At 71.5% G+C, this 56,713-nt stretch carries 52 protein-coding genes (2 of these 52 only partly in view); 19 read left to right on the top strand and 33 right to left on the bottom strand.

Annotated elements, in window-relative coordinates; translation table 11 throughout:
• Positions 1–1,110, bottom strand: the 5' portion of a protein-coding gene (locus ABGB18_RS18550; RefSeq protein WP_347696761.1) for a PLP-dependent aminotransferase family protein. Its footprint begins 321 nt before the window's first position; 1,110 of the gene's 1,431 nt are visible here — the first part of the coding sequence; it begins with the start codon at positions 1,108–1,110; its stop codon lies beyond the left edge, outside the window.
• 62 nt (positions 1,111–1,172) lie between these two features.
• On the opposite strand from ABGB18_RS18550, the gene ABGB18_RS18545 reads away from it, so the two are divergent.
• Entirely contained in the window at positions 1,173–1,775 is a 603-nt protein-coding gene (locus tag ABGB18_RS18545) for a hypothetical protein (RefSeq protein ID WP_347696760.1), read from the top strand.
• Between the two features lie 80 nt (positions 1,776–1,855).
• Positions 1,856–3,610: a glycoside hydrolase family 15 protein gene (locus ABGB18_RS18540; RefSeq protein WP_347696759.1), complete on the top strand. Its 1,755-nt coding sequence runs from the start codon at positions 1,856–1,858 to the stop codon at positions 3,608–3,610.
• 58 nt (positions 3,611–3,668) lie between these two features.
• On the opposite strand, the gene ABGB18_RS18535 is transcribed toward ABGB18_RS18540, so the two are convergent.
• From ABGB18_RS18535 to ABGB18_RS18525, 3 genes are all read right to left on the bottom strand, one after another.
• Entirely contained in the window at positions 3,669–4,091 is a 423-nt protein-coding gene (locus ABGB18_RS18535) for a hypothetical protein (protein ID WP_347696758.1), read from the bottom strand.
• A gap of 191 nt (positions 4,092–4,282) precedes the next feature.
• Positions 4,283–5,233 carry a lytic transglycosylase domain-containing protein gene (locus ABGB18_RS18530; protein ID WP_347696757.1) on the bottom strand — a complete coding sequence of 317 codons (951 nt, stop codon included), beginning with the start codon at positions 5,231–5,233 and terminating at the stop codon, positions 4,283–4,285.
• Positions 5,234–5,445: 212 nt separating this feature from the next.
• Positions 5,446–6,681 (bottom strand): ROK family transcriptional regulator, encoded by a 1,236-nt coding sequence (locus tag ABGB18_RS18525; protein WP_347696756.1) that lies wholly within the window; start codon positions 6,679–6,681, stop codon positions 5,446–5,448.
• Positions 6,682–6,917: 236 nt separating this feature from the next.
• Between ABGB18_RS18525 and ABGB18_RS18520 the strand changes: the two genes are divergently transcribed.
• The 4 genes from ABGB18_RS18520 to ABGB18_RS18505 all read left to right on the top strand — a co-directional run bounded on the left by ABGB18_RS18520 (position 6,918) and on the right by ABGB18_RS18505 (position 10,440).
• Positions 6,918–7,859, top strand: coding sequence for a D-glycerate dehydrogenase (locus ABGB18_RS18520; RefSeq protein ID WP_347696755.1), 942 nt, complete (start codon positions 6,918–6,920; stop codon positions 7,857–7,859).
• A gap of 49 nt (positions 7,860–7,908) precedes the next feature.
• A complete protein-coding gene (locus ABGB18_RS18515) occupies positions 7,909–8,562 on the top strand; it encodes an aldehyde ferredoxin oxidoreductase N-terminal domain-containing protein (protein ID WP_347696754.1) in 654 nt (217 codons plus the stop codon).
• A gap of 12 nt (positions 8,563–8,574) precedes the next feature.
• Entirely contained in the window at positions 8,575–8,835 is a 261-nt protein-coding gene (locus ABGB18_RS18510) for a substrate-binding domain-containing protein (protein WP_347696953.1), read from the top strand.
• A gap of 210 nt (positions 8,836–9,045) precedes the next feature.
• Entirely contained in the window at positions 9,046–10,440 is a 1,395-nt protein-coding gene (locus ABGB18_RS18505) for a GH1 family beta-glucosidase (RefSeq protein ID WP_347696753.1), read from the top strand.
• Positions 10,441–10,447: 7 nt separating this feature from the next.
• On the opposite strand, the gene ABGB18_RS18500 is transcribed toward ABGB18_RS18505, so the two are convergent.
• The 5 genes from ABGB18_RS18500 to ABGB18_RS18480 form a co-directional block, all read right to left on the bottom strand.
• The gene (locus ABGB18_RS18500) at positions 10,448–11,266 is read right to left on the bottom strand and encodes an SAM-dependent methyltransferase (RefSeq protein WP_347696752.1); all 819 of its coding nucleotides are present in this window, start codon (positions 11,264–11,266) and stop codon (positions 10,448–10,450) included.
• A 37-nt stretch (positions 11,267–11,303) separates the two neighbouring features.
• The gene (locus ABGB18_RS18495) at positions 11,304–12,353 is read right to left on the bottom strand and encodes a hypothetical protein (RefSeq protein ID WP_347696952.1); all 1,050 of its coding nucleotides are present in this window, start codon (positions 12,351–12,353) and stop codon (positions 11,304–11,306) included.
• A gap of 52 nt (positions 12,354–12,405) precedes the next feature.
• Entirely contained in the window at positions 12,406–13,056 is a 651-nt protein-coding gene (locus ABGB18_RS18490; protein WP_347696751.1) for a nitroreductase family protein, read from the bottom strand.
• A 65-nt stretch (positions 13,057–13,121) separates the two neighbouring features.
• Entirely contained in the window at positions 13,122–14,048 is a 927-nt protein-coding gene (locus ABGB18_RS18485; protein ID WP_347696750.1) for a glycosyl hydrolase 53 family protein, read from the bottom strand.
• 9 nt (positions 14,049–14,057) lie between these two features.
• The gene (locus tag ABGB18_RS18480) at positions 14,058–14,963 is read right to left on the bottom strand and encodes a beta-galactosidase trimerization domain-containing protein (protein WP_347696749.1); all 906 of its coding nucleotides are present in this window, start codon (positions 14,961–14,963) and stop codon (positions 14,058–14,060) included.
• A gap of 386 nt (positions 14,964–15,349) precedes the next feature.
• Here ABGB18_RS18480 and ABGB18_RS18475 point away from each other — a divergent pair, with 386 nt between their 5' ends.
• The 4 genes from ABGB18_RS18475 (at position 15,350) to ABGB18_RS18460 (ending at position 18,596) form a co-directional block, all read left to right on the top strand.
• Entirely contained in the window at positions 15,350–15,847 is a 498-nt protein-coding gene (locus ABGB18_RS18475; RefSeq protein ID WP_347696748.1) for a sugar ABC transporter permease, read from the top strand.
• The gene (locus ABGB18_RS18470) at positions 15,847–16,632 is read left to right on the top strand and encodes a carbohydrate ABC transporter permease (RefSeq protein ID WP_347696747.1); all 786 of its coding nucleotides are present in this window, start codon (positions 15,847–15,849) and stop codon (positions 16,630–16,632) included. The genes ABGB18_RS18475 and ABGB18_RS18470 overlap by 1 nt, the downstream gene beginning before the upstream one ends.
• A gap of 61 nt (positions 16,633–16,693) precedes the next feature.
• Entirely contained in the window at positions 16,694–17,689 is a 996-nt protein-coding gene (locus ABGB18_RS18465) for a LacI family DNA-binding transcriptional regulator (protein WP_347696746.1), read from the top strand.
• Between the two features lie 76 nt (positions 17,690–17,765).
• Complete coding sequence (locus tag ABGB18_RS18460; RefSeq protein ID WP_347696745.1) at positions 17,766–18,596, top strand: SAM-dependent methyltransferase; 831 nt, start codon at positions 17,766–17,768, stop codon at positions 18,594–18,596.
• 2 nt (positions 18,597–18,598) lie between these two features.
• On the opposite strand, the gene ABGB18_RS18455 is transcribed toward ABGB18_RS18460, so the two are convergent.
• From ABGB18_RS18455 to ABGB18_RS18435, 5 genes are all read right to left on the bottom strand, one after another.
• Positions 18,599–19,021 (bottom strand): YchJ family metal-binding protein, encoded by a 423-nt coding sequence (locus tag ABGB18_RS18455; protein WP_347696744.1) that lies wholly within the window; start codon positions 19,019–19,021, stop codon positions 18,599–18,601.
• A 181-nt stretch (positions 19,022–19,202) separates the two neighbouring features.
• Positions 19,203–20,045: an NAD-dependent protein deacetylase gene (locus ABGB18_RS18450; RefSeq protein WP_347696743.1), complete on the bottom strand. Its 843-nt coding sequence runs from the start codon at positions 20,043–20,045 to the stop codon at positions 19,203–19,205.
• Between the two features lie 19 nt (positions 20,046–20,064).
• Positions 20,065–21,852 (bottom strand): ABC transporter ATP-binding protein, encoded by a 1,788-nt coding sequence (locus ABGB18_RS18445; protein WP_347696742.1) that lies wholly within the window; start codon positions 21,850–21,852, stop codon positions 20,065–20,067.
• Positions 21,849–23,594 carry an ABC transporter ATP-binding protein gene (locus ABGB18_RS18440; RefSeq protein ID WP_347696741.1) on the bottom strand — a complete coding sequence of 582 codons (1,746 nt, stop codon included), beginning with the start codon at positions 23,592–23,594 and terminating at the stop codon, positions 21,849–21,851. The genes ABGB18_RS18445 and ABGB18_RS18440 overlap by 4 nt, the downstream gene beginning before the upstream one ends.
• Before the next feature lie 335 nt (positions 23,595–23,929).
• A complete protein-coding gene (locus tag ABGB18_RS18435; protein WP_347696740.1) occupies positions 23,930–24,250 on the bottom strand; it encodes a hypothetical protein in 321 nt (106 codons plus the stop codon).
• A 65-nt stretch (positions 24,251–24,315) separates the two neighbouring features.
• Here ABGB18_RS18435 and ABGB18_RS18430 point away from each other — a divergent pair, with 65 nt between their 5' ends.
• Entirely contained in the window at positions 24,316–24,639 is a 324-nt protein-coding gene (locus ABGB18_RS18430; protein ID WP_347696739.1) for a MerR family transcriptional regulator, read from the top strand.
• Between the two features lie 116 nt (positions 24,640–24,755).
• Here the strand turns inward: ABGB18_RS18430 and ABGB18_RS18425 are convergent, their stop codons facing one another.
• Positions 24,756–27,380 (bottom strand): hypothetical protein, encoded by a 2,625-nt coding sequence (locus ABGB18_RS18425; RefSeq protein ID WP_347696738.1) that lies wholly within the window; start codon positions 27,378–27,380, stop codon positions 24,756–24,758.
• Between the two features lie 476 nt (positions 27,381–27,856).
• Between ABGB18_RS18425 and ABGB18_RS18420 the strand changes: the two genes are divergently transcribed.
• The 3 genes from ABGB18_RS18420 to ABGB18_RS18410 all read left to right on the top strand — a co-directional run bounded on the left by ABGB18_RS18420 (position 27,857) and on the right by ABGB18_RS18410 (position 32,782).
• Positions 27,857–29,071, top strand: a complete 1,215-nt coding sequence (locus ABGB18_RS18420) for a PP2C family protein-serine/threonine phosphatase (RefSeq protein WP_347696737.1) — start codon at positions 27,857–27,859, stop codon at positions 29,069–29,071.
• Between the two features lie 133 nt (positions 29,072–29,204).
• Positions 29,205–30,368, top strand: a complete 1,164-nt coding sequence (locus ABGB18_RS18415; protein ID WP_347696736.1) for a histidinol-phosphate transaminase — start codon at positions 29,205–29,207, stop codon at positions 30,366–30,368.
• Between the two features lie 113 nt (positions 30,369–30,481).
• Positions 30,482–32,782, top strand: coding sequence for an excinuclease ABC subunit UvrA (locus tag ABGB18_RS18410; RefSeq protein ID WP_347696735.1), 2,301 nt, complete (start codon positions 30,482–30,484; stop codon positions 32,780–32,782).
• Between the two features lie 29 nt (positions 32,783–32,811).
• Here ABGB18_RS18410 and ABGB18_RS18405 read toward each other — a convergent pair whose 3' ends face one another.
• From ABGB18_RS18405 to ABGB18_RS18395, 3 genes are read right to left on the bottom strand one after another with little or no spacing between them, the layout of a single operon-like run.
• Positions 32,812–33,699: a hypothetical protein gene (locus tag ABGB18_RS18405; RefSeq protein WP_347696734.1), complete on the bottom strand. Its 888-nt coding sequence runs from the start codon at positions 33,697–33,699 to the stop codon at positions 32,812–32,814.
• A 34-nt stretch (positions 33,700–33,733) separates the two neighbouring features.
• Positions 33,734–34,630, bottom strand: a complete 897-nt coding sequence (locus ABGB18_RS18400; RefSeq protein WP_347696733.1) for an LD-carboxypeptidase — start codon at positions 34,628–34,630, stop codon at positions 33,734–33,736.
• On the bottom strand, positions 34,617–35,342 hold the full coding sequence (locus tag ABGB18_RS18395; RefSeq protein ID WP_347696732.1) for a Sir2 family NAD-dependent protein deacetylase: 726 nt from the start codon (positions 35,340–35,342) through the stop codon (positions 34,617–34,619). Before ABGB18_RS18395 ends, ABGB18_RS18400 begins: the two co-directional genes overlap by 14 nt.
• 42 nt (positions 35,343–35,384) lie before the next feature.
• On the opposite strand from ABGB18_RS18395, the gene ABGB18_RS18390 reads away from it, so the two are divergent.
• Positions 35,385–36,272, top strand: coding sequence for a sulfotransferase (locus ABGB18_RS18390; RefSeq protein WP_347696731.1), 888 nt, complete (start codon positions 35,385–35,387; stop codon positions 36,270–36,272).
• Here ABGB18_RS18390 and ABGB18_RS18385 read toward each other — a convergent pair.
• The 11 genes from ABGB18_RS18385 to ABGB18_RS18335 all read right to left on the bottom strand — a co-directional run bounded on the left by ABGB18_RS18385 (position 36,241) and on the right by ABGB18_RS18335 (position 50,379).
• Entirely contained in the window at positions 36,241–38,130 is a 1,890-nt protein-coding gene (locus ABGB18_RS18385) for an ABC transporter ATP-binding protein (RefSeq protein WP_347696730.1), read from the bottom strand. The two genes, ABGB18_RS18390 and ABGB18_RS18385, sit on opposite strands and share 32 nt — an antisense overlap.
• Before the next feature lie 259 nt (positions 38,131–38,389).
• Positions 38,390–39,205, bottom strand: coding sequence for an enoyl-CoA hydratase/isomerase family protein (locus ABGB18_RS18380; protein WP_347696729.1), 816 nt, complete (start codon positions 39,203–39,205; stop codon positions 38,390–38,392).
• 163 nt (positions 39,206–39,368) lie between these two features.
• Positions 39,369–39,584: a helix-turn-helix domain-containing protein gene (locus ABGB18_RS18375; RefSeq protein ID WP_020547488.1), complete on the bottom strand. Its 216-nt coding sequence runs from the start codon at positions 39,582–39,584 to the stop codon at positions 39,369–39,371.
• A gap of 113 nt (positions 39,585–39,697) precedes the next feature.
• Positions 39,698–41,296 (bottom strand): ABC-F family ATP-binding cassette domain-containing protein, encoded by a 1,599-nt coding sequence (locus tag ABGB18_RS18370; protein WP_347696728.1) that lies wholly within the window; start codon positions 41,294–41,296, stop codon positions 39,698–39,700.
• A 110-nt stretch (positions 41,297–41,406) separates the two neighbouring features.
• A complete protein-coding gene (locus ABGB18_RS18365; protein WP_347696727.1) occupies positions 41,407–44,001 on the bottom strand; it encodes a Tat pathway signal sequence domain protein in 2,595 nt (864 codons plus the stop codon).
• A gap of 48 nt (positions 44,002–44,049) precedes the next feature.
• Positions 44,050–44,958, bottom strand: coding sequence for a carbohydrate ABC transporter permease (locus ABGB18_RS18360; RefSeq protein ID WP_347696726.1), 909 nt, complete (start codon positions 44,956–44,958; stop codon positions 44,050–44,052).
• Between the two features lie 11 nt (positions 44,959–44,969).
• Complete coding sequence (locus tag ABGB18_RS18355) at positions 44,970–45,947, bottom strand: ABC transporter permease subunit (RefSeq protein WP_347696725.1); 978 nt, start codon at positions 45,945–45,947, stop codon at positions 44,970–44,972.
• A 58-nt stretch (positions 45,948–46,005) separates the two neighbouring features.
• On the bottom strand, positions 46,006–47,520 hold the full coding sequence (locus tag ABGB18_RS18350) for an extracellular solute-binding protein (protein ID WP_347696724.1): 1,515 nt from the start codon (positions 47,518–47,520) through the stop codon (positions 46,006–46,008).
• Between the two features lie 32 nt (positions 47,521–47,552).
• On the bottom strand, positions 47,553–48,182 hold the full coding sequence (locus ABGB18_RS18345; protein ID WP_347696723.1) for a DUF624 domain-containing protein: 630 nt from the start codon (positions 48,180–48,182) through the stop codon (positions 47,553–47,555).
• Positions 48,183–48,597: 415 nt separating this feature from the next.
• Positions 48,598–49,617 (bottom strand): LacI family DNA-binding transcriptional regulator, encoded by a 1,020-nt coding sequence (locus ABGB18_RS18340; RefSeq protein WP_347696722.1) that lies wholly within the window; start codon positions 49,615–49,617, stop codon positions 48,598–48,600.
• Positions 49,618–49,803: 186 nt separating this feature from the next.
• Positions 49,804–50,379: a helix-turn-helix domain-containing protein gene (locus ABGB18_RS18335; protein WP_347696721.1), complete on the bottom strand. Its 576-nt coding sequence runs from the start codon at positions 50,377–50,379 to the stop codon at positions 49,804–49,806.
• 91 nt (positions 50,380–50,470) lie between these two features.
• Between ABGB18_RS18335 and ABGB18_RS18330 the strand changes: the two genes are divergently transcribed.
• A complete protein-coding gene (locus tag ABGB18_RS18330; RefSeq protein WP_347696720.1) occupies positions 50,471–51,289 on the top strand; it encodes an NAD(P)H-binding protein in 819 nt (272 codons plus the stop codon).
• A gap of 83 nt (positions 51,290–51,372) precedes the next feature.
• Here the strand turns inward: ABGB18_RS18330 and ABGB18_RS18325 are convergent, their stop codons facing one another.
• Positions 51,373–52,044, bottom strand: a complete 672-nt coding sequence (locus ABGB18_RS18325; RefSeq protein WP_347696719.1) for an acVLRF1 family peptidyl-tRNA hydrolase — start codon at positions 52,042–52,044, stop codon at positions 51,373–51,375.
• 188 nt (positions 52,045–52,232) lie between these two features.
• Between ABGB18_RS18325 and ABGB18_RS18320 the strand changes: the two genes are divergently transcribed.
• Entirely contained in the window at positions 52,233–53,258 is a 1,026-nt protein-coding gene (locus tag ABGB18_RS18320; protein ID WP_347696718.1) for an EAL domain-containing protein, read from the top strand.
• Positions 53,259–53,289: 31 nt separating this feature from the next.
• Complete coding sequence (locus ABGB18_RS18315) at positions 53,290–54,600, top strand: aminotransferase class V-fold PLP-dependent enzyme (RefSeq protein WP_347696717.1); 1,311 nt, start codon at positions 53,290–53,292, stop codon at positions 54,598–54,600.
• Positions 54,601–54,873: 273 nt separating this feature from the next.
• On the opposite strand, the gene hisG is transcribed toward ABGB18_RS18315, so the two are convergent.
• Positions 54,874–55,719, bottom strand: a complete 846-nt coding sequence (hisG, locus tag ABGB18_RS18310; protein WP_347696716.1) for an ATP phosphoribosyltransferase — start codon at positions 55,717–55,719, stop codon at positions 54,874–54,876.
• Positions 55,720–55,784: 65 nt separating this feature from the next.
• A complete protein-coding gene (locus ABGB18_RS18305; protein ID WP_347696715.1) occupies positions 55,785–56,048 on the bottom strand; it encodes a phosphoribosyl-ATP diphosphatase in 264 nt (87 codons plus the stop codon).
• A 347-nt stretch (positions 56,049–56,395) separates the two neighbouring features.
• Between ABGB18_RS18305 and ABGB18_RS18300 the strand changes: the two genes are divergently transcribed.
• Positions 56,396–56,632: a hypothetical protein gene (locus ABGB18_RS18300; protein ID WP_347696714.1), complete on the top strand. Its 237-nt coding sequence runs from the start codon at positions 56,396–56,398 to the stop codon at positions 56,630–56,632.
• A 26-nt stretch (positions 56,633–56,658) separates the two neighbouring features.
• On the opposite strand, the gene ABGB18_RS18295 is transcribed toward ABGB18_RS18300, so the two are convergent.
• Positions 56,659–56,713, bottom strand: partial view of a DEAD/DEAH box helicase gene (locus ABGB18_RS18295; protein WP_347696713.1) — the final stretch only. Its footprint extends 1,811 nt past the window's final position; 55 of the gene's 1,866 nt are visible here — the last part of the coding sequence; its start codon lies beyond the right edge, outside the window — the gene reads right to left on this strand; its stop codon occupies positions 56,659–56,661.

Genomic DNA, 56,713 nt, shown 5'->3' with positions numbered 1-56,713 from the left:
GGCGCGCAGTGTGCGGCGGCGCTCGGCCCGCGTCTCGGCCAGCCGGTCGAACAGCCGCGCCACCACGAGCTGCTCCAGCACCGGGCTCGCGATGTCCACCGACGAGCGGAACGTGGCCAGCCGGCGGGCCAGCGCGGCCGTCGCGCGGATCCACCCGATGCGCAGCCCGCCCCACCACAGCTTGGAGGCCGAGCCGACGCCGATCACCCGGTTGTCGGTGTCGAAGGCCCCCATCGGCGAGGTCCGCGGCACCTCGTCCAGCGCGAGCTCCGTCCAGGTCTCGTCCACCAGCACCATCGTGTCCGCGCGCCGGGCCGCGCCCATCACGGCGGCCCGGGTGGCGTCGTCCATGAGGGCGCCGGTGGGGTTCTGGAAGTCGGGCATGAGGTAGGCCAGCCGGGCGCCGGACTGGCGCATGGAGCCGGCCAGCAGGTCCGGCTGCCAGCCCGCGTACGAGATGCCGGCCGGGACGATGCGGGCGCCGCGCCGGCGCATCACGTCGATGGCGTGCGGATACGTCGGCGACTCCACCAGCACCGGGTCGCCCGCGCCGACGAGCAGCCCGGCGACGAGCTGGAGGGCGTGCTGGGAGCCGGTGGTGACGACGATCTGCTCCGGCCTGGTGGCCAGCCCCCGGGCGGTGTGGTAGGCGGCGATGCGCTCGCGCAGGACCGGCAGGCCCATGGGGTCGTAGCCGTTGCCCATCGCGTACCTGGGCAGGTCGTCGACCGCCTCCGTCATGGCGTCGCGCAGGAGCGCGGGCGCGGGCGGGGCGGCGATCTGGAGCTGGATGAGGCCGTCGCCGCCGGTGCTGAGCCACGGGTTGTCCGCGGCCATGGCGGGGTCGGGCAGGGCGGTCCAGCTCCCGGAGCCCTGCCTGCTCTCCAGGTAGCCGCGCTCGCGCAGCAGGTCGTAGGCGGCCGTGACGGTGGTGCGGCTGACGGCGAGGGTGCCGGCGAGGTGGCGTTCGGCGGGCAGGCGCACGCGGACCGGGATCTGGCCGTCCATGATCAGTGTCCGTACGGCCTCGGCGAGGGCCCGGTAGTACGGGCGGGCGCCGGGATCCAGGTCGACGAGCCGGGCCAACTGCGTGGCCGACATATGCCTCATAAGGCCACTTTTCTTGATTGGCACTGTTTTGGCAAGGCCAAGCCCGCCAATCTGGGGCCACTATGAGCGAAGCAACCGTCCCGCGGCTGGGCTCCCTCCCCGCCCGTCTCCTGCGTCTCTATGGTGGGCTGGCCCTGTACGGGCTCGGCATCGGGCTTCAGGTGGAGTCCGGGCTGGGCAACAGCCCCTGGGACGTGTTCCACCAGGGCGTGGCCGTCCGGACCGGGCTGTCCATCGGGACCGTGATCATCGTCGCGGGCGCGCTGGTGATGCTCCTGTGGATCCCGCTCAAGCAGAAACCGGGACTGGGGACCGTCAGCAACGTGGTGTTCGTGGGGCTCTTCGCCGACGCCGCGATCCACCTGCTGCCCGCTCCGGGGCCGCTGCCGCTCCAGGCGTCGTACCTGGCGCTCGGGGTCACGTCGATCGCCCTGGCCACCGTGCTCTACATCGGGGCCCGGATGGGACCGGGACCGCGGGACGGCCTCATGACGGGACTGATGCGGCTCGGGTTCTCCGTCCGGCGGGGACGCTTTCTCGTCGAAGCCTGCGTGCTGGCCGCCGGATGGCTGCTGGGCGGCACCGTGGGCCTGGGAACGCTGGTGTTCGCGCTGGCCATCGGGCCGATGACGCAGGTGCTCACCCGCTGGTTCCCCCTGACGTGATCCTCGCGGCCGGGCCGGTCATGACGCGACATGATCGAACCCGGCCGCGGGATCACCTTCTCTCCGAGTAGCGTCTAGGCATGCGGATCGAGGATTACGCGCTGATCGGGGACATGCAGTCGGCCGCGCTCGTGGCCAGGGACGGTTCGATCGACTGGTTGTGCCTGCCCAGGTTCGACTCGCCGGCGTGTTTCGCCGCGCTGCTGGGCAGCGAGCGCAACGGACACTGGTGGCTGGGCCCCCGCGGCCGCCGGCCGGCCACCAGGCGCCGCTACCGGCCCGACACGCTGATCCTGGAGAGCGAGTGGGACACCCCCACCGGGACCGTCCGGGTGATCGACTTCATGCCGCCGCGTGACCACAACCCCGACGTCGTGCGGATCGTCGAGGGCGTGTCCGGGTCGGTGGAGATGTCCACCCAGCTCCGGGTGCGCTTCGACTACGGCAGGATCGTGCCGTGGGTGCGCCGGGACAACGGGCACCTGCAGGCGATCGGCGGGCCCGACTCGGTGTGGCTGCACTCCCCCGTGCCGCTGAAGGGCGGCGACTACGCCCACCGGGCGGCGTTCACCGTCCACGAGGGTGACCGGCTGGCGTTCGTGTTCACCTGGCATCCCTCGCACGAGCCGATGCCGCCCCAGATCGACTGCGACACCCAGCTCGACGAGACCGAGGCCATGTGGGCGGACTGGGTGAGCCGCTGCACATACTCGGGACCGTACCGGGAGGCCGTGGTCCGGTCGCTGATCACGCTGAAGGGCCTGACCTACGCCCCGACCGGCGGCATCGTGGCGGCGCCCACCACGTCCCTGCCGGAGGACCTGGGCGGGGTGCGCAACTGGGACTACCGCTTCTGCTGGCTGCGGGACGCGACCATGACGCTCGATGCGCTGATCACCTCCGGCTACCTGGAGGAGGCGGCGGACTGGCGCGCGTGGCTGCTGCGGGCCATCGCCGGCCGGCCGCAGGACCTGCAGATCATGTACGGCGTCGCGGGCGAGCGCCGCCTGCCCGAGCTGCGCCTGGACTGGCTCGACGGATACGAGGACTCGCGGCCGGTGCGCATCGGGAACGAGGCGGTGAAACAGCTCCAGCTCGACGTGTACGGCGAGGTGATGAACTGCCTGTTCGTCGCCCGCTCCCGGGGGCTGGCCCCGGACGACCGGGCCTGGTCCATCCAGCGCCAGCTCCTGGACTACGTGGAGGAGCACTGGGACGAGCCCGACGAGGGCCTGTGGGAGGTCCGCGGGCCGCGGCGGCACTTCGTGCACTCCAAGGTGATGTGCTGGGCGGCGCTCGACCGGGCCGTCAAATACGTCGAGCGGTTCGGGCGCACCGGTCCGGTGGACCGGTGGCGGACGCTGCGGGACGCCATCCACGCGGAGATCTGCGACAAGGGATACGACCCGCAGCGCAACACCTTCACCCAGTCGTACGGGTCGTCGGAGCTGGACTCGGCGCTGCTGCTGATCCCCATGCTGGGTTTCCTGCCCGCCGACGACCCCCGGGTGGTGGGCACGGTGGCGGCGATCGAGAAGGAGCTCATGTCCGACGGGTTCGTCCTGCGTTACCCGGTGGCGGCTGACAACGAGGTGGACGGCCTGCCCGGCGCCGAGGGGGCGTTCCTGGCCTGCAGTTTCTGGCTGGTCGAGGTCATGGCGATGCAGGGGCGCAAGGACGGGGCCAGGGAGCTGTTCGAGCGGCTGCTGGACCTGCGTAACGACGTGGGACTGCTGGCGGAGGAGTACGACCCCCGCTACGCCCGGCTGGTCGGCAACTTCCCGCAGGCCTTCAGCCACGTCCCGCTGATCCACGCCGCGCGGGCGCTCGCCTAGCCCCGAGTGGCGGCGGGTCGCCCGCCGGATGGCGGGCGACCCGTTCGGCTCCCGTGTCTTAGAGCTTGGCCGACGTCTCGCACCTCGGGTCGCCCGCGTCGGGCACGTCGAAGATGGTCTCCATCCGGATCCAGCCCACGCCGCGCGAGTAGTTCGCCGTGCGCAGCGTGCGCACGCCGTCATTCGAGATGGCGTTGGCGGTGGCCGTCTTCGTGGCGGGCGCCGTCCCCGAGTCTCCGATGGTGAGGTTGTTCTCCGTGCGCCTGCCGTTCTCGTTGAAGATGTAGTAGTCGATCTGGGTGATCGTCCGGCCGCCGTTGGAGTAGTAGATGTAGGCCGAGGAGTAACCCGCGCTGGTGTTGCACGACAAGGACAGCATCGGAACGGCCACGGCCTGGGCGGGGTTCGTGGTGGCGAGCAAACCGGTCGTGGTCACCGCGGCCGCGGCGATCGCCGCCAGGCGGGTGGAGAGCTTGAGCACTGGTGATGTCCCTTCGATGAGTCAACGAACGGAACACGAGCCCCACGGGTGGCCACCCCGGTGCTTACGTGGTTGTCGACTCCCAGACTGCCCAACAGGCCGCGCCTGGTTGTTGACCGAGCGTCCACAAACCCTTGATTGTGAGTCACCGCCGTCCGCCCGCGCTCATCGGCGAGTGAGCCCGGCCGGGTTCACAGGCCGGTCAGACGGCGCTCACCCTCCGTGGTCAGGACGAAGACCTGCCAGTTGTGGTACGCGTAGTAGTTGCGCGGGTCCCGCTTCATCTGGCGGGCGTGCTTGGTGATGGCGTCCACGTACGCCTGCGAGGGGTTGTAGGCGTACAGTGCGCGCCGATAGTCGCGGGGGGCGCCGCTGGCGCGCAGGTAGTTGGCCGCTCCCATGACGGCGTCGCGCAGGTCGTGGACGTCGCCGCCCATCCCGTACGCCTTCCAGGTCGCGGGCATGAACTGCATCGGCCCCTGCGCGCCGACATAGCTGGGCGACTTGACCCTGCCGAACTTCGTCTCCGCGAACATCACCGCCGCCAGCACCTCCCACTCGACCCCGAACCGGCGTTCGGCCTTCTTGAAGTGGCCGAGGAGCTCGGCGGCGGGCCGGGGCTCCTGCACCCTGAACGTGGCCGAGGGCTTGATCGGGCGGGCCAGCGAGAGCAGTCCCCGGATGGCGGCCGTGTTGTCCCTGGCCTGGGCGGCCAGCGCGGCCGGGAGGCGGGCGAAGGCGCGGGAGGCGACCTTGGGGTGGCCGGCCGCGTAGCGGTAGACGCGCTGCTGGTACAGAGCCAGCAGCTCGACGTCCTCCGGTGGCGGGCCCTGCTTGGACCAGGCGTCGATGGCGGCGTTGAGGGCGGCGTTGGTCTTGGCCAGGGTGGCGGCGAGCTTGGCCGGGCTCTCGGGGATCGCCTCGTCGGGGTCCGGGATCGTGGTGGCCGGCTCCGGGGTGGCCGGTGCGGTGGCCGGTGCGGTGGCCGGTGCGGTGGCCGGCGGGGTGGGGGAAGGGCGCCTGACGCCGTCCGCCGCGGTCGGGACGCCGCAGGCCGATCCTCCGATGAGGGCCGCGGTCGCCAGCGCGATGACGGCGCGGCCGAGGGACGGGCGTCGTGGGTGCTTACGGCGTGCCTCCATGGAGGGTCAACCTACCTGTGGCGGCCGCCTGTGTGCGGCTCTCCCGGCACGACACGACGGGGGCGGGTTTTCTCCGGGGGTTTCGTCCGCAAAGGGCCGGGGCCTCGTCGTCTCACCCGGTCTCCACAGGCGTTCAGCCCTGGGTCGTTCGCCGGGGATCCGGCGGCGGGCCGTCAATGGTGCTCATTCGCCGGAGACCTGGCGGCCGGGCCTCACGTGACGGCCCGGTCGATGGCGTCCGGGGCGAGGACGTCCTCGACCACCATGAGGGCGGCGCCGACGACGCCCGCGCGGTCGCGCAGCTCGCTCGCCCGGATGGCGAGGTGCTGGGTGGCCAGCGGCAGCGACCGGCTGTAGATCGTCTCCCGGACTCCGGCCAGCACCTGTTCACCGGCCTCGGCGATGTCGCCACCGATCACGATGACCGACGGGTTGAAGAAGTTCACGATCGAGGCCATCACCGTACCGACTTCACGCCCCGCCTGCCGGACAAGCCGGGTGGCGCGCAGGTCGCCCGCCCGCATCAGCGCCACCACGTCACGGCCGCCCCGCGCCTCGATCCCGGCCTCGCGCAGCACCGCCGCCATGGACGCCCCACCGGCCACCGCCTCCAGGCAGCCGGAGTTGCCACACCGGCACGGCGCGTCCGACGCGGGCACCCGGACGTGGCCGACGTCGCCCGCCGCCCCCTGCGCGCCCCGGTGCAACCGGCCGCCGGTGATGATGCCGCAGCCGATCCCGGTGCCCATCTTGATGAAGATCAGGTGGTCCACGGCGGGCCCGGCGGCCCAGTGCTCGCCGAGCGCCATCATGTTCACGTCGTTGTCCACCAGCACCCGGTCCACCGGCACACGGGCCACCTCCGGGCCCGCCTCCGGGCCCGCCTCCGGGCCGGCCGGCGGGACGGCGAGCCGCTCGCCGAGCCACTCGGGCACCGGGAAACCGTCCCAGCCGGGCATGAGCGGCGGGTTCACCGGCCGGCCGGAGGCGTGCTCCACCGGTCCCGGCAGGCCGACGCCGACCCCGCACACGTGGGCCGGGTCGGGCCCGTCCGCGGCCAGCAGTTCCCGGAACGCGGTCACCACGCGTTCCAGCGTTCGCTCGGGCCCGCGGTCGACGGGCAGCTCCATGGCCCGCTCCGCGAGCACGGTCAGGCCGAGGTCCACCACGGCCAGGCGGGCGTGGGTGGCGCCGAGGTCGGCGGCCAGCACCACCCGCGCGCCCTCGTTGAACGCGAACACCGCGGCCGGCCGGCCGCCGGACGAGATGGAGCCCTCGCCCGCCACCACCCAGTGCTGGGCGATCAGCCCGTCCAGCCGCTGCGACACGGTGGACCTGGACAGCCCGGTCAGCTCGGCGAGCTCTGCGCGGGTGCGGGCCCGCCCGTCCCTGAGGATCGCCAGCAGCGCTCCCGCCCCCGCGTTCTGACCGTGCGATCCGTTTGGCATGCGAACTACCTTACTTCGAACATCGACTGACTTATGTTGACAAGCATTAAAAGTCGCAATCTATCGTCGCGAAATGTGCCCGACATATGCGGAGCCGGCGCCGTTCATGTCCATGATCAACGCCTGAGCCCGGTCCTCACCCGTCGTCGCGCCGGGACACGGGCACCTGGGAATGCCGGCCGGGCGAGTGCTCCTAGTCTGTGAGCCGTGAAACGGCTGTGCGAGAGTGGTGGGCGATGATCTACGTGACCCGGGTGCTGACGGATGCCGCGATGGCCGAGGTGGCGCGGCTCGGTCCGGTCACGACCGGCGACGAGGCGCCACCGGACAGAGACGTGCTGCTGGCGCGGGCCGCCGGCGCGACAGCGGTGATCTGCACGATCACCGAACGCATCGACGCCGAGTTCCTGGACGCGGCCGGGCCCGGGCTGAGGATCGTGGCCAACGTCGCGGTGGGATACGACAACATCGACGTACGGGCCGCCACCGGGCGCGGCGTCCGGGTGACGAACACGCCGGGCGTGCTCGACGGGGCGACCGCCGACCTGACCATGGCGCTCATCCTGGCCGCCGCCCGCCGCGTGCTCGACGGCGACCGGCTGCTCAGGCAGCGCACCCCCTGGGTGTGGGGGCCGCGGATGATGCTCGGGCTCGACCTCGGCGCGGGCGCGACGCTGGGGGTCGTCGGGTACGGCCGGATCGGCCGGGCCGTGGCCCGGCGCGCGCGGGCGTTCGACATGAAGATCCTGGCCACGCCCTCCTCCACGCCGACCGGCGACGACCCGGTCGAGATCGTGGACCTGGACACGCTGCTGACGCGCAGCGACGTGGTGACCCTGCACTGCCCGCTCACCCCGGCCACCCGCCACCTCATCGACGCCCGCGCGCTCGCCCTGATGAAGCCCACGGCGGTGCTGGTCAACACCGCCCGCGGCGGCGTCGTGGACGAGCGGGCGCTGGTGGAGGCGCTGCGCGCGGGCCGGATCGCGGCGGCCGGGCTGGACGTGTTCGAGGGCGAGCCCCAGGTGAACCCGGCGCTGCTGGAGCTGGACAACGCCGTGCTGACCCCGCACATCGGCAGCGCGGGCACCGTCACCCGGGAGCGCATGTGCGGGCTGGCCGTGGCCAACGTGGCCGACGTGCTGTCGGGTTCGGCACCGCGTACGCCGGTCAATTGACGTTCATGTGCGCTGATCCTCGTGTTCCGTCTCCTGGAGGCCATGTACCGTGCCGATCATCGTCGACCTGACCAGCGGAAAAGTCGAGCGTGAATACCGGTCCGCCGAGAAGGGGCACTTCGGCGGGACCATTCTGGGGTTGCGGCTCCTGGCCGAGCGCACTCCCGCCGGGCTGGACCCGTACGATCCGCGGGCGCTGCTCTTCGTGGCGGCCGGGACGCTCGGCGGGACGGCGGCGCCGGGGCTGGCCAAGGCGGTGTTCCTGGCCAAGTCGCCGCTGACGGGGGTGGCCGGGGAGTCGCACGCGCTGGGGCCGTTCGCGGCCGGGATCCGCGGCGCGGGCGCCAAGGCCCTGGCCGTCGTGGGGCGGGCCGGGCGGCTGTCCTATCTGCTGGTCGAGGACGGCCAGGTGACCCGCCACGACGCCGAGGACCTGCGCGGGCTGGGCACCGCCGCCACGACGGACGCGCTGCGCGCCCGCCACGGCGGCGGCGCGTACGTCGCGGCCATCGGCCCGGCCGGGGAGAGCCTCGTCCGCTACGCGAGCGTGGTCACCGACCACGCCTACCCCGCCGCCCGGTACGGCCTCGGCGCGGTCTTCGGCGCCGAAAACCTCAAGGCGATCGTGTGCGTGGGCCCGGCCCACGACGGGGCCTCCGCCGAGGTCGCCGACCCCGAGGCGGTCGCCGGGCTGGCCGCCTAATCCCGGGAGGCACTGGCCACCAACCCGCTCGCCGCGCTCCAGGCCGGGCAGATCCCGCGTGACGTCTCCATCGTCGCCGTGCACGACCTCGACCTGGCCGGCTACCTGTTCCCGGCCCTCACGACGGTGCGGATGCCGCTGGCCGAGCTGGGCCGGCGCGGCGTGGCCCTGCTCGGCGGCCTCAAACCGGACGACACGGTGGCCGAGGTGCTGGCCGGGCCGATCGAGCTGATCCAGCGCCGCTCCACCGCGCCGCCCGGCTCGTCAACGTGATGACGTAGCGATCACTGGTCCGGATGCGGCGGTGGGTTCCACGATCTTGACATCGCGACAAAACGGACTTTAGGTTGTGCGAAACGTTTCAATGGGCGGGGGCCGGGGTGGATATGTCCTCCTATGTGAGGTGGCCGGGCGTGCGCGAACCACGGCGAACCGGCATCGACCGGCGGACTTCGAGATCGCGCTCAGGCTCCAAGGAGTGACATGACCACCTTCCCCGACACTTTCCTGTGGGGCACCGCCACCGCCGCCTACCAGATCGAGGGCGCCGCCACCGAGGACGGCCGCGGCCCGTCGATCTGGGACACCTTCTGCCACACCCCGGGACTGGTGGCGAACGGCGACACGGGTGACGTCGCCTGCGATCACTACCACCGGCTGGAAGAGGACCTCGACCTCCTCGCCGGCCTCGGCGTCGGCGCGTACCGCTTCTCGATCTCCTGGCCCCGGGTGCAGCCCGGCGGGAGCGGTCCGGTGAACGAGCGTGGGCTGGACTTCTACCACCGGCTCGTGGACGGCCTGCTGGCCAGGGGGATCGCGCCGGTCGCCACCCTCTACCACTGGGACCTGCCGCAGGAGCTGGAGGACGCGGGCGGCTGGCCGCACCGCGACACCGCGTCGCGCTTCGCCGAGTACGCCCTGCTCATGGGCGAGGCGCTCGGCGACCGCGTCGCCACCTGGACCACCCTGAACGAGCCGTGGTGCTCGGCCTACCTCGGTTACGCCTCCGGCGTGCACGCCCCGGCCAGGACCGAGCCCGCCGCCGCCCTGGCCGCCGTGCACCACCTCAACCTGGGGCACGGCCTGGCCGTGCGGGCGCTGCGCTCGGTCGTCGACCCGACGGCCGGCATGTCGGTCACGCTCAACCTGCACCACGTGCGCGGCGTGTCCGAGCGGGACGCCGACGCGGTGCGGCGCACCGACGCGCTGGCCAACCGGGCCTTCCTCGGCCCCATGCTGGAGGGCGCCTACCCGCGCGACCTCATCGACGACACCGCGGCCGTGACCGACTGGTCGTTCGTGCGCGACGGCGACGAGGCCGCCGCGTGCGCGCCGCTGGACGTGCTGGGCGTCAACTACTACAACCCGGTGCTGGTCCGCCAGTGGGACGGGGTCTCTCCCCGGGAGACCGCCGACGGGCACGCCGACGGCACCGCCTCGCCGTGGATCGGCTGCCAGGACGTGGAGTTCGTCCGGCAGCCGGGCCCGTACACCGAGATGGGCTGGAACATCGACGAGACCGGCCTGACCGAGCTGCTGCTGCGGCTGCGCCACGACCACCCGGCCGTCCCGCTCATGATCACCGAGAACGGCGCGGCGTTCGCCGACGTCCCGGACGCCGACGGAGGCGTCCGCGACGAGCGGCGCGTCGACTACCTGCGCCGCCACCTGAGCGCCGTGGCCGAGGCGATGGCGGCGGGCGCCGACGTGCGCGGCTATTTCGTGTGGTCGCTGATGGACAACTTCGAGTGGGCGCACGGGTACGCCAAGCGCTTCGGCATCGTCCGGGTGGACCGCGAGACCATGCGGCGCACCTGGAAGGACAGCGCCCACTGGTACCGCGACGTGGTGGCCACCGGCAAGCTGCCGGAGGCCTGAGCCGGCGTCACGGCTTGCGGGCGACCCCGCCGACGAACGTGTGGTAGGTGATGCCCGGGGCCGCGTGGTCGCCGGCGCCGGGCCGCCATTCGGGCAGCGGCACCAGGCCCGGCTCCAGGAGCTCCAGACCGTCGAAGAAGGCGAGGATCTCCTCGCGGGTGCGCCACCGTCCGGTGCCGAGGTGGTCGTTGAAGATGTTCTCGGCCGCGTACGCCTGCTCCGACACCTCCGGGTGGGCCTCGCCCGGGTTGTGGAAGTGCGAGATCACCACATGGCTGCCCGGCGCCAGCGGCCGGAGGAGGTCGGCCACCACGCCGGCCGGGTTCTCGGCGTCGGCGAGGTGGTGCAGGATCGCGAAGAGCAGCAGCCCCACCGGCCGGTCGAAGTCGATGAGGCCGCGCGTCTTGGGATCGTCCAGGATCTTGCCCGGCTCCCGGACGTCGGCCTCCACGATCGTGGTGGTCTGGTCGGCGGCCAGCAGGTCACGGCCGTGGACGAGCACGACGGGATCGTGGTCGACGTAGACGACCTTCGCCCCGGGGGCGACGGACTGGGCGATCTCGTGCACGTTGCCCTGCGTGGGCAGGCCCGATCCCACGTCCAGGAACTGCCGGATGCCCACCTCGGCCGCCAGGTGGCGGACCGTGCGGCCGAGGAACTCCCGGTTGGCCCGGGCCGCCTCGGGAGCGTCCGGCGCGATCCGCAGCGCCATCGCCGCGACCTGGCGGTCGGCCTCGTAGTTGTCCTTGCCACCGAGCATGTAGTCGTAGACGCGGGACACACTGGGCTTGGTGGTGTCGATCCCGTGGGGGGTGCTCTCGGACACTGTCCGCTCCTCGTGTCGGGGGGCCGGGTTTGCGATCTTAGCGCTGGGACGAGGCGGATCCGAGCTCGCCTCGCAACAGCCGGGCGGCGCCTGCCATGGCCCGCATCTTGCCCTCGGCGGACTCGCGCGGCAGATATTTCATCCCGCAGTCGGTGGCGATGACGATCCGCTCGGGCGGCACCCGGTCGAACGCCCTGCGCACCCGCCCGGCCACCACCTCGACCGGCTCCACGTCCGGCGTGGACAGGTCGATCACGCCAAGGATGACCGTCTTGTCCTTGAGGTCGGACAGCACGCCCAGGTCCAGCCCGGACTGCGCGGTCTCGATCGACACCTGCTGGACCGGGCACCCGGCCAGCTCCGGCAGGAACGAGTACGCCTCCGGCCGCTCGTGGATGATCGCGGCGTAGCCGAAGCAGATGTGCACCGCGGTGGTGCCGGTGACGCCGTCGAGGGCGGCGTTGAGCGCGGCCAGCCCGTACGCGCGCGCGGCCTCGGGCCTGGCCTGCATGTACGGCTCGTCGATCTGCACGATGTCGGCCCCGGCGGCGAACAGGTCGCGGATCTCGGCGTTGACCGCCGCCGCGTAGTCCATCGCGGCCGCCTCGGCGTCGGGGTAGTGCTCGTTCTGCGCCTGCTGGCTCATCGTGAACGGCCCCGGCACCGTCATCTTGACCGGGTGATCGGTGCGCTCGCGCAGGAACCCGAGGTCGCCGACCTCGACCGGGCGCGGGCGGCGGATCGGGCCGACGATCCGCGGGACCGGGTTCGGGTGGCCGCTGCGGTCGAGCGCCGTACCGGGATGGTCCAGGTCGAGGCCGTCCAGGGCGGTGGCGAAGTGGTTGGAGTAGCTCTCGCGCCGGATCTCGCCGTCGGTGATGATGTCCAGCCCGGCGCGTTCCTGCGCCCTGATCGCCAGCTCGGTGGCGTCGTCCTGGGCCTGGGCGAGCAGCTCGGGCGGGACCCGCCACAGTTCCCTGGCCCGCACCCGCGGCGGGAACCGCTCGGCCAGGCGGGCTCGGTCGATCAGCCACTCGGGCTGGGCGTAGCTGCCGACCAGGGACGTCGGCAGCAGGGGCAAGGACATCACGGACTTCTCCTTCATATTGGTCTTCTTACTGTGCGGTCACCGCGCCCGCTCACCACCGGTCGAGGTGGAGCACCTCGTCGAGCGGCTGCCGGGGCGCGGGGCTGAAGGTCTCGCCGGTGTAGTGGGCGGTGGGGATGAGCACGCCCTGCCGCACCTCGCTCGGGATGCCGAGGAGCGTGGCGATCTCGCTCTCGTACGCCAGGTGCAACGTCGTCCACGCGGTGCCGAGGCCCCTGGCCCGGGCGGCCAGCATGAAGCTCCAGGCGGCGGGCAGCAGCGAGCCCCACAGCCCGGCCTGGTTGCCCTCGGGCAGCCGGCCGCCGGGCAGCTCGATACAGCCGATCACCAGCACCGGCGCCTCTCCCATGTGCTCGCCCAGGTAGCGGGCGCTCGCGGAGACGCGCCGCTGCGTCGCCGCCCGCGCCGCGTCGTCCTGGAAGAGCGCCCCGGCCGAGCTCCGGGAGTCGTAGTAGACCTGGAACGAGCGCCGGTAGTAGTCGCCGATCGCCTCGCGCAACTCGGGGTCGGTCACCACGATCCAGTGCCAGTTCTGCCGGTTGCCGCCGGTGGGTGCCTGGAGCGCCACCTCCAGGCACTCCCGCACCAGCGCCGGGTCGACGGGACGGGTGAGGTCGAGTCGCTTGCGGACGCTGCGCGTGGTGGTCAGCAACTCGTCGGGCGGCAGGGCTCTGATCGTCATACGCCCATCATGTCAACCTCACCACTGGATCTTGGTGGCCTCCCCGCCGCCCGCCCGGATATGACTCAGCCGCGACCGAGTACGGACATCGCGGGCAGCGCCCGGTCACCGTAGTCGAACAGCGCCTGGTTCTCCCACCCGTTGCCGGAGGACGGGTCGGCCGGGTCCCAGCCGTTGCCGCGCACGCCCGTCCAGGTGGCCTCCCAGGTGAACAGCCCCAGTCCGCGCCCGTTCGGCACGGCGCGCACGATGTCGGCCACCCTGGCCAGCAGCGCCGACTGCCCCTGCGGGGTGGCCCGGTAGCCGGGGTACGGCTCGGCCGAGGCGATGATGTTCGCCCAGTTGTCGTCGTCGGCGGCGGTGAACGGGTAGGCGGTCTCCACCACGGCCACGGGCTTGCCGTACCGGGCGGCGACGTCGTTGAGGTTGGCCTGGAACGCCTCCAGGGTCCCGTGCCAGAACGGGTAGTACGACAGCCCGATCACGTCGTACCGGATCCCCTGGGCGGCGGCGTTGTCGAACCACCACCGGTAGAGGCCGTTGTCGCCGCCGTTCGCCAGGTGCAGCACCACCTTCGTGGCGCTCGACACCCGCTTGACCGCGTCGTACCCGGCGCCGAGCAGCGCGGCCGGGTCGGCCCAGGTGTCGGAGTAGTGGAAGTCCACCAGCAGCCGCAGGCCGAGCGCCTTGGCCCGCCTGGCGATCGCGAGCACCTGCGTCTTGGTGTTGTAGCCGTCGGCCGGGTTCACCCAGACCTTGAGCCTGATGTAGTTGAGGCCGGCCTGGGACATGATGCGCAGCGCGTCGCCGGCGCGGCCGCCGCTGTCGCGGTAGACGCCGCCCAGCGCCTCCGACTTGGCCAGGCTGGAGATGTCGGCGCCCCTGATCTGCAGGCGGGCGGGACCCCCGGCCTGCTGCGCGGCGGCCCGCGCCGGATGGGCGACGACCAGGGCGGTGACGAGTAACAGAAGCGCGGTCAGGATCCGTTTCATGGGGGCTCCCTAGGGTCGGGGGGTGTCCACGACGACCGTGACCGCGCCGGGCGCGACGGTGACCGGCCCGTCGTGCCGCACGCCGTCGAAGACGCTCACGCCGGTCACCCCCTCGACCGTCACCGGCTCGTCGCCGTGGTTGATCAGGAAGACGTGGCCGCCCCTGCGCACCAGTTCGAGGGTGTCGGGGAGGCCGCGCGGGCGGGACACGCCCGCGTGGTCGAGCACCTGCGCCAGCAGGTCCCGCAGGCCCGTCACGGGGGCCGTGGCCAGGTACCAGGCGGTGCCCGCGCCCAGGTCGTGGCGGGTGAGGGCGGGGTGGCCCGCGTCGGGTCCCGACGCGAACTCCCGCACGGCGACCGCGCCCGCGGGCCGGACCCGCTCGGACCACACCCGGGCGCCGAGGGTTCCGTCGCCGGTCAGCGTCACGGTCTCGTGCTCGCGCAGCGGATGGAACTCCTCGATCGACAGTCCCAGCAGCTCGCGCAGCGCCCCCGGGTGGGCGCCGGGGTGGATGGTGTCGTGTTCGTCCACGATGCCGGAGAAGTACGACACGAACAGGTTGCCGCCCGATTCCACGTACCGGTGGAGGTTCTTGGCGGACGCCTCGGTCAGCAGGTACGAGCTGGGCGCCACCACCACCCGATACCCCGAGACATCAGCGGAGGGGTGGACGAAGTCCACCGTGACGTGCTCCCGCCACAACGCCTCGTAGAAGGCGTCCACCCGTTCCCGGAACGCCAGATCCACCGACGGCCGCCAGTCCAGCTCCAGCGCCCAGTACGACTCCCAGTCCCACACGAGCGCGACCTCGGCCCGCACCCGGCTCCCCCGCACCCCGGCGAGCCCGCGCAGGTCGGCCCCGAGCCGGACCACCTCGCGCCACTGCTCCGAGTCGGTCCCGGCGTGCGGCACGAGCCCCGAGTCGAGCGGGGACCGTGGCCGTACCTGTTCCTGACACCCGCGATCGTGCTGTTCACGCTGTTCCTCGCGGTGCCCATCGGCTACACCGTCTACCTGGCGACGCGCCGCGTCCAGGTCTCCGGGCTAGGGCTCGGCCGCGGCGCGCGCAGGGAGGTGTCCGCCGGTTTCGGCAACTTCGCCGCCGCCCTGGCCGACGGCGAGCTGTGGGCCGGCTGGCTGCGCGTGCTCGGCTACGGCACGCTGGTGCTGGTCGTGATGCTGGGGCTGGCGCTGCTGTTCGCGCTGCTGCTGGACTCGGCGCGGGTGCGGCTGGCCCGGTTCTCGCCGATCGCGATCTTCCTGCCGTACGCGGTGCCGGGGGTGGCGGCCTCCCTGCTGTGGGCTTCCTCTACCTGCCCTCGCTCAGCCCGATCCAGGACGTGCTGGACATCGACTTCCTGGGCGCCACCACCGTCACGTACTCCATGGCGAACGTGGCGGTGTGGGGCGGGACCGGCTTCAACATGCTGGTGCTCTACACCACGCTGCGCGCCATCCCGCGCGACCTGTACGAGGCCGCCCGCCTCGACGGCGCCTCCGAGCCGCAGATCGCGGTACGCGTCAAGATCCCGATGCTGACCCCGGCGATCATCCTCACCACGGTGCTCTCGATCATCGCGACCATCCAGGTGTTCACCGAGCCCACCGCGCTGCGGCCGCTGACCAACACCATCAGCTCCACCTGGAGCCCGCTGATGAAGGTCTACCGCGACGCGTTCGTCACCGGCGACCTCTACTCGGCCGCCGCCACCTCGATCGTCATCGCGGCGATCTCGCTGGTCCTGTCGTTCGGGTTCCTGCGGCTGGTCCGCGACCGCGCCTTCGGGGAGGGCTGATGGCCGCGCACGGCGCACGCGTACGCCGGCCGTGGGGGGTGGCCCCGACCGGGCTGCTGCTGCTCGGCGCGCTCTACTGCCTGTTCCCGGTGTGCTGGGTGCTGATCGCGGCCACCAAGTCGCCCGGCGAGCTGTTCACCACCTCCACGCTCGCCTTCGGCACCGGCTTCTTCGACAACGTGGCCGCGCTGTTCGCCTACCGCGACGGCGTGTACTGGCTGTGGGCGGGCGACACCCTTCTCTATGCGGGCGGCGGCGCGCTGCTGTCCACCGCGGTCTCGGCCGTCTCCGGGTACGCGCTGGCGAAATACCGCTTCCCCGGCCGGAACCTGATCTTCAACCTGCTGATCGGCGGCATCCTGGTGCCCGCCGTGGTGCTGGCGATCCCGCAGTACCTGCTGTTCTCCAAGATCGGCCTGGCCGACAGCTACTGGGCCGTCCTGCTGCCGCAGATCCTGCACCCGTACGGCATCTACCTGGCCCGCGTCTACGCCGCCGCGGCGATCCCCGACTCCCTGCTGGAGGCGGGCCGGATCGACGGGGCGAGCGAGGGGCGGCTGATGACCCGGGTGGCGCTGCCGATGATGACGCCGGGGCTGGTGACGATCTTCCTGTTCCAGTTCGTGGCCATCTGGAACAACTTCCTGCTGCCGTTCATCATGCTCGGCGACGACGGCAAGTTCCCGCTCACAGTCGGCCTCTACACGCTGCTGGCCGCCGGGGCCAACCAGCCCACGCTCTACAACCTCATCCTCACGGGGCGTTCCTGTCGCTCGTACCCTTGATCGCGCTCTTCCTCACGATGCAGCGATACTGGAAGACCGACCTGTCCTCCGGAACCGTGAAATGAAGCGCCCAACGATCCACGACGTCGCCGCCGCCGCGGGCGTGTCCCGCGGCACGGTGTCCCGGCTGCTCAACGGGGACAAATACGTGAGCCCGGCGGCGCGGGCGGCGATCGAGCGGGCGATCTCGGAGACCGGCTACGTGGTCAACCGGGCCGCCCGCAGCCTGGTCACGCAGCGCACGGGGACGGTCGCGATGGTGATGTCCGAGCCGCACGCCAAGTTCTTCGAGGACCCCAACTACAGCACGCTCACCCGGGTCGCCGTGCGCAGGCTGGCCGAGCGCGACATGTCGCTGGTGATGATGCTGGCGGGCGACGAGGGCGACCGCGAGCGGGTGGTGCGCTACGTGCGCGGCGGCCACGCCGACGGCGTGCTGCTGGTCTCCACCCACGCGGGCGACCCGCTGGTCGACGCCCTGGCCGCGGGCCCGCCCGCGGTCTCCTGCGGCGCCGTCATCGGCCGCGAGACGATCATCCCGTACGCGGCCACCGACGAGCGCCTCGGCGCCCGGCAGATGGCCGAATACCTGGTCGGCCAGGGCCGCCGCCGGATCGCCATGATCACCGGGCCGATGGACACACCGGGCGGCATCCAGCGCCTCGAAGGCTTCGCCGACGTGCTCGGCCGCAAGGCGTCCAGGAAGCTGATCGCGCACGGCGACTGGACGCAGGCCAGCGGCGAGCGGGCGATGGCCGAGCTGCTGGAGCGGGCACCGGACCTCGACGCCGTCTTCGTGGCCTCGGACCTGATGGCGGCGGGCGCGCTGGCCACGCTGCGGCTGACGGGCCGGCGGGTGCCGGACGACGTGGCGGTGGGCGGGTTCGACGACTCGTCGGTGGCCGTCTCGACGCATCCGCCGCTGACCACGATCCGCCAGCCCCTGGCGGAGGTCGCGCAGGAGACCATCCGCCTGCTGCTGGCCCTCATCGACGGCGCCGGGCACGTCGACCCGGTGGTGCTGCCGACCGAGCTGGTCATCCGCGAATCCGCCTGACGGCTCGATTCCCAGAAGTCCCGAAATTTCACCGTTTCCGCAGTACGATCATGCCGACCGCACCCGAGGAGACGCTGTGATCGACAACGAGCAGGAACGCGCCCCGCAGGGCATCGACGTCGCCAAGCCCAGCGTCTCCCGCGTCTACGACTACATGCTCGGCGGCAAGGACAACTACGAGTCCGACCGCACGATGGCCCGCATGGCGCTGGAGGTCGCGCCGGACGCCCCGGAGGCGGCGCAGGCGAACCGGGAGTTCCTCGGCCGCGTGGTCCGCCACCTCGCCGCCGAGGCCGGGATCCGCCAGTTCCTGGACATCGGCTCGGGGCTGCCCACGCAGGGCAACGTGCACGAGATCGCCCAGTCCGCGGCCGGGGACACCCGGGTCGTCTACGTCGACCACGACCCGATCGTGCTCGTCCACGGCCGTGCCCTGCTGGCGGTGGACGACAGCACCACGGTCGTGGAGGCCGACATCAGGGAGCCGGACACGATCATCAACCATCCGGAGGTCAGGCGGCTGATCGACTTCGACCGGCCGGTGGGGCTGCTGATGTTCGCCATCCTGCACCATCTGGCGGACGAGGATGACCCGGCCGGGATCGCCGCCCGGATGGTGCGGCGGCTGCCGTCGGGGAGCTATCTGGCGGTTTCGCACTTCCACAACCCGGGTGAGGCCCATCCGGAGGTGTCGGAGCAGGCGTACACGGCCGAGAAGATCTTCAACGACCACCTCGGCACCGGCCGCTGGCGCACCCGCGAGGAGATCCTCGCCTGCTTCGCCGGCCTCGAGCTCCTGGAGCCCGGCCTGGTGCCGCTGCCCGAATGGCGGCCCGGCGCCGACGACCACGCGGCCCCGGGCATCACGTACCAGACCTTCGTCGGCGGCGTCGCCCGCAAGCCCTGACCCTACGAGGCCCGCGCGCCCCCGGGGAACTCCGAGGCCGCGCGCCCGGCGTCGGGGCCGGCGTACACCCAGCGCCCGTCGAGCCGGACGAACCGGCTGTTCTCCTCCATCTCCCCCGGTTGCCCGCGTCCTACATAGTGCGCGCGGAAGCGCACGGTGCCCTCGGTGTGCACGACGCTGCCGCCGGTGGTCTCCAGCACCTCCAGCCGCACCCAGCGGACCTTCTTGTCCAGCTCCAGGTGGGCGGGCCGGGTGCCGGGGTGCCAGGTGCGCAGCAGGTAGGCGGCGTCGCCCGCCCGGAACGCGCTGAACCTGGACCGCATGAGCTGCTCGGCGGTGGCCGGTGCCGCCTCCCCCCGGTGCAGCCTGCCACAGCAGTCCTGGTAGGGGGCGGGCAGTCCACACGGGCACGTACGAGCAGGCATGCCCTCCATTGTGCCGCCCCCGGCCGCGCCGTATGACCGGGAACGCCCCGTTGACGTTGTCTCGTCGCCCCGACCCCGGCCATCTTCTGACCCCGCCACCCGCACGGACAGCGGCCTCACCGGGCAGGAACTCACGCCCGGCGCGACACCGGCCGGACGCTCAGGTCGGCCACCATCGGTTTCAGCGCGACGCCAGCCGGACGCTGAGGTCGGTCAGCGTCGCGCCGAGCGGGGCGTCGAGGGTGAGCACGGCGTCCTCGTCGCCGCCGGTGGGCCCCTGGTTGACGATGGCGATCGGCAGGCCGAGCGCCGCGGCCCTGGTCACGAACCGCAGCCCCGACTTGACCTTCAGCGACGAGCCGAGCACGAGCAGCGCCCGCGCCCCCGTGACCACCGCGAAGCACTCGTCGACGCGGTCGCGCGGCACGTTCTCGCCGAAGAACACCACGTCCGGCTTGAGCAGCCCGCCGCATCCGGTGCAGTCCACCACCCGGAACCCGGCGACCTGCCGGTCGGTGAGCACGGCGTCGCCGTCGGGGTTGATGCGCCCGCCGGCGTGCAGACCCTCGGCGTCGAAGTCCGGATTGGCCTCCCGCAGCCGCCGCTCCAGCTCGGCACGCGGGGTCCGCTCCCGGCACGACAGGCACATGACCCGGTCCAGCCCGCCGTGCAGCTCGATCACCCGCCGCGCCCCGGCCGCCTGGTGCAGGCCGTCGACGTTCTGGGTGACGATCCCGGCGAGCAGCCCGCGCCGCTCCAGCTCGGCCACCGCCCGGTGCCCGGCGTTGGGCCGGGCCTGGCCGATCTGCCGCCAGCCGACGTGGCTGCGCGCCCAGTAGCGCTGCCGGGCCTCCGCGCTGCCGACGAACTTCTGGTAGGTCATCGGCTCCGCGCGCCGGGCCCGCCCGGTCGGCCCTCGATAGTCGGGGATCCCGGACTCCGTCGAGATCCCGGCCCCGCTGAGCACCGCCACACCACCCTGCCCGACCAACTCGGCCAGCGCCGTCGTCGTGCTTTCCGTCACGTCATCCATAGTGCCCGATCTACTCTCCTGCTCGTTCCCCCGCCTCCGCGACCAGCTCCGCGCTCCACAACCGCCGCATCTCCGGACAGCTCTCCAGCAGCTCGCCCAGCCGCCCGCGGCCGGCGACGCGGCCCCGGTCGAGCACCACGATCTGGTCGGCGCGCTCGAGCGCCGCCTGCCGGTGCGACACGACCAGCACCGTCTCCGGCCCGCCGGCGGCGATCCTGTCCCAGAGCAGCCGCTCGGTCTCCACGTCCAGCGCGGACGACAGGTCGTCCACGACCAGCAGGTCGGGGGCGCGGACCAGGGCGCGGGCGGCGGTGGCCCGCTGCACCTGCCCGCCGGACAGGCGCACGCCGCGCGGGCCGACGACGGTGCCGAGCCCGCCGGGCATCGCGGCCAGGTCCGCCTCGAACACCGCCAGCTCCAGTGCCCGCCCGAGCTCGTGGTCGCTCGCGGGCCATCCCATGAGCAGGTTCTCCCGCAGGGTCTCGGAGAACAGCCGGGGAACCTGGCCGGCGTAGGCGGTCCGGCCGGGGACGAGGAACGTGCCGGGGTCGTCGATCGGGACGCCGTTCCAGGTGATCGTCCCCGCGTCCGGTGGCAACAGGCCGAGCAGGGCGCGTACCAGGGTGGTCTTGCCCGCCCCGACCGCGCCGGTGATCACCGTGAACGAGCCGCGCTCGACCCGCAGGTCCACGGCGTGCACGCCGCGCTCGCCGCCGTGGCGTACGGTCAGCCCGCGTGCCTCCAGCACCCGCAGGGTGTCGGCGCGGCGCGGCGGCGCCGGTACGGGCGGCGGTCCGCCGCGCAGGTGCACGCCGGTGCCCGCGGACAGGGCGGCGGCGTCCTCGTGCGCCGCCATCAGCCGGGTCAGCCGCTCGGTCGCGACCGCGGCCTGGGGCAGGCGGTAGAGGACGGCGCCGATCGTGCGCGGCAGCGCGGTGAGCCAGCCGAGGTAGCTGGTGAACAGCGCGAGGTCGCCCACGGTGAAGTCGCCGCCGCGCATCGCGGGCGCGGCCAGCAGCAGCACGAGCCCGATGCCGAGCTCGACGGTGGTGCCCGTCACGGCGTCGAGCAGGTCGGTCGCCAGCCGGTCCTTGACGGCGGCCGCGCGCCGCCGCCGGTTGTGCGCGCGCAGCCGCTCCAGCGCCGCCGCCTCGGCCCCGGCGCTCTTGATCGCGAGTACGCCGCCGAACAGCTCGCCCACGTACGCCGTGACCGCCGCGCCGAGCGTCCTGGCCCGCCGGTGCAGCCGCCCGATGACCCGGCGTAGCATCGTGCTCAGCACCCCGACCGCGATCATGGGGACCACCAGCGCCAGCGTGACGGCCGGATCGACGGCGGCCATGATGGCCAGCGCGGCGACGGCGAAGAGCGTCGTGCCCGCCAGGCTGACGCTCTCGTCGGTGAAGTCCACCGCGTCGGCCACGTCGTCCCGCAGCCGCGCGACCGACTCCCCCGGCGAGTGCGGCAGCCGGGCGGCGGCCGGTCCGCGGGCGGTCAGGACGGAGCGCAGCACGTTGGCCCGCAGCAGTGTCGCCGCCGCGGTCCACCAGTAGACCCCGTACGTCCACGCGACGACGATCATCACGCCGCGCACGATCTCCACGCCCACGAACGCCGCGCACAACCACAGCGTCGGCGTCAGCCCCGCGGACCCGCTGATCCCGTCGAAGAGCCGCTGCAGCACCAGCCCCCCGGCCAGCGGGATGACGTGCACCGGCAACCACAGCACGGCACCGACCAGATACCGCCGCAGATCGAACGTGGCCAGCCGCCTGGCCACCAGCATCACGGGAGTCACCGGCCCACCCCCGCCAGGTCCAGCAGCCGCCGGAACCTGCTGCCGGGGTCGGCGGCGAGATCGGCGCGACGTCCGTACTCGATGACCTTCCCCTGGTCGAGCACGGCGATCTTGTCCACCCGGGAGAGTGAGGAGAGCCGGTGGGCGATGATCACTCCGGTCCTGCCGTCGAGCAGGCGGCCGACGCTGTGCTCGATGCGGCGTTCGGTGGCCGGGTCGAGCCTGCTCGACGGCTCGTCCAGCACGACGAGCCCCGGATCGGCCAGGAACGCCCGGGCGAACGCGATCAGTTGCGCCTCGCCCCCGGACACGTTCCGCAGCTCGGTGTCGAGCCCGTCGGGCAGGCCGGCCAGCCAGTCGCCCAGCCCCACCCCGTCGAGCGCCGCGCGCAGCCGGTCGTCGCCGGGCGAGGGCCGGAACAGGGTGAGGTTGTCCCGGACGCTGGCGGCGAAGAGCTGCACGTCCTGCGTGACCACGCCGATCCTGCGGCGCACGGAAGCGGGGTCGGCCGTGCGCAGGTCCACGCCGCCGACCCGTACCGTGCCCTCGGACGGGTCGTAGAGCCGAAGCACGAGCCGGGCGAGGGTGGTCTTGCCGCTGCCGGTACGCCCGACCAGGCCCAGCGTCTCGCCGGGAGCCAACGTGACGGTGACGCCGGACAGCACCCGCTCGTCGTCGCCGTCACCGGGATAGGAGAAGCCGACGCCGTCCAGGCGCAGCTCCAGCGGCCCGTACGCGGGCAGCGGTCGCGAGCCGGGCGCGAGCGTGCGCCGCTCGGCCAGCAGGTCGCCGATGCGGGCCAGCCCGGCCAGCGCCGCCTGGTACTGCCTGATCTGGTCGAGCAGCCGCTCGAACGGCGCCCGCACCATGAGCGTGTACTGGAAGAGCAGCACGGCCGTGCCGACGGTGAGCGTGCCCGCGTCCATGGCCCACGCGGCCAGCCCCAGCATGATCGCGGTGCCCGCCGCGAACGCCACCGACGTGCCCGCCAGCACCGTCGTGCCGACCCGCGCGTCCCGGTTCTCGGCCCGGTACACGGCGGCGGCGGCCCGGTGGAACCGGTTGACGGCGTGCTCGCCGGCCCCGTTGGCCCTGATGTCCTCCACCCCGGCCAGCCGTTCCTCGACGGTGCCGAACAGGACGGCGTTCGCCGCCCGCGAGCGCGCGCCGGACGGCACGGCCAGCCGCTGCGCGCGGGCCATGCCGAGCCCGACCAGCAGGCAGTACGCCAGCAGCGCGCAGCCGATGCGCCAGTCCACGCCGAACACGACGGCGACCACCCCGGCCAGCAGCAGCGCGCTGGCCACGACGTCGAGCAGGAACGCGACCACGAAGTCGGCGACGGCCACCACGTCGCCGTCCACCCGCTCGATCATCTCGCCGGGGGTGTGCCGGCCGTGGTAGTCCATGTCCAGGCCGAGCGCGTGCCCGGCCAGCCGCTCGCGCAGGCGGTTGGTGCCGTCCCAGGCGAGCCGGCTGGCCAGCCAGGCGGTGACCATCCTGGCGGCCTGCCCGGCCACGGCAAGCCCGAGATAGCCCGCGGCGATCAGGGTCAGGTGCCGGATGCTCGCCCCGCCGATGGCGTCATCGACGAACCGCCGGGTGACCTGAGGCGCCGCCAGCGGCAGCACGGTGGCGGCGGCGATCGCCGCGACCAGCGAGGCGGCGGCCCGGCGGCCGGGGCGGAGCAGCCGCAGAACGGATCGGTCAGATGATGAGGTCCCGGTGTCGAAGGGTCTCAAGAAGCGTCATGTCCTTTGCGTTGGAGGATTCGCTGCGCTGGGGGAACATGAACGCTTCAGCCATTCCGGGCCTCCTGACCGAGGGGATACTGCCGGGAGTACAACAGCACACCCCATCCTCAGGCAACCGATTTTGGCGCGCCGGCCTGTCAGGCGGGCGGGTGCTGCCGGGCCGCGTCGACGCGGCCCGGGGCCGAGTGCGTGGATGTGCCGGATGAGCTCGGGCGGTTCGTGCACCTCGAACGGGACGCCGGGTTGCGCGATCCGCGTGGCCGGCTCGTCGAGGGAGCCGGCGTCGCGGACGCACGCGCCGTCGCCGATCGGCATCGCTGGGGCTATGGCGATGACCCGCGGCCGTGCCGCTTCCCGCTGTGCGGCCCCCGGGGCCCCGTGCCACCGGTCCGGCCCCGCATGGGCAGCCGCCGGTTTTTCCTTGTGATGCCCGGCTGGTCGAAGGGTGTGACATCGGCGCTCAGCTGCCCGGGGTCGGCCGTGATCTTCACCAGCCAGCCCTTCAGCTGCGCGTGGGCGATGCGAAGCGCGATGCTGCTGACGACGATCGACCCGTTCATCCAGGAGTTCGAGCGGCAGTTCGACAGGTTCGCGCGGCAGGCCGCGGGGCAGGGTGGCGAAGCGGTGATGCCGATGGACGGCATTCGTCGTGCCGGCGACGTGCTGCTGCGGGAGCGGCACATTGACAAGCCCGGCACCAGGGAGGGATATGAAGCTGCCGATGGACGACGAACACGCCGCGCTGTTCACCGTGGGGCAAGTCGCCTCCATGCTCGATGTCCAGCAGGCGTTCCTGCGGCGCATCGACAACAACCAGATCATCTCCCCGCGACGATCCGCGGGCGGGCAGCGCCGCTACAGCCGCAATGAGATCGTCCGCATCCAGCAGGTGGTCTCGATGATGGAGGAGGGCATGACACTACCGGCCATCCGCCGCATCACCGAACTGCAGCACGAGCTATCCGAGATCACCCGCGAACGCGACGAGCTCGCCCGTCGCCTGGCCGACCTGCAGTCCGGCCCTGGCCAGTAGCCCGCGGTGGGCTTTGACCCCGCCATGTCGAGGAGGAACTCCTCAGGATTCAGCGTGGCTGCCCCGGGCCACCTCCAGCTCGTCGATGGTGAGCCGGGCAGGACGACCAGCATCCGTCAATCCACTTCCCCCGCCCACGGGTCGGGGTGGGCCGGCCCCGGGTCCATCCGGCCCGCCGGTTTCAGGTAGACGCAGCGCAACGCCGCGGCGAAGCGCTGCTCACCATCCCGCAGCCAGCACTGGTCCGCCCCAGGCAGGGCCTCCGACAGCGTGAGCCGCTCGGCGCCGCGCGCCATCCGGGCCAGCGTGTCGAGCAGCGCCGGGGCGCGGGTGTCCACGTAGACCGGTCCGCGCCCGCCGGGGGCAGCGGCGAAGAACTCCACCGGCAGGTCGTACGTCTCACGCAACCGGGCCATGGCGACCAGCAGCTCGCGATCACCGTCGGCCTGCCCGAGCGCCTCGAACGAGGCCTGACCCAACTGCCACCGCTGCCCGGAGACGACCACGTTGTCCCACGTCAGCCGGGGAACCCGGGGCAGATCCGGTAGCGCGGGCAGGCCGATCCTGGGCAGCGCGAACGCCGTGTGCAACGCCGTGTCGTGCCCCCCGTTGTGGAACATCAGCGGCTCGGCCAGCCCGCCCGCCCGCAGGACGGCACGCCGCCCGTCGCTGCGTACGTACAGCTCGTCGAGCCCGACCCGCCGCCGCCCCGGGTCGGCCGCCACGCCGCCGAGCTCCAGCACGGGCCCGGGGAGCTCCGGCGGCGGCAGGCCGTCGGAGCGGGAGGAGATGACGTTGAGCGCGGTGAACCCGGTCAGCGCCCGCTCGATCTCCACGTCCCGCTCGGCGAGGCGCGCGCCCGCCTGCGGGTGGAACTGCAGCGCCCACGAGGTGAGCAGCGGAGCGTCGTGGAGCCCGCCGAGGACCAGCGGGGTCAGGCCGGGCGTGTACGCGTCGAGAGACGGCGCGGCCACCATCACGTCGGCGGAGCAGAGCACGGGAGCGCCCGGCGGGGCCGGCGGGGCGAACAGCCCGGCGAGGTCCACCGACGTGACCCCCGGCGGCGCGTCGCGCACGATGGCGGCGATCCGCCGGACGAGCCGGTCGGCGCGCCGGATCTCCAGGTCGTCGCTCACCCGCAGCACCTCGGCCAGCCCGAACGTGCCCTTGCCGAGCCGTTCGGCCAGCAGCCGGTTGGTGAGCAGCCTGGTCAGGTCGGCCTCCGCGGCGAGCAGGTCGAGCACCCGGGGGACCCGCTCCTCCAGGTCGGCCGCGAGCGCCCCGCCGACGGTGACCCGCAGCGTGCCGGCCGCCGCCTCGTGCACGATGACCTGGTCGTCGCGGAGCCCTTCGCCGCCCCGGTCGCCGTCCCTGTCGCGGCGGCCCCGGCCGTCCCGCCGTCCGCGTCCGGCCAGCGTCTCGATCCGGCTCTGCACGGCGAGCTTCACGTCCGGAGAGGCACCGGGATAGCGGCCGAGCAGCTCGGTGATCTCCTCCACCCGCCGCCCCACCGGCAGCTCGTCCCCCGACCACCCGCCCGCGAAGCCGCGCCTGCGCGGCGCGGGGACCCCGGCCGCCACCACGCCCCCGCGCCCGCCCGACGCCGCAACCCCGGCACGAGCCGGCGCGTGACCACGCGCGGAGGCCCGCGCAGCGCCCGGGCGGGCGACGGGGCGAGCGTCAGAGCCGGTGAAGTCGCCGGTGGCGGCATCCCGAGCCGGCTCGGGGCCAAGATCGCGAGCAGGGTCAGAAGGGTGATCGCGGGCAGGCCGGCGGGTGGCGGTGTCGCGGGTGGGGCGGGTGTCGGCGGTCAGGCGGTCGTGGAGCCAGCCGAGCGGGTCGGCGACGGTGGCGGGCGGGCACAGGTCGTGGGTGAGGAGCCCGCGGCGCACCGCCACCGCCAGCGCCGCCGAGGCGCGCTCCATCCCGGTCCCGGAGACGGCGGCGATCTCCGCCAGCGTGCGGGTGCCGTCGCAGTGGCCGGCGAACGCGGCCCCGTCGAGCGCCGCGCCCGCCCAGGTCCGGCGCCGGGGCACCAGCCTCGCGACCAGCTCGGGATCGGCCAGGATGCGCTGCTGGAGCGCCTCGCCCACCCGTGGGGCCGGGAAGGCGACCCGCCGCGGGCACTCGCGATGCCCCGACCAGGTGTATCCGCCGGGCCCGCCTGGCTCGACCCGCCCGTAGTTGAGCGGTCCGAAGAAGCTCGTCGTCTCGCAGGTGGCGCAGAGCCGCTGCAGGTGGGCGGCGACCTGCCGGCGCAGCCTGTCGTCCTTCGCGCCGCGCCGCAGGTCGCGGTAGAGGCCGGGTGAGGAGCAGACGAGTGCGTCGAGGAAGCGCTCGTCGGCCACGATCGCGCCGAGGGCCGCCCTGGCCCGCGCCGCGTCGGCGGCGACCGCGCCGGCCAGGGTGAGGCGTGCCCGCGCCAGCAGGCCCGTCACCTCGTTCCAGGCGGCCAGCCAGCCGTCAGGGCCCGGGGTGCCGGCCGGCAGCGGCCGCAGGTCGCGCAGCCGGCCGCGCACGCCGCGCGGCAGCCGCCCGCCGGCCGTCCGCCCGGCGCGGTGCTGCGCCACGCCCTTGCCACGGGCTGGGGCGCCGGCGAGCAGGCCGAGCGCCTGCCCTTCCAGCCGGACGACCACCGTGGCCGCCTCCGCCGCCCGCGGGCAGGTCAGGGACTGGACGAGCTCCCAGGGGAATCCGGCGCTCCGGACGACCACGGTCGGCAGCAGAGTCCACTCGCTCACGCGCTCACCCGCCTCACCATCGATCGGTTCTGCCGGCGACACCTTCGATACCCATAGGAACCTCTCGCTTTCTTTGCGGAAATTTTAGCCGCATGTCACAACTCCGATGTTTACAAGATCTTTTTTTTCTGTCAACGCATTCACGGATTAGAGTTGAGCGAGAAGGTGGAACGCCAGCAAACCCCACCACATGGGGCATAAGTCGTTTACGGTGAGTAGCGATCTTGCCATCCTTCCTGGGCAGAAGGCATGGCAGATCATCGCGTACGAACACAGGACGGCTTATCAGCGCAAATTCCGCGATACCGTAAGGGCACTGATCCCCTGACACCATGAAACGCTGGAAGTCCGCTTTCCCCGGGAGCCCGCGAATAATCGCGGCCATTCTCCTCCCGGCAAGGGAGAGGCCGGATCGCCGCCCACTCGGCGGGAGCAACACACTGGGACACAAGGACGCAGGAGGTGAAGGGGAAGTCGTGACGGAGGAGGATCGGGGGCTCCAACGGCCCTCTCTGTCGACGTCGGCGTTCATCGTGGGCCTCGGCGTCGTCACCTTGGTCGTGGTGGCGCTCGACCTGCGCACGGGCTCGGCCATCCGGTTGTTCCCGCTGCTGATCTTCCTGCCCGCCATCGTCTCGGGGCTGGGCTCGGTGCGGCAGACCGCCATCGCCTCGGCGTGGGTGGCGGTGGTCGTGGGCGTCACCGTGGCCTACGTCGGCCGGGAGCTGGACGACAACCTGCTGGCGACGGGGTTCACGGCCCTGTTCGGGGTGCTGAGCGTGGTCGGGTGCCGATATCGGGTGCGGCGTGAGGAGGAGGTGCACCGGCTGCGCTCGGCGGTGGCCGCCCTGCAGCGGCAGATCGTCCGCCCGCTGCCGCTGCGCACCGCGAACGTGATGGTGGACGGCATCTACCAGCCGGTCGAGGAGGACACCATGGTGGGCGGCGACATGTACGAGGTCGCGCCCTCCCCGTACGGGACCCGCGTCCTGATCACGGACGTGCAGGGCAAGGGGCTGCCCGCCATCGGGACCGCGCTGGCGGTGCTGGGGGCGTTCAGAGAGGCCGCCTACCGGGAGCCCACGCTGGCCGGCGTCGTGACCTCGCTGGAGAACGCCGTGGTCCGGACCAACGCGTTCGCCACCCTCACCGGGGAGCCCGAGCGCCTGGTCACCGCGCTCGTCCTGGACATCGACCAGGAGCTGGAGGTGGAGGTGGTCAACTGCGGGCACATCGCCCCGTTCGTCATCCACGACGGCGACGCCCGGGAGATCAACCTCGGCGAACCCGCCGTGCCCCTGGGGCTGGCCGCGCTGTCCCCCTCGCCACGCAAGGGCACCCGATTCCCCTTCCCGCAGGGCGCGACGATGCTGCTGTGCACCGACGGCGTCACCGAGGCACGCGACCCGACCGGCCTGTTCTACCCGCTGGAAAGCCGCCTGCGCGCCTGGGCCGCGGACCCGCCGCCCAGGCTGGCCGAGAGGCTGGGCGAGGACCTGCGCACCTTCGCCGGGACCCCGCGCGACGACATCGCCGTGCTGACGCTGCGCAGGGCCGAGCCGATGCGCCGGGTCGGCTGGGCGGCCGACACCCACCCGCCCGAGCCCATCCGGCCCCACCCTCCCGAGAACAGCCGGCCCGACCCGCCCGAGCACGGCGAGCCCCCGCTGCACGAACCACCGCCGTCATAGGGGCATCGCCGTCACCAGCCACCGCCGTCCCGGAACCAGGAACCACCGCCCCACCCAACCGGCCGTTCTGTCATGAACCGGTCGCCCTTTCGGCACGTACCTCCACACATCGGACATGGTCCCTGGAGGTGTCGTGGAGCTCAGTCTCTTGCGTGCACAGGCGCACAGCCCATCGTTCTTCTCACTGATGCGCGGCTCGTCGGGAGAGCGCGCCCCGGTGGACTTCTGCATCCCTTGCAACCCGTATTTCCCGACCCCGGAGGTGTTCGATCACCTGGGCAGGAATCTGGAGTCGATACTCAAGTTCTACCCGAGCGACGCGAACGCGATCACCGAGGAGCTCTGCTCGACGCTCGGGCTGCATCCCAGGACGGTCGCCATGGGCAACGGCTCGACCGAGCTGATCACCTGGATCGACCACCTGCTGGTGCGCGAGAGCCTGGCGGTGCCGATCCCCACGTTCGGCCGCTGGACCGACCAGCCGCTGGAGACGGGCAAACGAGTGGACATGTACCCGCTGCTGGAGAACCGCAACTTCGCCCTCGACGTCAACGACTTCGTATCGTTCGTCCGGATGCGCGGCTCCCGGGTGGCGGTGATCTGCAACCCCAACAACCCCGACGGCGGCTACCTGCCCAGGCACGAGGTCGTACGGCTGCTCGACGAGCTCATCGACCTGGACCTGGTGATCGTGGACGAGTCGTTCGGCGACTTCGTGGACGCCGAGCCGTACCCGGGGGCGGCGGCGGAGGCGGCGGTGCGGCCGAACGTGATCGTGCTGCGCAGCCTGGGCAAGAACTTCGGCCTGCACGGCATCAGGTTCGGCTACATGGTGGCGAACCCGGCGCTGGCGGCACGGGTGCGCGACGCGCTGCCCAAGTGGAACCTCAACTCCTTCGCCGAGGTCGTGGTGTTCATGATGCGGCGGTTCATGCCCGACTACCTGGAGAGCCTCAAGCGGCTGGCCCAGGACAGGCGGGCCATGTTCCAGCAGCTCAGCACCATGCCGGGGCTGTCGGTGTTCGCGTCGCAGGGCAACTTCCTGCTGGTGAAGCTGCCGCCGGGGCACGATGGGGTCCCGCTGCGCGACCACCTGCTCACCGAGCACGGCGTGTACGTCCGCGAGTGCGGCAACAAGCTCGGCACCACCAGCCAGTTCCTGCGCCTCGTGGTACGCCCCCAGGAGGACGTACGGCGGCTGCTGATCGGCCTGACCCAGTTCCTGTATTCGGGGAGCCTGCACGAGATCCCGGTCATCGGGCTGCACCACAGGCACGTCAACCCGTTGTCGGCCTGACGGGGAGCGCCCCGCGGCACGGCGTCTGGCCCACGCACCGTGCGCGCGGCACTGTAGGCTGTCCCGGCTATCCCCTTACACCATAAATTGTCGCTCGACGATGGAAGGATTCCGTGGGCCCCAGCCATCAGGCAAGCACCGACCGTCATCGCGATCACTCCGCCGCGGACAGCCACGACCTCATCCAGGTCCGTGGCGCGCGGGAGAACAACCTCAAGGGCGTCTCCCTCGATCTCCCCAAGCGGCGCCTCACCGTCTTCACCGGAGTGTCCGGCTCCGGCAAGTCATCGCTCGTCTTCGACACCATCGCCGCCGAGTCGCGGCGGCTCATCGACGAGACGTACACGGCGTTCATCCAGGCGTTCATGCCGAGCCTGGCCCGCCCCGACGTGGACGCCCTGCACAACCTGAGTGCGGCGATCATCGTCGACCAGGAGCGCATGGGCGCCAACGCGCGCTCCACCGTGGGCACCGCCACCGACGCGCACACCATGCTGCGGATCGTGTTCAGCCGCATCGGCGAGCCGCACGCCGGACCGGCCTCCGCCTTCAGCTTCAACATGGCCGAGGGCATGTGCCCCGAGTGCGAGGGACTGGGCAAGGCCTCCGACATCAACGTGGACGAGGTGGTCGACCGGAACCTGTCGCTGAACGAGGGCGCGATCAAGGCCCCCGGCTACGCGGTCGACTCCTGGCCCTGGCAGGTGGTGGCCGGCTCCGGACTGTTCGACCCGGACGTCAAGCTCGCCGACTTCACGCCGGCGCAGTGGGAGGACCTGCTCCACAAGCCCGCCACCAAGCTCAAGTACGGCTCCAACAACTTCACCTACGAGGGTCTCCTGGTCCGGGTCAAGCGAACCTACCTGGCCAAGGACCGCGAGTCGATGCAGCCGGCGGCCAGGGCGTTCGCGGACCGGGCGGTCAAACTCGCGCAGTGCCCCTCCTGCGGCGGCACCCGGCTCAACGAGGCCGCGCGGTCCTGCCGGATCGCCGGGCGGAGCATCGCCGACTGCTCGGCGATGCAGATCAACGACCTGGCCGCCTTCGTCCGCGGCCTCGGCCACTCCTCCGTCGGCCCGGTGCTGGAGGGGCTCCGCTCGACGCTGGACTCGCTGGTCGAGATCGGCCTCGGCTATCTCAGCCTGGACCGCGAGTCCTCCACGCTGTCGGGCGGCGAGGCGCAGCGGGTCAAGATGGTCCGCCACCTCAACTCCAGCCTGACCGACGTCACGTACGTCTTCGACGAGCCCACGGCGGGCCTGCACCCTCACGACATCCAGCGCATGAACAACCTGCTGCTCCAGCTCCGCGACAAGGGCAACACCGTGCTGGTCGTCGAGCACAAGCCGGAGACGATCAGGATCGCCGACCACATCGTGGACCTCGGCCCCGGCGCGGGCACGGCCGGCGGCCGGATCTGCTACACCGGCGACCTGGCGGGGCTGTCCGGCTCCGGCACGCTGACCGGCCGCTACCTCGACCACCGGGCACGGCTACGCGAGCGGTTCCGCGAGCCGGCCGGGCACCTGCCGATCAAGGGCGCCACGCTGCACAACCTCAAGGACGTCGCCGTGGACCTGCCGCTCGGCGTGCTCACCGTGGTCACCGGCGTGGCCGGGTCGGGCAAGAGCTCGCTCGTCCACGGATACCTGGCCGGCCGGGACGGCGTCGTGGTGGCCGACCAGTCGCCGATCCGGGGCTCGCGCCGGAGCAACCCGGCCACCTACACCGGCGTGCTCGACCCCATCCGCACCGCGTTCGCCCGGGCCAACGGGGTCAAGCCGGGCCTGTTCAGCGCCAACTCCGAGGGGGCCTGCCCGGCCTGCAAGGGCATCGGCCTGATCTACACCGACCTGGCGATGATGGCCGAGGTGGCCTCGGTGTGCGAGAAGTGCGAGGGCAAGCGGTTCACGCCGGAGGTGCTGACGTACCGGCTGCGGGGCAAGAACATCAGCGAGGTCCTGGCCATGCCGATAGCCGAGGCCCGCGAGTTCTTCACCTCCGGGCAGGCCCGCACGATCCTCGACCGGCTGGTCGCGGCCGGCCTCGGCTATCTGGGGCTGGGCCAGCCGCTGACGACGCTGTCCGGCGGCGAGCGGCAGCGGCTCAAGCTGGCCATCCACATGGCCAAGAACGGCACCACGTACATCCTGGACGAGCCGACCACCGGCCTGCACCTGGCGGACGTGGACCAGCTCCTGGCGCTGCTGGACCGCCTGGTGGACGACGGCAACACGGTGATCGTGATCGAGCACCACCAGGCCGTCATGGCGCACGCCGACTGGATCGTGGACCTGGGTCCCGGAGCCGGTCACGACGGGGGCGAGGTGGTGTTCACCGGCACCCCGGCCGAGCTGGTCGCCACCGGCACCTCGCTGACCGCGATCCACCTGCGCGAGTACGTCGGCCGGTAGGCCGTCGCGAGCTGCCCGCCTGCCCGCGCTCAGACGGCCAGGCGGGCCAGCACCTTGGCGAACTCCGGCGGCGGGGCCACCACGAGCCTGGTCTGGCCGCGCTGGGTGACGATGTCGGACTTGATGAGGCGCAGCCGCCCCTCGTGCCACCAGTACACCTGGGAGCTGAGCCCGCTCGTGCGCGCCGCGTGCACCCGCAGCCGCTCGATCGCGCGTACGACGCCGATGCCGTCCACCGGGTGCACCAGCAGCGTGTACGGGTCGGGCAGCACGACCAGGGCCCCGTCGGCGGGCACCGGCAGGTAGTCGGCCAGCCATCGCAGGTGGGTGGCGGCCGCGGGGGACGCGCCGGTCAGGCGGGTCACCGGCGTGCCCGACAGCTCGATGCGCTCGACGCCCAGCCGCTCCTCCCGCCGCACGTTGCGCACCGCGAGGTCCAGGGCCTGCACCGCGGGCACCGGCCAGCACCCGGCCTCCTCGGGCCGCACGGCGCGGGAGCCGACGGTGAGCAGCTCCACCAGGTCGGCGTTGAGGTGGCGGCCGACCACCCGGGTCAGGTCGGCGACCTCGTCCACGGCCTCCACGCGGGTGCGCATCAGCGGCCGGGCCTGGTCCAGGTCGCACGTGTCCACCGGGTCGCCCGCGCGGGCGACCGCGTGCGCGAGGTGCTCGGAGACCAGCACCGGCCAGTCCTCCCTGGCCCTGCGCCCGACCTCACGCCGCAGCCCGGTGAGCCGGACGACGAGCACGGCGGCGGCGCCGCCCTCCGGCGAGCCCTTCAGGGTCATCGAGGAGCCGTCACGGGCGAACTCGAAGGCGTAGCCGAGGGACTCGGCGACGAGGGCGAGCAGCGAGTCGAGATCGACGTGCTCGACAGGCCGACGCGCGGGCTCACGTTGACGCCGGAACCAGCTCACGCGTTGTGTCCCTCTCTGTCGGATTTGTCCCTCCCTACCTTGCCTGCTCCTCGTCGCGGAGAGGACCGGACAGCGAGCACGATTCGGTATCGATAACACCAAGTGACCCCAGCCACACACTCATCTGTGGTGACCCGTGCCCCACCGGAAGTCCCGCCAGAACAGGCACTCCGAGCGGCTCCAAGCGGTCCTGGAGCACCGGGTAGGGGTCCCCGCAGTCCACCCACGAACCGAGCGCGATCCCGCGAACCCCCTCGAACGCTCCCGCCTGCAGCAACTGGGTGAGCATCCGGTCGATCCGGTACGGCTCCTCGCCCACGTCCTCCAGGAAGGCGATCTTCCCCTCGAACGACGGCTGCCACCTCGTGCCGCACATCGAGGCCAGCAGCGACAGGTTGCCCCCGGCCAGCACGGCCTCGGCCCGCCCGGGCACCAGCGCCCGGTCACCCGGCACGGTCATGACGCCGCCGAACAGGGCCGCCTGCAGGCTCTCCCAGGTCAGCGGCTCCGGGCCGGACTCGCCCGCCAGGAGGTCGCAGGCCGGCATCGGCCCGTGCAGCGTGGGCACGCCCAGCTCGATGGCGAACGCGTTGTGCAGGGCCGTGATGTCGCTCGACCCCAGCAGGACCTTGCGGCCCGCCGCGGCCCGCATGGCGTCCCAGTCGAGCAGGCCGAGCAGCCGGCCGGCGCCGTAGCCGCCCCGGCAGCAGAACACCGCCGCGACGGCCGGGTCGCACCAGGCGGCCTGCAGGTCGGCGGCGCGGGCGGCGTCGCTGCCCGCCAGGTAGCCGAGCTCCTGGCGGTCGAGCGCGTGCGCGCCCACCGTCACCTTCAGCCCGAGGGCCTCCAGCCGTTCGACGCCGCGCCCCAGCAGGACGGCCTCGGGCGGGCCCGACGGCGCGACGATCGCGACGGTGTCACCGCGCTGCATCGATCAACTCCTTGACGAGACGAGGTAGTGCCGAGCCGATCGACTCGTTGATCACCTGGTCGGCGAACGGGTCGTAGGGCGTGGGCTCGGCGTTCACGATCACCAGCCGGGCGCCCGCGTCGAGCGCCTCACCGCACAGGCCCGCGGCGGGGTGCACGGTCAGCGAGGTGCCCACGGCCAGGAACAGCTCGCACGAGCGGGCTGCGTCCAGCGCGGCGCCCAGCACCTCGGCCTTCAGCGCCTGGCCGAACGATATCGTGTTGGACTTCTGGATGCCGCCGCAGCGCGGGCACGGCGGGTCCTCCTCGCCGGCGGCCACCCTGGCGAGCACCTCGGGCATGGGGGTGATCAGGTCGCAGGAGACGCATTCCGCCCGGTGCAGCGTGCCGTGCAGCTCGATGACGCGCTCCGGCGCCGAGCCGGCGCGCTGGTGCAGCTCGTCGATGTTCTGGGTGATGAGCGCCCGCAGCAGCCCGGCGCGCTCCAGGTCGACCAGGGCGTGGTGGGCGGCGTTCGGGCGGGCCCGCCAGGCCGGATGGTCGAGCCGGGCCCGCCAGGAGTCGCGCCTGACCTCGGGATCGGCCAGGTAGGTGTCGATCGAGGCGCTCGCTGCCGCCTGCGGATCTTTGGTCCACAGTCCCTGCGGGCCCCGGAAGTCCGGGATGCCCGAGTCGGTGGAGATGCCCGCTCCGGTGAGCACCGACACTGACATTGGCTCCTTCACGTGGCAAACGGTGTCACACTTACCTCTCGTATGCGACTTCCGCCCCACATCCTCGTGGTCAACGGCATCAAGGTCCGCCGGCCGGTCTTCCTGGTCGGAGCGCCGCATTCCGGCACGGACCTGCTGGCCCGCGCCCTGAAACGGTCTCCAGGCTTCCACGTGACGATGGGCCGCGCGAGCGTGGCCCACGTGGTCTACGCCTTCGCCCGAAAACCGTCCATCGCCCGTACGTCCGGTGCCGTGCGCGTCATGCGGGACGCGCTGGCCGAGGCGTGGCAGGTGCTGCCCCGCTCGTGCGGTGACTGCGCCGAGTCCTGCCGGGAGGCGGGCGGCGTCACCGGCACCGGGCCGTGCGTGGCGGCGGCCGACATCACCCGGTTCGGAGACGGCAGCCCCGACCTGCTCTACAGCGCTCCCGTGCTGCTGCAGGCGTTCCCGGACGCCCGGTTCGTGCAGCTCATCCGCGACGGCAGGGACGTGGTGGCCGACATGCTGGACGACCCCGCGTGCCTGGCCTGGTTCAAGCCGGGGATGCTGTCGGACCAGACCGAGTTCCCCAACGCCTTCCTGGGCGTCAACAAGGACGAGCACCTCGACCGGTGGAAGGGCATGCCCGCGGCGGGCAAGAGCGCCCTGCGCTGGCGCAGCGCCGTACGCCAGAGCGCCGAGCTGCGCCGGACGCTGCCCGCCGACCAGCTCCTCACGCTGCGCTACGAGGACCTGGTGCTCAAGCCCGCGCAGGCGGTGGCCACGCTGGCGGAGTTCCTGGAGACGCGGGTGTCCAAGGTCGTCATGTACGGCACCGACGTCCCCAGGGTCGGCGCCTGGACGTCCCGGCTCCGGCGCGGCGACCTGGAGCTGGTGGAGAAGGTCGCCCGCGAGGAGCTCAAGCGGCTGGGCTATCTGAAGAAGAGGTGAACTGGGTGCGGTAGAGCTCGGCGTAGAGCCCGCCGCGCGCCAGCAGCTCCTCGTGCCCGCCGCGCTCGGCGATCCGCCCGTCGTGCACGACGAGGATCTCGTCGGCCTCCCTGATCGTCGACAGCCGGTGCGCGATGACCAGCGAGGTGCGGCCCTCCAGCGCGGTCTTCAGCGCCACCTGCACGGCCGCCTCGGACTCGGAGTCGAGATGGGCCGTGGCCTCGTCGAGCACGACCACGCGCGGTGCCTTGAGCAGCAGCCGGGCCAGCGCCAGGCGCTGCTTCTCACCACCGGACAACCGGTAGCCGCGGTCGCCGACCACCGTCTCCAGCCCGTCGGGCAGGCCCTCCACGAGATCACCGATCTGCGCGGCCCTGAGAGCCTCCCAGATCTCCTCGTCGGTGGCCCCCGGCCTGGCGTAACGGAGATTGGCTCCTATCGTGTCATGGAAGAGATGGGCGTCCTGCATGACCACGCCCACGGTGTCGCGCAGCGAGTCGAGGGTGGCGTCCCGCACGTCGAGCCCGTTGATCCGGACGGCGCCCTCGTTGACGTCGTAGAGGCGGGAGACCAGGGAGGTGATCGTCGTCTTGCCCGCGCCCGAGTGGCCGACCAGGGCGACGAGCCGGCCGGGCGCGGCCGTGAACGAGACGCCCTCCAGCACCTGGTTGGAGGGGCCGGTGTCCTGCCGGGCCACCGACTCCAGCGAGGCCAGCGAGACCTCCTCGGCGGCCGGGTAGCGGAAGCTCACGTCGTCGAACTCGATCGTCACCGGCCCGGCTGGCACCGGCACCGCGTCCGGCTTCTGCGCCACCATGGGCCGCAGGTCGAGGATCTCGAAGACCCGGTCGAAGCTCACGAGCGCCGTCATCACGTCCACGTGCACGTTGGACAGGGACGTGAGCGGGCCGTAGAGGCGCATGAGCAGCGCGGCCAGGGCCACCAGCGTGCCCAGCTCGAAGGCGCCGGAGACGGCCAGGACGCCGCCGATGCCGTAGACCAGCGCGGTGGCCAGCGCCGCCACCAGGCCGAGCGCGACCCGGAACACGGTGCCGTACATGCCGACGGTCACGCCCACGTCCCGCACCCTGGCGGCCCGGCGGCCGAACACCTCGGCGTCGTCCTCCGGGCGGCCGTACAGCTTGGCGACCATGGCGCCCGCGACGTTGAACCGCTCGGTGGTGACCGAGCTCATCTCGGCGTCGAGCTGCATCTGCTCGCGGGTCAGCGCCGACATCCGGCGGCCGACGAACTTGGCGGGCACGATGAAGATCGGCAGCAGCACCAGCGCGACCAGGGTCACCTGCCACGACAGCACCAGCATCGCGCCCAGCACCAGGACCAGGCTGACCACGTTGCTGACGACCGACGACAGGGTGCTGGTCAGCGCCCGCTGGGCGCCGATCACGTCGGTGTTGAGCCGGCTGACCAGGGCGCCGGTCTGGGCCCGCATGAAGAACGCCACCGGCATGCGCTGCACGTGGTCGAACACCTCGGTGCGCAGGTCGTAGATCAGCCCCTCGCCGATGCGCGCGGAGAACCACCGCTGCACCAGGGTCAGGCCGGCGTCGACCACCGCCAGCGCGGCGATCGTCACCGCCAGGCCGGCCACGACACCGGGCCGCCGGGCCAGGATGCCGTCGTCGATGACCGCCTTCATCAGCAGCGGGTTGGCGATCACGATCACCGCGCCCACCACCACGAGGCCCAGGAAGGCCGCGATCTGCCCCGTGTACGGCCTGGCGTAGTGGGCGATCCGCCGCACGATGCCGGGCCTCAGCCGCTGTTTGGTGACCGAGCCGTCACGCCGCAACGAGGTCCACACCTGGGGCCCGAAGCCCCCACCCATCATCGTCATACGGGGGATCCCTCCTACTCCCCCGGACACAGCGCCGTCGGGCCGCGCGCTGATTCCCGACTCAGCTCACCGCGAAACCGGCGGCTGTCCGCCTCGAACCAAGGCGCACACACCATTCAAGGCGCACACACCATGAACCCTTCCCCGAAGCCCCCGCGGCACACGACCCCGAGCCCGCCGAGCCACCGCCCCGGCGGCGCTCCACCCCCCGGGCCCGCCGAGCCGCGGCCCCGCGGCGTCCAGCCTCCCGAGCCGGCGATCAGCCGGAAAGGGCCTTGAGGCGGGCGACCTGTTCGATCGCCTCGGCCACGCTCTGCTCCTCCAGGGTGCGGGCCTGCGCCCCCTGGAGGAGCCGTTTGGTCGCGACGGCCGCGTCCCGGTTGGTGGACAGCAGCTCCGCGATCTTGTCATGTACAGCTTGGTCCAGGTCGCCCCCGGCGACCACTTTCTCCGCGAGGCCGATGCGCATGGCCTCGTCCGCGTGCACGGTCCTGGCGGTCAGGCAGATGTCGATCGCCTTGGCCAGGCCCACCAGTTCGACCAGGGGCTTGGTCCCCGTCAGATCGGGCACCAGGCCCAGTGCGGGCTCTTTCATGCAGAACAAAACATTTTCGGCCACAATCCGCAGGTCGCAGGCGAGCGCGAGCTGGAATCCCGCCCCGATCGCGTGGCCCCGCACCGCGGCGATGGAGACGATCTCCGGGCGGCGCAGCCACAGGAATCCAGCCTGGAACCGCCTGATGCGCTGCTCGAACCCGGCTTCGCCGGTCTCGACAGCCGAACTCATCGAGCCCTGTCCGGGCACCCCCTCAGGTGTGAACATCTGCAGGTCGATCCCTGCCGAGAAGGACGGTCCCTCACCTTTCACGACGACGACGCGCACCTGCTCGGGCAGGCTCTCGCCGATGCGGGCCAGTCCGTGCCATGTCGCGAACGTCATCGCGTTGCGCTTTTCCGGCCGGTCCAGCGTTATCGTCGCTATCTCACCGTCCACCTCGAAGCGAACTCCGCTCTCCGCCTGGGCAGAGCCGTCGTCCGCATACCCCCCGCGCTGTCGCGCCTGTGCTTCCGCCATCGTCCGCTCCTCCAGTCCCGCAGGCCGGCTCTCCGGGCCGCGCACGGTCGTGCCGCCGGAGTGCTGACCGTCGCGCCCGAGCCTACAGAAGATGGTTCTGGCACGGGCGCGACGTCGGCTGACTAGGGACGGGCGGCTGCGGTCGCACGTTCCGAGGCGGCCGTCAGCGCTTGGACTTGCCTCGGGTCGCCCCGCCGCGCCCACGCAGAGTCACACCGGACTCGCTGAGGATGCGGTGGATGAACCCGTAGGACCGACCGGTCGAAGCGGCCAGGGCGCGGATGCTTTCGCCCGCGGCGTAGCGCTTCTTGAGATCGCCGGCCAGTTTTTCCCGGTCGGCCCCGGTGACCCGGGTGCCCTTCTTCAGTGTCTCGGCCACGAGTACCTCCTGTAGTGCCGGACTTCCGCAGCGTTACTCCGCCATGATCAGTCATTTCAGCGGGATCGGCTACCTACTCCACGGGAAAAGATCCGTACCCACTCAAATTAAGATCAGGCAAGTGCCACAAGATCGGAAAATTCGTCGCTCCATGCGTCTTCAGTTCCGTCAGGTAGCAAGATCACCCTATCCGGTGACAGGGCGTCAACGGCACCCTCGTCATGTGTGACTAGGACGATTGCTCCTGAATACGACCTCAGAGCATTGAGAACCTGCTCGCGGCTGACGGGGTCGAGGTTGTTCGTGGGCTCGTCGAGAAGCAGCACATTGGCGCTTGAGAGCACCAGGATCGCGAGCGCCAGCCGGGTCTTCTCGCCACCCGACAGCACCCCCGCGGGCTTGTCCACATCGTCGCCCGTGAACAGGAACGAGCCGAGCACCTTGCGCAGCTCCGTGTCGGTGAACGCGCCGCCGGCGGAGCGCATGTTCTCCAGCAGGGTGCGGCCGGCGTCGAGGGTCTCGTGCTCCTGGGCGTAGTAGCCGATCTTGAGGCCGTGGCCGGGCCGGATCTCGCCGGTGTCGGGCGTCTCGATCCCGCCGAGCAGGCGCAGCAGCGTGGTCTTGCCCGCGCCGTTGAGGCCGAGGATGACAACCCTGTGACCTCGGTCGATGGCCACGTCCACGTCGGTGAAGACCTCCAGGGAGCCGTAGGACTTCGACAGGCCCTCGGCCGTGAGCGGGGTGCGCCCGCACGGCTGCGGCTCGGGGAAGCGCAGCCGCGCCACCTTGTCGCTCTGGCGCTCCTCCTCGGTGCCGGACAGCAGCCGGTGCGCGCGCCGCATCATGTCCTGGGCGGCCTTGGCCTTGGTGGCCTTGGCACGCATCTTGTCGGCCTGCGCCAGCAGCGCGCCCGCCTGCTTCTCGGCGTTGGCCCGCTCGCGCTTCCTGCGCTTCTCGTCGGTCTCCCGCTGCGCCAGGTACGCTTTCCAGCCCACGTTGTAGTGATCGATCACAGATCGGTTGGCGTCCAGGTGCAGGACCTTGTTGACCGTGGCTTCAAGAAGGCCGACGTCGTGGCTGATGATCACCAAGCCACCTTGATGAGATCGCAAAAAATCACGAAGCCACCCGATTGAGTCCGCATCTAGGTGGTTTGTGGGCTCGTCTAGAAGGAGAGTTTCCGCCCCGCTGAAAAGAATTCGCGCCAATTCGACGCGCCTGCGCTGACCCCCGGAAAGCGTTTGCAACGGCTGTGACAGCACTCGATCGGGGAGACCGAGACTGGAGGCGATGGAGGCGGCCTCCGACTCGGCCGCGTAACCGCCGAGCACGTGCATCTGGTCCTCGAGCCGGCCGTACTGCCTGACGGCCTTCTCCCGGGTGCGCTCGTCGGCGGAGGACATGCCCTGCTCGGCCTCGCGCAACCTGCGCAGGACCTCATCGAGCCCCCGGGCGGACAGGATGCGGTCCCGGGCCAGCACCTGAAGGTCACCGGTGCGCGGGTCCTGGGGCAGGTAACCCACGGTGCCGGAGGTGGTGACGGAGCCGGAGGCGGGCAGACCTTCGCCCGCCAGCACTTTGGTGAGGGTCGTCTTCCCCGCGCCGTTGCGGCCGACGAGCCCGATCTTGTCACCGGGGTTGACCCGGAACGTGGCTTTCTCGATGAGCAGGCGCGCACCCGCGCGCAGCTCGATATCAGTGGCGATGATCATGATGGCGAAACACTCCCGAGCTAGGAAACGAGGGTTGGGCGTGCGGCGCCGATCAATCGGGAGTAGGCATACCGGTCAGTGTAGGGCCCCCGCCGGGGCCCTACCTCTGGTTAATGCTCCGTCAGGTGCTTGCCGACCAGGGCCAGATTGGCGATCGCGGCCAGGGCGTACTGCGAGGCCGTGTTGGTGCTCACGAACGGCGCCTCCAGCACGGGAGAGAGCACGTCAGGCCCGTCGGCCAGGGTGAACTCCCAGTCCCGCCGGCGCTGCAACGGGTTGCGGTTGCGCTGGTCGCCCTCGTCGAGGTAGAACTTCCGCCACGCCCAGGCGGCCAGGCCGGCGTCGTCCAGCCGCACGGCCGCGTACGCGGTGAGCCGGCTGTGCGCCTGCACCAGCGAGATGCCGGTCAGCGGCTGTCCCACCTCCGCCTCCTGCTGCTCGGGGGTGGCGAGGTAGAGCCGGCAGTAGTCCAGCCACGCCCCCTCGAAGCCGGGCACGTCCAGCCCCAGCCCGATGAGCTCGGCGCACATCTCCGGCAGCCCGAACAGCGACGACAGGTGCGAGATCGAGATCTCGTCCCGGGTGGTGTCGAACCGCCCGGTGGCCAGGTCGAGCCGGGCCGAGCCGGTCAGGAAGCCGTGCGGCAGCGCCCCGATGCCGGCCATCGTGCCCAGCAGCCGGTCCTTGGCCCGCTCGTCGCCGTGCCGTTCCCAGCGGGTCAGCCACGCCGCCGCCAGCGCCCCCCAGTCGGTCCCGAGCCCGATCGACAGCGCCGACGCGTCGGGGGTGTAGTCGTCCTCGCGCACCTTGCGCTGCGGGTCGACGACCAGGAACGTCTCCTCGGGCGTGCTCAGCTCGTCCATCAGGTCGCCGGTGCGCTCATCGGCCGTCAGGAAGTAGTAGAAGCGCCGGTAGGCGGCGTTGGAGATGCGTACCTGCTTGCAACTGCACCCCCAGTGCTGCACGTTGTGCCGGCTGCCCAGCCCCTTCCACCTGCCCAGGTGGTAGACGTCGACCTCGCCGGTGTGGCGGGTCATCGACTCGGCGAAGCGGAAGACCTCCGCCCGGCCCGTGCGCAGATACTGCAGCCACAGCCACAGGTCGGGGGACAGCTCGGAGTTGTCCCAGGCGTACCCGCCGATGTCGTAGCGCCAGGTGTGGCGGTCGGGGTCGTAGGTGTGCATCACGTCGCCGTAGTCCCAGAACCCGTACCAGCGGCGCTGCTCGCGCTCGCGCACGTAGTGCTCGAACAGGAAGTCCAGGCGGTCCTCGATCTTGGCGTGCGCGGGGGTGGAGCGGTCGGGCAGGCCCCAGACGCCGAACACGCCGGCCTCCAGCACCCGCTCGGGGGTCACGGCCAGCAGGCCCGGCCGGTTCATGGCGGCCGCGTGCGCGGCCAGGTCGGCCGACGGGGGCGTGGCGTCGTGGGCGCGCAGGGTCAGCTCGTGCGTGCGCGCCACGCCGTGCGGGTCGCCGAACCCCGGCTCGTAGTCCTCGTAGGTGATCTCCAAGGCGTCGAGCTGCTGCTCGTAGGTCTCCTGGCCCAGGCCGTCGTGGTAGAAGCGCAGGTCCATGGCGGGCGCGGACGGCGACCAGAGCCAGACGGTCACGGTGGCCAGGTCGGTGGCCGCGTTCCTGATGTCCAGGCGGGTGGGGTGCAGGCGCCAGAAGTCGCGCAGGCCGAAACCGAGGCCGCCGCTCACGCCGCCGACGTAGCCGTACCCGGCCGAGCGGGTGCCGGCCGGGATGCTCACCCAGGCGTGGCCCTCGGCGGTGCGCTTGCGCAGCGTGAAGCCGTCGGCGGAGCCCTGGTCGAGGGTGTAGTCGTTCCAGGTGGGGATGTAGCGCAACCGGTTGCCGACCTCCGGGTCCAGCTCGCCGGCCGCCCTGCCCTCGATCTGCGCCCGGCGGGCGGGCTCGCCGGGGTCCTGGCGCAGGCCGGTCAGCCCGCGTACCGCCTCGGTCAGGAAACCGGTGGTCGAGCCCGCTTCGGCTCCGGCCAGCCGGACGTGCCGGTCGTGCGGCTCGTCGCGCATGATGACGTCGGCGCGCAGGCCGAGCCCGGCCAGGAAGTCGCGCTCGGCGTCGCCGTCCCAGACGAACGTGTGCATGATGCGCACATCCTCGGCTCCGGCGTAGAAGTACAGGCGCACGGTGAACGGCAGCCAGTCGCCGTGGCGGCCCTCCAGCCGCACCACGGCGCGCACGGGCCCGTCCTGCTCCACGGTGACCCGCTCGACCACGCCCGTGGCCTGCTCACGCGGCGCGCCGCCACCCTCGTCGGGGGTGGGCTCGCTCTGGCGCAGGCTGACCAGGCGGACGTCCCTGGCGATCTCGCGGCTCCCGCGTGAGATCGACCGGGCCAGCGTGCCGCCCCGCTCCTCAATGGTCCAGGTCACCACGCCGGTGCCGACCCGCAGCAGGCCGTCCGCGCGCTCGACGGTGACCGGGGACCCGGCGGCGGGCTCGCGCCCGGATTCGAGCCGGTACGACTCCGCCGGGGCGCCCGCGCCCATGGCGTGGGCCGTCCACTTGACCGAACCGTCCGGCCAGGTCGCGGTCACCCAGCTCTGCACGGGCACCTCGCGCCCGCCGGCGTCGGCCAGCGCGAACGCCGTGTCCCGGGCGATCGTGCCGCACGGCCACGGGACTCCCCAGGTCACCCCCTGCTCTCCCGGTCGGTCCAGCCAGCGCAGTGCGGTCATGTGATCTCCTTCGAGTCGCTCGGTGAGGTGGGGGTCGCGGTCAGCGCGTCATTCCTTGACGCCGCCGATCAGCACGCCCTTGGAGAAGTGCTTCTGCAGGAAGGGGTAGAAGAGCAGGATCGGCAGCGTCGCGATCACCACGACCGCGAACTTCAGCCCCTGCTCGGGCGGCACCCAGGTCCGGTCCATCTGGGACAGCGCGTTGGCCGCGTCGGTGCTGACGAGCTGGCGTACCAGGATCTGGAGGGTCCACTTGCCCGGGTCGCTGATGTAGAGCAGCGGGGACATGTAGTCGTTCCAGATCCCCACGGCGTAGAACAGCGAGAACGTCGCGATGATCGGCTTGGACAGCGGCAGCACGATCTTGAAGAACACGCCCATCTCGTTGCAGCCGTCGATGCGCGCCGCCTCCTCCAGGGCCTGCGGCAGCTCCTGGAAGAAGCTCTTGACGATGATCAGATAGAACGGGTTGATGGCCAGCGGCAGGATCAGCGCCCAGTAGCTGTCGAGCAGCCCCAGGTCGCGCACCACCAGGTAGGTGGGGATCATGCCGCCCGTGAAGACCAGCGTGAAGATCACCAGGTTGAGGACCAGCACCCGGCCCGGCAGGTATCGCTTGGCCAGCGGGTAGGCCATGGTGAACGTCAGCAGCACCTGCACGACCATGCCCACCGCCGTCACCACGACGGTCGTCAGCATGGCGCGCAGGAAGGCGTCGGTGTCGAAGATGTAGGCGTAGGACTCGGTGACGAACTTCTCCGGCCACAGGAAGAACGGCCGCGAGGAGATCTCCGCCTCACCCGCGAACGAGCCGGCCAGCACGTACAGCAGCGGCAGGACCGTGATCAGCGCCAGGCCGGCGAGGACGACGACGTTGAGCGTGTCGAAGACGCGGCTGCCGAGCGAGGCGTGGAGATTGACCGACTTCTGCTTCTTCGTGGTGGTGACGGTCGACATGTGATGGCTCCTTAGAACAGTCCACGCTGGCCCAGGCGCTTGGCCAGCCAGTTGGAGCCGAAGATCAGCAGGACGCCGGCCACGCCCTTGAACAGGCCGATGGCGGTGGAGTAGCTGATCGCGCCGTTGGTGATGCCGGTGTAGTAGACGTAGGTGTCGAACACGTCGGCCACCGAGCGGTTCAGCGAGGTGGTCATCAGCCAGATCTGCTCGAAGCCCGAGTCGAGCAGGTTGCCGGAGGACAGGATGGCCATGACGACGATCGTCGGGCGGATGGCGGGCAGGGTGACGTGCCAGAGCTGCCGGAAGCGGCCGGCGCCGTCCATGCGCGCGGCCTCGTACAGGTTCGGGTCCACGCCGGCCAGCGCGGCCAGGTAGATGATCGTGCCCCAGCCGGTCTGCTTCCACAGTTGCTGCAGGATGACCAGCGGCCGGAACCACTCCTCCTGCGCCATGTAGTCGATCTTGGCGGTGTCGCCCAGCAGGTCGCGCATCCATCCGGAGAGCACTCCGAAGTCCGCCGCGAACAGCAGATACGTCAGGGACGCCACGATCGTCCAGGACAGGAAGTGCGGGATGTAGATCAGCGACTGGACCGAGCGCTTGAGGATGTTGACGCGCAGCTCGTTCAGCAGCAGGGCCACGACGATCGGCGCGGGGAAGACGATGAGGATGTGCAGCAGCGCCAGGAACAGGGTGTTGAACATCAGCCGGCCGAAGTCGGGGCCGGAGAACAGCTCCTCGAAGTGCTTGAACCCGACCCAGGGGCTGCCCGAGTAGCCGAGGAACGGCAGGAAGTCCTGGAAGGCGATCGTCACGCCGTACATCGGCAGGTACTTGAAGAGCGCGAAGTAGACGAGGCCCGGGATGAGCATGAGGTAGAGCCAGCGGTAACGCGGCAGCGCGACGCGGAGCGGCACCTTGCCGGCTCCCCGCCGCGCCTTGGGTGCCGCCTTCGTGGAAGGAGGCGGCACCAGGTCGGTGGCCACAGTGGCCTCCTTTCGTGCGAGGGGCCCGGGGATGCCTCCCGGGCCCCTCAGAGCCGGATTACTCGGGGAGCTTGGAGACCAGGTCGTTGACCTCGGCGGTGATCTGCGTGCCGCCGCTGTCGTACCAGCGCTTGATCTCGCCCTTCAGCTGCTCCTCCGTGATCTCTCCCGACAGGAACTTGATCCGGGCGTCCGGGACGATCGTGTCGATCTGGGCGCCCCTGGAGACGGCCGTGGGCGAGATGACCGGCAGCGCCGGATTGAAGACGGCCGTCTTGAGGTCCTCCGCCATCAGCTCGTTCTGCAGCTTGATCATGTCCTTGTACGGCTGGCCGGACGGCGTGCGCGGGAGCCCGATGCCGCCGATGTCGGTGTCTCCCTTGAACCCGAGCTGGACGAAGGCGTCGTCGGCGTTGTCCTGGACGGTCCTGACCATGGGATCGGTCTCGTTGATCAGGGACGCGGTGCCGTCCACGACCTTGTAGTTGCGGCCCTCGATGCCGTTCATGACCAGGTTCTGGCCCTCCACCGACCCCAGCTTGTCCAGGGTCTTCAGCACGTTGTCGAGGTCCTGCTCGGTCGGCACGCTCTGCCGGGAGATGGCCAGGACGTCGAGGTAGCCGGTGAACGGGAGGGAGAACTTCTGGCCGTCGGAGCGCTTGAGGTTGCCGACCATGGCGACCTTGCCGCCGTAATCCTCGTCACCCGCGTCCCTGAACAGGTCGAGCACCTGACGCGAGCGCACGTTCACGTCGATGATGATGCCGCCCTGCCCCCGGAAGAACGGTTCGTTCCAGTTGGCGGAGTCGAGCGTGGCGAAGTCGGGGTTGACCATGCCCCCGTCGACCATCTTCTTGAGGAACTTGTTGGCCTCGAGGAACTCGGGGGTGTCGAACCCGGGGACCAGCTTGCCGTTCCGCATGCCCCAGCCGTTGGGCGCGCCGAACCAGGTCTCAAGGGTGTCGTACGGGCTGGAGGTGGCGTAGTTGCCGGGCCACTTCGGGATGATCAGCCCGTAGGTGTCGTTCTTGCCGTCGCCGTCGGGGTCCTTCTCGGTGAACGCCTTGGCGATGTTGTACAGGTCGTCCACGGTCTCGGGCAGCTTCAGTCCCAGCTTGTCCAGCCAGTCCTTGCGGATCACGATCGCCGAGCGCAGCGCGGCCCGCATCCGGTAGATGCCGTAGATCTTGCCGTTGACGGAGGCGTTGAGCGCGGTGCGCTCGTCCATCGGCTTGAGGTTCGGGTACTTGTCCAGTTTGTCGGTCAAATCCCAGAACGCTCCGGCCTGCGCCGCCCTGACGAATGCCGGCAGCTTCGGATCCACCCCCATGACCTGCGGGAGTTTGTCCGAGGCGAGCGTCACGTTGAGCTTGTCGGTGTACTGGGCGTTGGGCACCCAGGTGATCTGGAGCTTCTTGCCGAGGAACTTCTCGACGGCCTGCTGCAGCTCTCCCTTGGGATCGGGCGCGGTGCCGAACAGCTTGGCCATGACGGTCAGCGTGTTGGAGTCGGCGGCGGGCGTTTCGCCGCCTGCGCAGGCCGAGGCGGTGAGAGCAGCCGTAATCGTTAACATCACGGCGATGAGCCGCCGGCGACGGGATGCGCTCATGAGTCCCCTTTCGAGTGCAGGCGCGCCTCGTTCTCCTGGAAGAAACGCAGGCCGAGCCACGTGTTGAGGTAGATCCAGGCACCGAAGCTGATCACCGGCGCGAGGACGGGCGCCGCCGAGGTCGCGTAGACGATGGCCGAGAGCGGCAACAGCAACAGCACGGTCGAGGCCGGGCGCACAAGCGCCAGCTGGGCCGCCTTGGGCCAGTAGGCCCACAGCGGCAGGTCGTAGTGCGCGTAGAGCGGGCCGACGTAGGCCCCCACGGCGGCCAGCGCGATCAGCGCCACGAAGGTGCCGATCCGCAAGGCCCCCACGCCCGGACCGAGGGCGGAGAAGTACAGGTAGTCGCCCACCAGCACGACGGCCGCCGCCGCTCCCGGCAGAACCAGCAACGACGCCCGGACGAACTCCCGCCGGTAGACGGTCCAGAATTCGCGCCAGACCTGAAACGTTTCATTACGGACATGCCGCCGAGCCAGCGTGTACGCGGCAACGGTGGCCGGCCCGAGCCCGAGCACCACTCCCCCAGCGAGGGTGAAGAGGATCCACATGAGGTTCAGGCGGACCGCCCAGATGAGCTCTGAGCAGGCAGCTTGAATCCTGATCGACATGGCGGGCTGGTTCATCCGGCGCCACTTTCTGGTGGTGTGTGCACGGATATGGGGGTGATGTGTTGCACCGTGGTTCCTGCCCCGTTACAAGCTAGTGAACGGCGGTTGGTGCGAAATTAGTGTTGAATCGACTCAAAGTCAATGACGCGACCCCACCTCGATTTCCACCTTCCATCGCCCGACACCCCAAATCCCCTCATTCAGCACCAAACCCCCCACCCCAAGCGCTCGCCTTTTCCAGCGGAGCGACCCCAGATGGTTGACGAACCCACCCACCCCCATCAGCCACTTCAGCACGGCCTTGACGCGCACGCGGGGCTACGGGACCGGGCGGCAGGGGGCGACACACGACCGGCGACGCACCGGGGTGACGACGCATGGGGTGGCTACGCACAGATGGCGAGGGTCGGGCGCGGGGCCCGAGGGCCGGTCAGGGCTGGCGGTGTGGGGCGCTGGACTCGCGTACCACCAGGTCGGGTTGGAAGATCACTTGCCGGTGCCGGTGCTGCTCGGGCTCGGCGACCTCCTCCAGCAGCAGGTCGATGGCCGTGCGCCCGAGCAGCTCCCGCGGCTGCCGGACCGACGACAGCGGCACCGCGGCCGCCGCCGCGAAGTCGATGTCGTCGTACCCGATGATGGCCAGGTCCTCCGGCACGCGCAGCCCGTGCGACGCCATCGCCTGCAAGAATCCCAGCGCCATCATGTCGTTGGCGCAGAAGGCCGCCGTGGGACGCTCGCCGGCGGGCAGCGCCGCCACGCGTTCACCGACGGCCCGGCCCTCGGCCACGGTCAGCGTGGGCGAGGTGGAGGTGAGCAGCTCGACGGCACCCTCGGCGGCGGCGACGGCGCCGCTGATGCCCGCGTGCCGGTCGGCCACCTGCCTGATCGACGGCGGCCCCCCGACGAACATGATCCGCCGATGCCCCCGCTCGATCAGATGGGCGCCGGCGATCTGCCCTCCGAGCCGGTCGTCGACGGCCACCGAGCACTGCAGCCCGGTGGCCGGGCTGTCGACCAGCACCACGGGCGTGCCCCGCGCGGCCAGCTCCTCCAGCCAGGGGCTCTCCATCTCGACCGGGGTGATCAGTATGCCCATGACGCGCTGCTGTTCGAGCTGGTCGAGGTGGCGGCGCTCGCGCCCGGGGTCACCGGCGCTGTTGCAGAGCACCACCATCGTCTCGTGGTCGTCGGCCACCGACTCGGCGCCCTGGGCCACGTCCACAAAAAAGGGGTTGGACACGTCGAGCACGACGAGACCGACCGTCCGGCTGCGCCCCACCCGCAGGTGGCGGGCCACCTCGTTGCGGACGAACCCCAGCTTCTTGATCGCTTCGAAGACGCGCTCGCGTGTGGCGGGGGAGACGATCTCCGGCCGATTGAGCACATTACTGACCGTCCCCACGGAGACACGCGCAAGCTGCGCGACCTCCTTGATGTTCCTGGTCGCCATCGATCCTCACGAGGCCGTGCTGCCGTATGTGCCTGAGCCGCTGCTCGCCGTGGTCCGCCGGAGGCGTCCACCACAGGGGCGTGAACCGCTGCCGGCCAGGGTGCCACAGAACGTGGCCCACTCCGAGTTCGCCCATCATAGCGGCATCCAAGATTTTATTGAATCGTCTCAACCATCGAGGCCCGGTCACGCGGCCGGAGTGGCGGCGCCGGCCTTCATGCCGTCGAGCATCAGGTGCAGGTATCGCGCGGGCTGCGAGGCCACCGGCTCGGGCAGCCGGTCGGGGTGGCAGGTGAAGACCTGGAGCAGGTGGATGAGGTCCGCCACGCCGACGTCGGCCCGCATGGAGCCCTCGGCCTGCGCACGGCGTACGAGCTCGTCGAACCGCCTCACCCACCCCTCCCGCGCCCGCGCGAACTCCTCCCGGTCCACGATCGCCTCCTCGGGCAGTACGGCCAGCGCCGTCGCGAGGGCGGCGCGACCCGGCGCGGCGGCCCAGGTGACGAAGTCCCAGATCGCGTTCCAGGCGTCGGCGCCGCTGCTCGCGGCCTCGTCGAGGGCCGCGGCCATCGTGTGGACGTAGTGGTCGCCGACGGCCGCGATCAGGGAGTCGCGGTCGGGGAAGCGGCGGTAGAGCGTGCCCACGCCGACTCCCGCGCGCTTGGCGATGGCCTCCATCGGCGCGCTGACGCCGCGCTCCGCCATGACCTCGGCCGCCGCGCTGACGATCTTGTCCAGGTTCCGCTTGGCATCAGCCCGCACGCGCCACCCCAAACTGGACGATTCGATTCCGCTTAGTGTAGCGTCCGGGAAACCGGAATCTGATATTCCGCTTAACTGGAGAGGAAACACCATGATCGTGATCACCGGCGCCACCGGCTCCATCGGACGGGCGCTCGTCGAACGGCTGCGCGGCCACGACGTGCTCGCCGTGGTCCGGCGACCCGCGGACGACCTGGGCTGCGACTACGCGCTGGGCGACCTCGACGATCCCGAGACGGTCGGCCGGCTGCTGTCGCCGGGCGACCGTCTCTTCCTCAACAGCTCGCTCTGGCCCGGCTTCGTACGGGCCCACCAAGCGGTGACGGACCTGGCCGCCCGGGCGGGGGTGGCGCAGGTGGTGGCGGTGTCGGTACGGGACGCCAGGCCGGGTGCGAAGCTGGGCGGCGGCATGCACGGCGAGGTCGACGCCCATCTCCGGAAGTCGGGCGTGCCCTGGTCGATCCTGCAGCCGACCGGTTTCATGCAGAACCTGCCGCGCGACGTCCGCGACGGCCACTTCTACGGCTCGTACGGTGCCGAGCCCGTCAACTACATCGACACCAGGGACGTCGCGGAGGTCGCGGCCGCCCTGCTGACCCGCCCCGTCGGCCCGTCCGGCGACCACGTCCTGACCGGCCCCGAGTCGTTGTCCCACGACCAGATCGCCGAAGCCCTCACCGCGGTTCTCGGCCGCGAGATCCGCTACGTCGACCTGCCCGTGCCGGAGATGACCGCGCACCTGGAACGCCAGGGCATCCCCCAACCGCACGCCGGCGATCTGGCCGAACTGATGGCCGCGACGGGCGACGGCCGCTGGGCGACCACCACGACCACGGTCGAGGACCTCACGGGCCGCCCACCCCGCCCCCTGACGGCATTCCTCACCGACCACAAGCACGCCTTCAACTGACACCACCTCCCCGCCGATGACCTGGGCCCCTCACGAGCTCGCACCGGGAGCACAGGGTGGGGTGGTGTCACGAGCGGGCCGCGTCACGAAGCGGGTGCGGAGGGTGGGTCCAGGACGCGGACGCGGATCGCGCGGAAGGTGGCCGGGGTGTCGCGGAGCACCGCCAGCCGCGGATCGGGCACCACCAGGAACGGCTCTCTCTCCAGCGCGAGCAGGGGTGCCAGCCGCCGATCCGCCCGCAGCCCGTCCACGGCCCGGCGGTCCCCGCCGAGCACCACCCCGTCCAGCTCCCCCAGGTACGGCGTCAGCACCCGCACCGCCGTCTGCACCGCGTCGTCGTACGCCTGCGCCGCCTGGTTGCGCCGCCGCCTGGCGAAGCGCTGCTGCGACCACCCGCCCGCCGCCGTACGTCCCTGCACCAGCCGCGACCCCACCTTGGAGGCCACCAGCGAGTCCCCGTGGAAGACGCCCGCCGCGTAACCCCCGAGCCGCACCAGGAACACTCCCACCCGCCGCTCCGCCCCGGCGTGGGCGACCAGCCGGGTGACGTGCGGCGGCCCGGGTGGCGCCATGGGCGGGAAGGGCACGTGCAACTCGGCCGTCGCCCCGTCGGCGGCGAGCAGCCGCACCACGTGGGCGTCCCCGGTCGCGGTGAAGGGACCGTGACGCACGGCGAACCCGTCGATCCAGGGATGCACGCGCTCCGGCGGCACCGTGACCCACCGACCGCCGCCTCTGGCCGGACGCGCACTCATGCACCGAAGGCTAAACCAGCCCGGGAGGACGTGCGCTCGCCCCTCGGAGGGGCGAGCAGTCCCGTCGGGTTGGGGAGCGGTCTGGCGAAAGCCCTGTACGCCACAACATCGCCAAATAAAACGAAATGTGGGTGAACTTCCCTTCAAGCCACTTCTGCCACGCCCGTGGCACCCGGAAACATCTATATGTGTCCTCCCTGCTCACGAGCCCCATGGTGGATCTCGACACCGGGGCCGTCATCGCCCAGCCGGCCGTCGTGGACTCCGCCGGCACGCTCCGGGCAGGCCGCCTGCCCATGGTGCTGGAGCTCCCCATCGGGGTCGTGCTCTCCGGCGCGGGCGCCCTCGCCCCGCTCCATGAAGCCCTCAGAAGGGCCGGACGGCATCCGCGCGAGGCGATCCTGCTCCTGACTGGACCGTGCCAAGAACAAGACAGGCCGTTGTTGAGAGTGGGGCTCGACAGCCTGCGCACGATCGGCTACCTCATCGGTTTCGCCGACGTGGGCACCCGGGGCGTGTCCGCGGACCTGGCCTCCGGCGCGAGCCCGTACCTGCTGGCCCTCGACCCCGAACTGGTCACCCGCATCCCCGGCGACTACCGGGCCGCGGCGGTGGCCCGGGCGGTGGTGACGCTGGCCCGCGGCATCGGCGCCCACGTGCTCGCCCCCGGCGTCGAACGCGAGCCGCAGGTCGCCGTGGCCCGCGGCCTCGGCGTACGCCTGGCGCACGGCCCCCTGCTGGCCCCCGGCCCCGACGGAAAGGTACGCGTGCCGCTCCCCATCGCCGACGAGTCACCGGCCGTGGCGATGCTCGGCCCCCGCGTCCAGGAGCTGCTGATCCCCGCCGTGACCCTGCCGGAGGAGGCGAAGGCGGAGGAGGTGGTCGAGGCGTTCGGCCACGAGCCCACGATCACCAGCGTGATCCTGGTGGACGAGTACCAGCGGCCGAAGGGCAGCCTGGACCGCAGCCGGTTCCTGCTGTCGTTCGCGGCCCGCTACGGTCACGCGCTGCACGGCTCGAAGCCGGCGCAGCGGCTGGCCGACCCGCCGCGCACGGTGCCGCGCACCACCCCGGCCGTGGCGGCGATGCAGGCGGCCAGCCGGGACTCGGCCCGTGTCTACGACGACCTGGTGGTGACCGACGAGATGAACCGCTGCCTGGGCATCGTCCGCGTCTCCGACCTGATCAGGCAGGTGGCCGCGATCAGGAGCTGACGGGGCGCGGCGCCCGGGGTAGGAAGAAGGCATGCATCTGGACAGAAGATCCCTGCTCGGTGCCGGGATGCTGGCCGGGGTGGCGGCCTGCACCTCCTCGGCTCCCGCGCCCGCCGGCCCGGCACCCTCGCCGTCGCCCGCGGGCGCCGCCTTCGTCCCGGGGGACTGGGCGTCGGTACGCGCCCAGTTCACGCTGGATCCCGCGTACGGGCAGTTCGCGGCCTTCGTCCTGGCCCCCGCACCCGCGCCGGTCCGCGAGGCGATCAGACTGCACCGTGACGCCCTCGACGCCGACCCCGAGTACACCCCGCCCAGCGGCCGGACCCCCGACCAGCCGGTGCTCGAAGCGGCCGCCCGCTACCTGGGCGGCCGGTCGGGCGACATCGCGCTGACCGACAGCACCACGATGGGCCTGGGCCTGCTCTACTCCGGCATCAGGCTGCGCCCCGGCCAGGACGTGCTGACCACCGAGCACGACTTCCTGGCCACCCACGAGGGGCTGCGGCTGCTGGCCGGGCGCACGGGGGCGAAGGTGCGCCGGGTCAGGCTGTACGACGACCCGGCCCGGGCCACGGCCGACCAGATGGCCGAAGCGATCAGAAAGGGGCTCGGCCCGCGCACCCGGGTCGTGGCCGTCACCTGGGTGCACTCCAGCACCGGCGTACGCGTGCCGGTCCGCGCCATCGCCGACGTGCTGGCCGAGGCCAACCGTGGCCGCGACGAGCACGACAGGGCGCTGCTGTGCGTGGACGGGGTGCACGGGTTCGGCGCGCTGGCCGACGGGATGACGGACCTCGGCTGCGACTTCCTGGCCAGCGGCACGCACAAGTGGCTGTTCGGGCCGCGCGGCACCGGCATCGTGTGGGGCCGCGCCTGGGACGCCCTCGCCCCGATCGTGCCCAGCTTCAGCGACGCCTCGTTCAATGCCTGGCTGGACGGCGGGACGCCGGGCACCAGCACGGCCGCACTGGTGACGCCCGGTGGCTACAAGGCTTTTGAGCACCGGTGGGCGATGACCCAGGCGTTCGGGTTCATGATGGCGATCGGCAAGGACCGCGTCCAGCAGCGTACGCAGGAGCTGGCCACCCGGCTCAAGGCGGGGCTGGCGGAGATCCCGCGGGTCACCCTGGCCACCCCGACGGCGCCGGAGCTGTCGGCCGGGCTGGTGTGCTGCTCGGTGACCGGCCTGTCGCCGTTGGAGGCGGTCCAGCGGCTGCACGAGCACAAGGTGAAGGCGAGCGTGACGCCGTACAGTCCGTCGCTGTTGCGGTTCGGGACGAGCATCGTGACCACTCCCGAGCAGGTGGACGCGGCGATCAGCGCGATGAAGGCCCTGGCATGAACTGGGCCGAGCCGTAGCGGCCGCTGATCACCACCCGCGCGCGCCTATGTCCGTCGGAGGTGGCGTTGGCTGGCCGCGAGCGCTCTCCTGAGTCCGGGATCGCGTCGCCGGCCAACCGGCCGTTCCCGGCGCGGGCGGCGGGAGACCCCCGCGGCCCAGCGCCGGTTCCCTGCTCCAGCATGTTCCGCATCCGCCTGGCCTCACCGGCAGGCGACCGATTCATCACATAAGGTGCCGGTATGCCCGCGCGCCCGGTGGCCTGGCGGGCAGATCTCACAGGCGGCAGGCGTAGATGTCGGTGACCAGAATGGCTCTTGCGCCGATCTCCCAGAGCTGGTCCATCACGTGCTGGTGGCCCTTGCGCCGGACCATGACGCGCACGGCCACCCAGCCCTCGCGGTGCAGCGGCGAGACCGTGGGGCCCTCCATGCCGGGCGTGATCCCGATGGCCTCGTCGATCCGCTCGACGCGGATGTCGTAGTCCATCATGACGAAGTCGCGGGCGTGCACGACGCCCTGGAAGCGGCGGACGAGCTGCTCGATGCCGGGGGTGTCGGGCGCGCTCTGCCGCTTGATCAGCACGCCCTCCGACTTCATGATCGGGTCGCCGAACACGTCCAGGCCGACATTGCGCAGCGTGGTGCCGGTCTCCACGACGTCGGCGACGGCGTCGGCCACGCCGAGCCTGATGGCGGTCTCGACGGCACCGTCCAGCTTGATCACGCGGGCGTCCACGCCCTGCTCGGACAGGTATTTCTCGAGCAGGCCGGTGTAGGAGGTGGCGACGCGCAGCCCGCTGAGGTCCTTGACCGAGGACATCGTGCCGGCCTTGGCGGCCAGGCGGAAGGTGGAGGCGCCGAACCCGAGCGACATGATCTCCTCGACCGGGGCGCCGGAGTCGACCAGCATGTCCCTGCCGGTGATGCCGGCGTCGAGCGTGCCCTCCCCGACGTAGACGGCGATGTCGCGGGGGCGCAGGAAGAACAGCTCGCAGCCGCTCTCCTGGTCGACGACGACCAGCTCCTTGCTGTCCCTGCGGGGCCGATAGCCGGCTTCTTTGAGCATGCTCTGGGCGGCTTCGCTGAGCGCGCCCTTGTTCGGTACTGCCAGACGCAGCATGTCAGGTCCTTAGATTCTCGCTGGTGCTTCTCCAGGGGGGCATGGCTGGTGGGGCGCTCGGCGCCCTAGAGATGCTTGTAGACCTGCTCGAGCCCGATGCCCTTGGCGATCATGAGCACCTGCACGTGGTAGAGGAGCTGGGAGATCTCCTCGGCTGCCCTGTCGTCCGACTCGTGCTCGGCCGCCATCCAGGACTCGGCGGCCTCTTCGACGACCTTCTTGCCGATGGCATGGACACCGGCGTCGAGCGCGGCCACGGTGCCCGAGCCGGCGGGCCGGGTCCGGGCCTTCTCTGACAGCTCGGCGAACAGCTCTTCGAAGGTCTTCATGGTCTCTCTCGCAGGTTGGCTGACGTGCGGTGTCAAGCCTAGTCTGCGCGAGAGGATGACCCCACCCCGCGTCCGCCACGCGAGACGGCGGCGATTCACAGCTCGGGACAACAGCGCAGAACGGCGGCACGGTGGCGGGTCCTGGGGACGGCGAACACGGCATGGGAGAAGAAGATCGCGGGACGGGCGGCGCGGGCGGCGGGGCGCGAGCTGGAGCCGGAATCCTCCGATCACCCCGCCGCGCGGCGGGTGTCCCGGCCACATGATCGCCCGGCGGCGTTGGCGCGGCGGGCGGCGCTGATACGGTTCAGCGGAACGCCGCGGGCGGAGAGGAGCACGGGGTGGTGATGAGGCCGACGATCGCCGACATCGCCAAGCGGGCCGGCGATCCCCGGGTGCCGGTGGTCGAGCGGCTCGGCATGCCGGCGGTGATGATCGGCCACCCGTCGGGCGCCGGCTCCGCGCGGCCGCGCCACCACGACGGCAGGGCACGAGAGCCCGCTACGACGGACTGTGCGGCCGTACGCGAACGCGACTGCCCGCCGCGCCTCGTCCCGGACGAGGCGCGGCGGGCAGTCAGTTGAGCCGAAGCGGCCGGGGAGGGCCGGTGTCAGCGCTCGAAGCGGCGGCCCGAGGAGTTGCGGCGGTAGCCGCCGGTGCCGCGG

Source organism: Nonomuraea sp. B12E4, assembly GCF_039871825.1.
In the GTDB taxonomy this organism is placed as follows: domain Bacteria; phylum Actinomycetota; class Actinomycetes; order Streptosporangiales; family Streptosporangiaceae; genus Nonomuraea.
The sequence above is the reverse complement of the archived record's forward strand: the minus strand, read 5'-3'. Positions and strand labels throughout refer to the sequence as shown.

Excerpts from the sequence above, each read along its gene's own strand:
- ABGB18_RS18530 (WP_347696757.1), bottom strand. The coding sequence starts at position 5,233 with ATGGAGGCACGCCGTAAGCACCCACGACGCCCGTCCCTCGGCCGCGCC.
- ABGB18_RS18340 (WP_347696722.1), bottom strand. The coding sequence starts at position 49,617 with ATGGCGACCAGGAACATCAAGGAGGTCGCGCAGCTTGCGCGTGTCTCC.
- ABGB18_RS18490 (WP_347696751.1), bottom strand. The coding sequence starts at position 13,056 with ATGACGATCAGAGCCCTGCCGCCCGACGAGTTGCTGACCACCACGCGC.
- ABGB18_RS18495 (WP_347696952.1), bottom strand. The coding sequence starts at position 12,353 with ATGTCCTTGCCCCTGCTGCCGACGTCCCTGGTCGGCAGCTACGCCCAG.
- ABGB18_RS18370 (WP_347696728.1), bottom strand. The coding sequence starts at position 41,296 with ATGATCATCGCCACTGATATCGAGCTGCGCGCGGGTGCGCGCCTGCTC.
- ABGB18_RS18505 (WP_347696753.1), top strand. The coding sequence starts at position 9,046 with ATGACCACCTTCCCCGACACTTTCCTGTGGGGCACCGCCACCGCCGCC.
- ABGB18_RS18470 (WP_347696747.1), top strand. The coding sequence starts at position 15,847 with ATGGCCGCGCACGGCGCACGCGTACGCCGGCCGTGGGGGGTGGCCCCG.
- ABGB18_RS18330 (WP_347696720.1), top strand. The coding sequence starts at position 50,471 with ATGATCGTGATCACCGGCGCCACCGGCTCCATCGGACGGGCGCTCGTC.
- ABGB18_RS18315 (WP_347696717.1), top strand. The coding sequence starts at position 53,290 with ATGCATCTGGACAGAAGATCCCTGCTCGGTGCCGGGATGCTGGCCGGG.
- ABGB18_RS18465 (WP_347696746.1), top strand. The coding sequence starts at position 16,694 with ATGAAGCGCCCAACGATCCACGACGTCGCCGCCGCCGCGGGCGTGTCC.
- ABGB18_RS18520 (WP_347696755.1), top strand. The coding sequence starts at position 6,918 with ATGATCTACGTGACCCGGGTGCTGACGGATGCCGCGATGGCCGAGGTG.
- ABGB18_RS18525 (WP_347696756.1), bottom strand. The coding sequence starts at position 6,681 with ATGCCAAACGGATCGCACGGTCAGAACGCGGGGGCGGGAGCGCTGCTG.
- ABGB18_RS18390 (WP_347696731.1), top strand. The coding sequence starts at position 35,385 with ATGCGACTTCCGCCCCACATCCTCGTGGTCAACGGCATCAAGGTCCGC.
- ABGB18_RS18485 (WP_347696750.1), bottom strand. The coding sequence starts at position 14,048 with ATGAAACGGATCCTGACCGCGCTTCTGTTACTCGTCACCGCCCTGGTC.
- ABGB18_RS18300 (WP_347696714.1), top strand. The coding sequence starts at position 56,396 with ATGAGGCCGACGATCGCCGACATCGCCAAGCGGGCCGGCGATCCCCGG.
- ABGB18_RS18360 (WP_347696726.1), bottom strand. The coding sequence starts at position 44,958 with ATGTCGACCGTCACCACCACGAAGAAGCAGAAGTCGGTCAATCTCCAC.
- ABGB18_RS18455 (WP_347696744.1), bottom strand. The coding sequence starts at position 19,021 with ATGCCTGCTCGTACGTGCCCGTGTGGACTGCCCGCCCCCTACCAGGAC.
- ABGB18_RS18365 (WP_347696727.1), bottom strand. The coding sequence starts at position 44,001 with ATGACCGCACTGCGCTGGCTGGACCGACCGGGAGAGCAGGGGGTGACC.
- ABGB18_RS18545 (WP_347696760.1), top strand. The coding sequence starts at position 1,173 with ATGAGCGAAGCAACCGTCCCGCGGCTGGGCTCCCTCCCCGCCCGTCTC.
- ABGB18_RS18350 (WP_347696724.1), bottom strand. The coding sequence starts at position 47,520 with ATGTTAACGATTACGGCTGCTCTCACCGCCTCGGCCTGCGCAGGCGGC.
- ABGB18_RS18435 (WP_347696740.1), bottom strand. The coding sequence starts at position 24,250 with ATGCCGTCCATCGGCATCACCGCTTCGCCACCCTGCCCCGCGGCCTGC.
- hisG (WP_347696716.1), bottom strand. The coding sequence starts at position 55,719 with ATGCTGCGTCTGGCAGTACCGAACAAGGGCGCGCTCAGCGAAGCCGCC.
- ABGB18_RS18430 (WP_347696739.1), top strand. The coding sequence starts at position 24,316 with ATGAAGCTGCCGATGGACGACGAACACGCCGCGCTGTTCACCGTGGGG.
- ABGB18_RS18385 (WP_347696730.1), bottom strand. The coding sequence starts at position 38,130 with ATGACGATGATGGGTGGGGGCTTCGGGCCCCAGGTGTGGACCTCGTTG.
- ABGB18_RS18345 (WP_347696723.1), bottom strand. The coding sequence starts at position 48,182 with ATGAACCAGCCCGCCATGTCGATCAGGATTCAAGCTGCCTGCTCAGAG.
- ABGB18_RS18305 (WP_347696715.1), bottom strand. The coding sequence starts at position 56,048 with ATGAAGACCTTCGAAGAGCTGTTCGCCGAGCTGTCAGAGAAGGCCCGG.
- ABGB18_RS18540 (WP_347696759.1), top strand. The coding sequence starts at position 1,856 with ATGCGGATCGAGGATTACGCGCTGATCGGGGACATGCAGTCGGCCGCG.
- ABGB18_RS18400 (WP_347696733.1), bottom strand. The coding sequence starts at position 34,630 with ATGCAGCGCGGTGACACCGTCGCGATCGTCGCGCCGTCGGGCCCGCCC.
- ABGB18_RS18395 (WP_347696732.1), bottom strand. The coding sequence starts at position 35,342 with ATGTCAGTGTCGGTGCTCACCGGAGCGGGCATCTCCACCGACTCGGGC.
- ABGB18_RS18325 (WP_347696719.1), bottom strand. The coding sequence starts at position 52,044 with ATGAGTGCGCGTCCGGCCAGAGGCGGCGGTCGGTGGGTCACGGTGCCG.
- ABGB18_RS18380 (WP_347696729.1), bottom strand. The coding sequence starts at position 39,205 with ATGGCGGAAGCACAGGCGCGACAGCGCGGGGGGTATGCGGACGACGGC.